We start from the raw sequence: 57671 nt of genomic DNA, 5'->3' as shown, positions 1-57671 counted from the left end.
CGCCGTCTCGAAGGTCAACCCGGACACCAACTCGCTCTTGTACCGCGGATACCCGGTCCAGGAACTGGCCGCCAAATGCAGCTTCGAAGAGGTCGCCTATCTGTTGTGGAACGGAGAACTGCCCAACGAGGCACAGTTGGCCGAATTCACCGCCCGCGAGCGCGCAGGCCGCGCGCTCGACCCGGTAGTGAAGCAGGTTATCGATGCCCTGCCCACCACAGCACACCCCATGGATGTGTGCCGCACCGCCGCGTCCGTACTCGGCGCCCGGCACGAGCTGGCCGAGGATTCATCACCCGAAGCCAACATGAAGAAGGCCATCGACTTGTGGGCTGCCATGCCCGCCGTCGTCGCCTACGACCAGCGCCGCCGCCACGGCCAGGAACCCGTGGAACCCCGCGAGGACCTGGACTACTCCGCCAACTTCCTGTGGATGACCTTCGGCGAAGAACAAGTGCCCGAGGTAGTGGAGGCTTTCAACGTCTCGATGATTCTCTACGCAGAGCACTCCTTCAACGCTTCGACGTTTACCGCCCGCGTAGTCACCTCCACGCTCTCGGACCTGCACTCGGCTGTCACCGCAGCCATCGGAGCACTCAAGGGCCCGCTGCACGGCGGCGCCAATGAGGCCGTGATGCACACGTTCGACGAAATCGGCATCCGCAGCGAGGAGTCCCTCGAAGAAGCCGCCTCCCGGGCGAAGACGTGGATGGAAGACGCGCTGGCGCAGAAGAAGAAGGTCATGGGCTTCGGGCACCGCGTCTACAAGCACGGCGACTCCCGCGTACCCACCATGAAGGCCGCACTGGACAAGATGATCGCCCACTACGGACGACCCGAACTCCTCGGTCTTTACAACGGCTTGGAGCAGGCCATGGACGAGGCCAAGGCCATCAAGCCCAACCTTGACTACCCGGCCGGCCCCACGTACCACCTCATGGGCTTCGACACCCAAACCTTCACGCCGTTGTTCGTCGCCAGCCGCATCACCGGTTGGACCGCGCACATCATGGAGCAGGTGGCTTCGAACTCCCTGATCCGCCCGCTGAGCGAATACAACGGACCCGAAGAGCGCCACGTTCCGTAAGGCTTTTTGGGCGCCAAAAGCGGTAAGTACGACGTCGGGCCGGTCACCGAAAGGCGACCGGCCCGACGTCGTACTCTTTAGGCCTCAGGTTCCGCCCACTCCACAGTGTGGACCTCAGCGACATTCTCGTTGTCTGCCGCCAGGTCGACGCGCACGGCGATGCGCTGACCGGAAATCATGGCGGGCAACCAATGCTCGGCATCTGCCCACATCCGCTCCACCGGAAGCCGGCCAACGGGGAACCAGGCCGGAGCGATCTCCTCGCTCTCGGAGGGCTCGCCTTCCCAGGCACGGGTGAGGAAGACCGTGGTGGCCATGTTCCATTCGGGCCTGGCCGGAAAAACGAAGTCTACGGTTCCCGCGGGAATCAGGTCATGCGCATGGACCACCACGTTGATTTCTTCCATAACCTCACGGCAGGCGGCCTCGGATGCAGTCTCCCCCACTTCGACGTGTCCGCCAACGCCCACTACTTTTCCCCGGCCAAAGCCGGTCTTCTTGGTGCCGAGAAGTACGTCTCCGCCGTCCGCACCGTCGCGGAGGAGGAAGCACAAAGTCACATGGGCTGCAGTCATGCTGCCTACCTTAACCTGATCTCCCCAGCCGTTGCCGCCATTGCTACAGTGAGCCCATGAGCGAAGGTGGGGGTGAAGCGGGCGCCAAAGCGGCCGCCGTCGATGAGGTTGGCGGGATGCCGTCCACAGCGGAAAGCACCCGGGACGGGACAACAGTCAAAGGCGCCGAAGCCAAAGCCGAACGGGACGCCTGGCTCCCGCGCTGGCTTGTGGCTCATCCGCTGTACGCCGGGTGGGCGTGGACCCTTCTCTGGGCCGGGCTCATTGTCCTGGACGAAGTGCTGGACCTGGCCGGCTGGACCTGGTATCTGCTGGTCCTGGTTGCTGCCTTGCCGACGCTGATCTCCACGCTGGTGGTGCTGCACGCCACCCCACGGAGCCATCTCCGCGCGGTCGACGCGACCGTGCTCGGACACTTCTTTGTCCGGTTCCTGGCATTGGTGGCTGCCTTCATGGTGTGGGCTGCGTCAGTGGTGATGAGCGCGTCCATCTCCACCACTGTCCAGTCAGTAATCGGCGACTCGGAGAAGGAAGTCACTGCCCTTGGCTTCAACCTCATGCTGGCGGCCGTTCCCCTGGTGCTCTCCGTGCTCTGGATGGCCTTCATCGTGCGGTGTGCCTGGTTCCTGCGGCGGCTGCGCGGTTGGCGGCAGGTGCCGGTCAAGACCAGGGTTCCCAAGAAGTTCCTGCGGGGACGTCCACGGCTGAAGCGCGTGGTGGTGGGACTCGCCCATCCGGGTTTGCTGCTGGTGGCCGGACTGGGAACTTCTTTGTTGGCGCTGTTCGTGGACGCCGTCGAATTGACGCTGAACGTTCTGGAGTAACCTGCTTCCGGCGGAGTGGTTCCAGTAACGGTTTCCAGCCGAGGGTTTCCAGCCGAAGATTACTAGCCGAGCGCCCTGGGGTGGGCCGCTGCGTAAATCTCGCGCAGGGTGTCGGCGGTGACCAGGGTGTACACCTGTGTGGTGGTCACGGAGGCGTGGCCCAGCAGCTCCTGCACCACCCTTACATCAGCGCCACCCTCCAACAGGTGCGTGGCGAACGAGTGCCTCAGCGTGTGCGGCGAGACATCCTTGGTGATGTTCGCCCTCTCGGCCGCCGTTTTCAGAATGGTCCATGCGCTCTGCCGGCTGATCCGGCCTCCCCGGGCATTGAGGAACAGCGCCGGGGTGCCTTTGCCCTTGGAGGCAAGCAAGGGCCGACCCCGGACGACATAAGCTCCGACGGCGCGGGCACCGTATGATCCCAGCGGCACCAACCGTTCCTTGGAACCTTTGCCGAACAACCGTACGATCGCCGGACCGGCTCCAGGGTTTTCCAACGAGACATCGTCCACGTCCAGCCCGACGGCCTCGCTGATGCGGGCTCCGGTGGAGTAGAGGAACTCAAGAAGCGCCCGGTCCCTGAGCCCTGTGGCCGTGTCCGAACCTGCAGCCTCCAGGATCCGCGTCACTTCTCCTACGCTGATGGCTTTCGGAAGCCGTTTGCCCGGCATGGGCGGGTGGACATCGCTGGCGGGGTCCGCCGTCGTAGTCCCTTCCAAGGCCCAAAACTTGTGAAGTCCGCGGACGGCAACCACGGTGCGTGCCGCTGAACGGACGCCCAGAACGGCGCCTCCATCCGAACCGTCGGACAACGCCTGGACGAAAGCTGTCACATGATGGCGTGTGATGTCGCCTGGCCGCTCCACCCCCTGCGCTGCAAGGAAATTGGAGTATCGGGCCAGGTCCCGACGGTAGGCAGCCAAGGTGTTCGCCGCCAGGCCGCGCTCCACGCCAACGTGCTGCAGGTAATCCGTTACCGCACGGTCAATCCCGTTGATGGGTCGGGCAGCGGCTTCGGTCATGCTCAGCGCTGGCTCGGGTGTGCCGGCCACGGCGCATTGGCAGGGCGGAGGCTGGTGAATCCGTCGGCCTTCGCTGCTGCGGCGGCAAGGATGCCCAGCACCGCGGAGGGGTTGTGCAGGCGCCCCTCCAGGACGGCCTTGACCGCTTCTTCCAGCGGGATCCAGTGGAGTTCGATCTCCGCTTCCTCGTCCGTACGGACGTGGCGCTCGGCCTCGGGAACATCCCGCAGCCCGCGCGCCAGGTAGATGCGGACTGCCTCGCTGGAGGAGCCGGGCGAGTTGAAGAAGTCGACCAGGACATTCCACGTCGCCGCCACAAGGTCAGCTTCCTCGGCAAGTTCCCTGGCAGCACCCACCACGAAATCCTCACCCTCCACGTCCAGCAAACCGGCCGGTATCTCCCAGAGGTCCATGCCCACAGGGTGACGGTATTGCTTCAACAGCAGGATTTCCCCGTCGACGTTCATGGGAAGCACCGCTACTGCACCTGGGTGGTCGATGTAGTCGCGGACCAGGGTGTTCGTGCCCTCACTGAGTTGGAACGAGTCACTGACCACGTCCCAGATGCGTCCTTCGTAAACCTTGCTGGTAGACAAAAGACGGCGCGGGCTCGGCATGTCCGAAACCTGCCTTGATGTGCGGGGGGTTTCAGAAATACCGGGCATCGCGCCGTCCTTCGTTAGTGCTTGCTGTTTACTTGGCTGCTACCGTGCGGTCGCCGGTCTTGGTGGCAACGGGGGCTCCTTCACGACGCTCGAGCGCAGCCTTCACCAGACCTGCGAACAGCGGGTGCGGGCGCGTCGGGCGTGAGCTGAGCTCCGGGTGCGCCTGGGTTGCCACGTAGTACGGGTGGACCTCGCGGGGAAGCTCCACGTACTCCACCAGCTTGCCGTCAGGAGACGTACCGGAGAAGACCAGTCCTTCCGCGGCGATCTGGTCACGGTACTTGTTGTTGACCTCGTAGCGGTGGCGGTGGCGTTCGCTGACCGTTGTGGTGCCGTAGGTCTCGGCAATGACCGAGCCCTCGTCCAGCTTGGCTTCGTACAGGCCAAGGCGCATGGTGCCGCCCAGGTCTCCCTTGCCATCGACAATGTCCAGCTGCTCTTCCATGGTGGCGATGACCGGGTACTTGGAATCGGGTTCGAACTCGCTGGAGGAAGCGCCCTCAAGGCCAACCACGTTACGGGCGTACTCGATGACCATGCACTGCAGTCCGAGGCACAGGCCCAGGACCGGAAGCTTGGATTCGCGGGCGAACTTCAAAGCACCCAGCTTGCCTTCAAGCCCACGGATGCCGAAGCCGCCGGGAACACAGATGGCGTCGACGCCGGCCAAGGACTTTGTAGCACCGGCCAGGGTCTCGCACTCATCCGAAGGTACCCAGCGGATCTTGACCTTTGCCTCGTTGGCGAAACCACCGGCGCGGAGGGCTTCGGTCACCGAGAGGTACGCGTCGGGCAGGTCGATGTACTTGCCCACCAAAGCGATCTCGACTTCGTGCTTGGGGTTGTGGACAGCTTCAAGCAGCTTGTCCCACTTGCTCCAGTCGACATCCTTGAACGGCAGGTCCAGCGCGCGGACGATGTAGGAATCCAGGCCCTGGGAGTGCAGGGTCTTGGGGATGTCGTAGATGCTGGGTGCGTCTGCGGCGTTAACCACAGCGTCGATGTCGACGTCGCACATGCGGCCGATCTTCTCGCGCATTGCTTCGGGGACTTCACGGTCCGAACGGATCACGATGGCTTCAGGCTGGATACCGATCGAACGGAGGGCCGCCACGGAGTGCTGCGTCGGCTTGGTCTTCAGTTCCTGGGAGGGGCCGATGTACGGCACCAGGGAAACGTGCAGGAAGAAGACGTTGTTGCGTCCCACATCCTGGCGGACCTGACGGGCCGATTCCAGGAACGGCTGGGATTCGATGTCGCCCACGGTGCCACCGATTTCGGTGATGATGACGTCCGGAGCGTTCTTGCCTTCGGCAGGAAGGCGCATGCGGCGCTTGATTTCATCCGTGATGTGCGGGATGACCTGGACAGTGTCTCCCAGGTATTCGCCGCGGCGTTCCTTGGCGATAACGGTGGAGTAGATCTGGCCGGTTGTGACGTTGGCCGAACCTTCGAGGTTTTCATCGAGGAAGCGCTCGTAGTGTCCGATGTCGAGGTCGGTTTCGGCGCCGTCATCCGTCACGAATACTTCGCCGTGCTGGAAGGGGTTCATCGTGCCCGGATCCACGTTCAAGTAGGGATCGAGCTTCTGCATAGTTACAGACAAACCGCGTGCCCGCAGCAGGTGGCCGAGGCTGGAAGCCGTCAGACCCTTACCGAGCGAGGACGCCACACCACCGGTGACGAAGATGTGTTTGGTCGTCTTGGACGAGCCCGGGAACCGGGAATTTACACGGGAATTTGATCGCTGCACCACGGAATTCGAGCTTATCATCAATTACGCCTTCCAAGCGTCCTGTTCGGATTCCCCAAATGGTCAATGGTTGCCCAGGACCGCGTTCCAATCAAGAGCCGGGCGGCCAAAAGCCTCTTGATGTGATGGTGCTCGCATCGCGTTTCGCACCGCACCGCTGCGGCATCAGGCACTCTGAGGCAGGAGCTTCGCATCATCCAGCAATTCCTGGGCGTGGGCCTGAGCGGATTCGGAATCTTCCTGGCCTGCCAGCATGCGCGCCAGCTCCTTGACGCGTTCGTCGTCGCTGAGGAGCTGAACGTCGCTGGAAGTGAAGCCGGTGGCCGTCTTGCCGTCCGAACCCCGCACCGAGGTCTTGGTGACACGGATGTGCTGGTCGGCGAAAGCTGCCACTTGCGGCAGATGGGTGACCACCAGCACTTGGACGTGCCGTGCCAGCATGGCGAGCCGACGGCCGATTTCGACGGCGGCGCGGCCGCCCACGCCTGCGTCCACCTCATCGAAGACGAAGGTCGGGACAGGGTCCACGGCGGCCAGGACAACCTCGATCGCCAACATGACCCGGGACAGTTCACCTCCGGAGGCTCCTTTGCCCAGCGGACGGGCAGGAGCCCCCGAGTGCGGCTGCAGGAGGAAAGCGATCTCGTCGGTTCCCCAAGGGCCCAGTGAATCGGTGCTGTCCACTTCGATCACCAGGGTTGCATCGGCCATGGCCAGTGCCTTGAGCTCCGCACTCACGCGTCCGGACAGGTCCTTGGCGGCCTTGGCACGTGCCTTGCTGATAGCCGCCGCCTGCTTGCGGAGCGCCACCTCAGTGGAGGCCACCTCGGCGTCGAGGGATTCGATACGGCTGGAGTCATCCTGAAGCTCGTCCAGGCGGGTCCGGGCTGCGGCGGCCCACTCAAGTACCTCGTCAATGCTGGGCGCATACTTGCGGATCAGCTTGGCGAGGGCCGCGCGGCGGTCCTCGATTTCGGAAAGGCGTTCAGGGCCTTCCGTATCAAGCGCTGCCTGGTAGCTGGAAAGCTCCGCTGCAATGTCGTTGAGAAGGAAGCCCACCTCGGCCAGCCGTGCAGCAGCGGAGCGCAGCTCTTCATCGTGCTCGGCAACATGCTCCAGCGTCCGCTTCGCCGCATCCACCATGGTGGTGGCATCTCCAGACTCACCGAATTCCTCGGCAATGAGCGACTCGTGGGCCGCTGCTGCAGCAAGCCTTAGTTCTTCGACGTTGGCCAGCTTCACGGCTTCGGCTTTGAGGGTCTCGTCCTCGCCCGGCTGCGGATCCACCTCGTCGATCTCCTTGAGGGCCGCGTCCAGGGATTCGGCCTCGCGCAAGCGTTCGCGGGCTTCCCTCCGCAAAGTCTCCAGCTCCGACTGGATCGCTTTCCAGTGGTTGTACTTCTCCTGGTACTCCCCCAGGATTTTGGCCAGGGGCGCTCCGGCAAAGCGGTCCAAAGCGTGACGCTGTGCCGTCGCGCTCTTCAACCGGATCTGGTCCGATTGGCCGTGGACCACCACCAGGCTCTCTCCCAGTTCGGCCAGCACCCCTACCGGTGCCGCGCGCCCGCCAACGTACGCACGGCTGCGTCCATCCGCGCCCACGGTGCGGGCCAGCAGGAGTTCAGCCACGCCGTCGAACTCCTCGGCGTCTCCCCCCGCGTCCTTGGCCCGCTGCACAGCACTGTGCGCGGGATCAAGCTTCAACACGGCCTCAGCCGACGCGGACTTGGCGCCACTCCGGACGGCCCCGGCATCCGATCGGGCACCGAGAAGGAGCCCGACGGCGGTCACCACCATGGTCTTGCCGGCACCGGTCTCGCCGGTGACGACGCTGAGGCCAGGGCCCAGCGGCAGGGCAGCGTCAGTGATGACGCCCAGGTCACGGATTCGGAGTTCTTCAAGCATGGTTCACTTCGCATTCGTGGGGTCGGAAGGTTCACCGTCCTGGGGACTGTCAACATCCCGCGGACTGGGCAAGGGAGCCGGCGACAAGGTCCGGATCACAGGGATGGGACCTGTGTGGACTTCGCCGCTCCGGGGGGCCGGACCACGCCAGCCATGGATCGGAAGCTCGAACTTACGCACGAGCCTGGCCGAGAACGGCGTCTTGTGGGTCCGGGCAAGCCGCACCGGAGTAGCTGATCGGGTTACCTCCACCCGGGCACCGGGCGGCAGATCCACTGAGCGCCGCCCATCGCACCAGAGAACACCCAGGGCATCCGTGCGGTTCATGATTTCAACAGCCAATTTGGAGCGCGGAGAGACCACCAGGGGCTTGGCGAAGAGTGCGTGTGCGCTGATGGGGACAATCACGAGCGCTTCAACTTCCGGCCACACCACGGGTCCGCCCGACGAGAAAGCGTAGGCAGTGGACCCGGTGGGGGTAGCCATCACCACGCCATCACAGCCGAAGGAGGTCAGGGGACGCTCGTCCACTTCCGTCACCACCTCCAGCATCCGCTCCCGGTTGGCTTTCTCGATGGCTGCCTCGTTCAAAGCCCACGTGTGCCAGATCTTTTGACCCTTGATCCACACCTGGACATCGATGGTCATGCGCTCTTCCACCGTGTATTGGCGGCTCGCGATCCACTCCACCGTCTGGGCGAGGTCAGCCCGTTCGCTTTCGGCCAGGAAACCCACATGCCCAAGGTTCACCCCAAGCAGAGGGACGTCGACCTCGCGGACCAGCTCAGCGGCGCGCAGGATAGTGCCATCGCCACCCAGGACCATGACAAGTTCCACGTCCTCCAATCTGACGTGGTCGTTCAAAATCTCAATCGGGGTGTCCAAAGCACCGAAAAACCGCTCGATGTCTGCAAGTTCGGATTTCTGCAGCACAGGAACCAAACCTGACGAGTGCAATTGCGTACAGGCATCCCATGCAGCGCGGAGCGATTCCTCCCGCCCAGTGTGGGCAAGGACAAGTACACGCCTGCTCATCGGGTTCTGCTTTCTAGTGGTTTGGCCAGAGGTTCTTCAACAAGGCAGCTACGTGCTGGTCCCGCTCTTCGATCTTAGGCAACGCAGCCGACATCCGGCGCGTCATCCACAGGAAGTATTCAACATTTCCGTCCTGGCCCGGCAACGGACTGGCCGCAAGGCCCCGTAGATCCAACCCCGAATCAACCGCAGCCCGGGCAACCTGGGCAACAGCCCGGCGTCGTTCATTGTCGGAAGAAACAACGCCGGTCCGGCTCAGCCGCTCCTTGCCGACTTCGAACTGGGGCTTGACCATGAGGACCAGGTCACCGCCTGGATCAGTGCAGTACGCCAGGGGTGCCACCACCAGCGTCAGCGAGATGAAGGACAGGTCCGCGACAGTCAGCGCGGCCGTGCCGCCGATCTGCTCCGGGGTCATATACCGGACGTTGAGGCCCTCATGGACGTCCACGCGCGGATCGTCCCGAAGGTGCGGCACCAGTTGTCCGTGCCCGACGTCGACCGCCACAACCTGCGCTGCACCTTGCCGGAGCAGCACGTCGGTGAAACCACCGGTGGAGGCACCGGCGTCGAGACACCGCTTCCCTGCCACCGCGACGGCGGGAAAGGCCTCCAGCGCGCCGGCCAGTTTGTGACCGGCACGGCTGGCGTAGATGTCTTCGAGATGGGCCTCGACGGAAAGCTCCGTCTCAGCATCGACCTGAAGGGCTGCCTTGGCGAGGACGCTGCCGGAGGAGCTGACCTTGCCATCGCTGATGAGCTTGGCCGCATGGGTACGGGACCTCGCCAGCCCGCGGGTGACAAGTTCCTGATCGAGTCGTGCCATGCGTTAGCTGTCGCCTTCCGGGGTGATGGGCCTCGGCGCGGCAGGGAGTCCAGGTTCCGCATCCAACGCCGCCAAGAGGGAGTCGTGAATTCCGGCGTACAGTTCACCGTGCTCCGCTATGGGTGCTTCCCGGACTCCTTCGAGCAAGCCGAGGGCCCTGTCGACGAGTGCGTCGCCGGTGGTCTCGGAGTCGTCAGGCCACTGGATGTCGCGGGTTTCGGGCTCGGGCGTCCCGGGCTCGGGTGAACTGTTCGGCACGGTCATCGCACCAGTCTAGTTAGTTCGCCATTCCAGCTGCGGCGCCTGCGCTGTCGACGCGTACGGGACAGCTGCCCACCATGCCGCGCACGCGGCGCGCCATGCGTCGAGATCGCCCTCTTCGCCGGTCACCGTCACCGTGCCGCCATCAGCAACCGCCGACGCCGACCCGCAACGGAACGAGCCGCCGTCGTCGATAATTCCGGGATACGGAGCGTAGAGGTCCTCGAGGTTCGCCAGCAGGTAGTCGGGACGCTCATCGGTCCTTGCAGCCAGGATGGTGTGCTTGGTGTCAACACCGGTGAGGACGGCCGCCGTCGCATATCCTGCACGGTTCCCGCCCAGGATGTCAGTGTCCAGACGGTCGCCCACCACCAGTGGCCGGTCCGCCTTGAGTCGCTTGGCTGCCGCATGGAACAACGGCGCTTCCGGCTTCCCCGCCACCAACGGGGACTTCCCTGTGGCAGCAGCGACGGCGGCAACGAGGGTTCCGTTGCCCGGCGCCATGCCGCGTGCCTGAGGAATGGACATGTCCGTGTTGGTGGCCAACCACATGGCTCCCCCGGCCACCACGTACGACGCCTCGGCCAGATCCTTCCAGCCGATGTCCGGGTTGAACCCCTGGACGACAGCAACCGGAGACTCAGCGGCACTGTGCACCGGTTTGAGTCCCACCAATTCGATCTCATGGGCCAACGCCGCACTGCCTGTGATGAGGACATGCGCCCCCGCGGGAAGCAGGGAAGCCAGGAGCTCCCCGGCTGCCTGCGAGGAACTGACTACCTGATGGTCCTCAGCCGGCGCACCGAGCTCACGCAGATGCGCGGCGACCTGGGCGGGGGTCCTGGATGCGTTGTTGGTGACATAACCCAGACCAACCCCGACGGACGCCAGCCGCTGCAGCGCTTCGATGGCGCCCGGAATGGCGTGCGGTCCAGCGTAGACCACGCCATCCAGGTCCGACAGGACAGCATCAAACCTCGAGATCAGTGAATCAGCCATGCTGGGAGTCGGTACCCTCGTTGTCTGCTTCCTTGTGCTCTTCCTCGTCCTCGACGGAATCAACGTCCGACTCGGCGTCATCCGACTCGAAGTAATCCGACTCAGCGTCATCAAGTTCAACCTCGTCGGGCTCAACATCAGCCGCTGCGGCTTCCACGATGACCGTTTCGGTTTGTGCTGTCGCGGCTTCTGCCGTTGCGACGTCGGCCTCCGGGGCCGGCGTCTTGAAGCGCGGCCTGCGTTCGGCTTCTTCTTCCTGCTCATCCCAGCCGAGGTCAAGAATCTCAGGCTCAGCGAAATCGCCAACGCCCAAAGCATTCTCGGCCACGAGGGCCTGACGGGCCCACTTGTCGGCTTCCTCAGTACGGCCAACAGCGCTCAGTGCCTCAGCGTAAGCACGGAAGAGACGGGGGCTGTAGGAGAACGCCCGGTTGATGTCCAACTGCGGGATCTCAAGCTCGCTGACAGCAGCGTCCAATTGATTCAGGTCCGTACGTGCACCGGACGCCACAATCGCCAGCTCCACCTTGCCCGGAGCGTCAAGATCCTGGGCTTCGGGCGAACGGACCATATCCAATGCACGGTCCGGGCGGCCGAGGCCACGTTCGCAGTCGGCCATTACGGGCAGGTGTACGTTCGATCCGCTGATACGGCGGTAGGTACGGAATTCACGCAGTGCCTCGCCATAGTGGCCGGCAGCGTAAGCCGTCAGACCCACAGCTTCACGGACAGCCGAGAGACGGCCACCGCGGCGGCTTGCAGCCAGGGCGTGCTGGAACGCAAGCTCCGGTTCAATGTCGATCAGGCGCCCGGCCATGACCAGGTGCTTTGCAACCCAGCCTGCGCTCTGCTCTTCAAGGGTCTTGATCTGGTGACCCGTGGCACGGTCGAGTTCCTTGCCCGTGACGTCGTCATCGATCTCGGGGGAACGTTCGCGGTCAGGACGGTTTGCGCTGCGGATGTCCTTGGCGTTGGGGACCCGTGCAGGACGCTCTTCCCAGGAATTGCCGCGGTCACTGCCGAAGGAGCGACGCTCACCATCACGGGCCGGACGGTCACCGCGGGCGGGGCGGTCACCACGGTCGGGGCGGTCGCCGAAAGGCTTGCGGTCACCGAAGGGCTTGCGATCGCGGTCGCCACCGAAGGAACGACGCTCACCATCACGGGCCGGACGGTCACCGAAAGGCTTGCGATCTCCACGATCGTTGTTGAAGGGACGGCGGTCATCGCCATCACGACGAGGACCGTCAAAGTTCCTCGGGCCGCGCTCGGGGCGGTCACCAAAAGGCTTGCGATCGCGGTCGCCACCGAAGGAACGACGCTCACCATCACGGGCCGGACGGTCACCGAAAGGCTTGCGGTCACGGTCGCCACCGAAGGAACGACGCTCACCATCACGGGCCGGACGGTCACCACGATCACCAAACGGCTTTCGATCACGATCCCCACCGAAGGAACGACGCTCACCATCACGGGCCGGACGGTCACCGAACGGACGACGTTCGCCGTCACGGGCCGGACGGTCACCACGATCGTTGTTGAAAGGACGACGCTCACCATCACGAGCCGGACGGTCACCACGATCGTTGTTGAAAGGACGACGCTCACCATCACGAGCCGGACGGTCACCACGATCGTTGTTGAAAGGACGACGCTCACCATCACGAGCCGGACGATCGTTGCTGTCCCGGTTTTCCCTGGAACGGAATCCGCGAGGATCTCCGCCGGAATTGTTGTTGGGGCGGTACGAACCGCGGTCGTCCCGGTTCCCGCCGAAGTTTCCGCGATTGCCGCCGCGATTGCCGCCGTTGTGCTCAGCCATGGTGGATTCCTCCTGTTGCGAGCCGACCACTGGCGCGTGCGTAGTCGCTCATAACCCTTATTTCGTTGTCACGCCGCCGGCAGCCCGAAGCTCCCGACTCGTATATCTCATTCAATTCTATTCGACCCCGCCATCAGTCCCGAACGTGGAACCCCGATTTGGGGCACCCGTGGCAAGTCTCACAAGCACGAAGGCCCACAGGAACTGCCACGAGTGGGCAGGGCCGGTGCTTGTGTGGGGGTTGTGTGTGTTAAATGGAAGAGCCCCAACCGTGGTTGGGGCTCTTCGTTAATGGTTGTCCGGCGGTGTCCTACTCTCCCACCCTCCCGGGTGCAGTACCATCGGCGCTGTGGGTCTTAGCTTCCGGGTTCGGAATGGGACCGGGCGTTTCCCCACGCTATGACCGCCGTAACTCTGTTACCCGTCCCAACCCCGCGTTGGTGTGGGGGTGGGTGGGAAGCTTGTGGTTACAACTGTGGTGTTATGTAGTTGTTGTTGGTTCCTGGAACGGTTGTTGTTCGGGAACCACATAGTGGACGCGTGCAGTGTTTTGTGTGTGGTGTAAGTTGTTGGCCTATTAGTACCGGTCAGCTTCACGAGTCTTTAGTCCTCGCTTCCACATCCGGCCTATCAACCCAGTGGTCTGGCTGGGGGCCTCTCACACATAATGTGTATGGAAATCTCATCTTGAAGCGAGCTTCCCGCTTAGATGCTTTCAGCGGTTATCCCATCCGAACGTAGCTAATCAGCGATGCACTTGGCAGTACAACTGACACACCAGAGGTTCGTCCGTCCCGGTCCTCTCGTACTAAGGACAGCCCTTCTCAAATTTCCTGCGCGCGCAGCGGATAGGGACCGAACTGTCTCACGACGTTCTAAACCCAGCTCGCGTACCGCTTTAATGGGCGAACAGCCCAACCCTTGGGACCTACTCCAGCCCCAGGATGCGACGAGCCGACATCGAGGTGCCAAACCATGCCGTCGATATGGACTCTTGGGCAAGATCAGCCTGTTATCCCCGAGGTACCTTTTATCCGTTGAGCGACGGCCATTCCACAATGTACCGCCGGATCACTAGTCCCGACTTTCGTCCCTGCTCGAGATGTCTCTCTCACAGTCAAGCTCCCTTGTGCACTTACACTCGACACCTGATTGCCAACCAGGCTGAGGGAACCTTTGGGCGCCTCCGTTACTTTTTAGGAGGCAACCGCCCCAGTTAAACTACCCATCAGGCACTGTCCCTGACCCGGATCACGGGCCGAAGTTAGATGTCCAAAGTGACCAGAGTGGTATTTCAACGATGACTCCACCCGAACTGGCGTCCGGGTTTCAACGTCTCCCACCTATCCTACACAAGCCACTCCGAACACCAATACCAAACTATAGTAAAGGTCTCGGGGTCTTTCCGTCCTGCTGCGCGTAACGAGCATCTTTACTCGTACTGCAATTTCGCCGAGTTTATGGTTGAGACAGCGGGGAAGTCGTTACTCCATTCGTGCAGGTCGGAACTTACCCGACAAGGAATTTCGCTACCTTAGGATGGTTATAGTTACCACCGCCGTTTACTGGGGTTTAAATTCTCAGCTTCGCCACAAGTGGCTAACCGGTCCTCTTAACCTTCCAGCACCGGGCAGGAGTCAGTCCGTATACATCGTCTTGCGACTTCGCACGGACCTGTGTTTTTAGTAAACAGTCGCTTCCCCCTGGTCTCTGCGGCCCACACCCGCTCACGGAGAGCAAGTCTCCATCACGGGGCAGGCCCCCTTCTCCCGAAGTTACGGGGGCATTTTGCCGAGTTCCTTAACCATAATTCTCTCGATCGCCTTGGTATTCTCTACCTGATCACCTGTGTCGGTTTGGGGTACGGGCGGCTAAAACCTCGCGTCGATGCTTTTCTTGGCAGCATAGGATCACCGGATCCCCCCTTACGGGAGTCCCATCAGATCTCAGGAACGTGCTCGAAGCACACAGGAACGGATTTGCCTATCCCTGACCCTACATCCTTAGACCGGGGCAACCATCGCCCGGCCCGGCTACCTTCCTGCGTCACACCTGTTAATACGCTTACCTCCCGGGATCAGGTCCCGCGCTCGGCCAAAACCCACAACACCACAAGGGTGAGCGGGCAGGCTCCGGGCGGTTAGTATCCCCGCTTGGCATGGGCGGTTTTTCGCCGGTACGGGAATATCAACCCGTTGTCCATCGACTACGCCTGTCGGCCTCGCCTTAGGTCCCGACTTACCCAGGGCAGATTAGCTTGACCCTGGAACCCTTGATCATTCGGCGGACGGGTTTCTCACCCGTCTTTCGCTACTCATGCCTGCATTCTCACTCGTGTAGGCTCCACCGCTGGTTTCCACCGCGACTTCACTGCCCACACGACGCTCCCCTACCACTCCACACCCCTGAACCACGAAGGCTAGGGTACTGTGTGAAATCCACAACTTCGGCGGTGTACTTGAGCCCCGCTACATTGTCGGCGCGGAATCACTTGACCAGTGAGCTATTACGCACTCTTTCAAGGATGGCTGCTTCTAAGCCAACCTCCTGGTTGTCTTCGCAACTCCACATCCTTTCCCACTTAGCACACGCTTAGGGGCCTTAGTTGGTGGTCTGGGCTGTTTCCCTCTCGACTATGAAGCTTATCCCCCACAGTCTCACTGCTGCGCTCTGACTTACCGGCATTCGGAGTTTGGCTGACGTCAGTAACCTTGTAGGGCCCATCGGCCATCCAGTAGCTCTACCTCCGGCAAGAAACACGCAACGCTGCACCTAAATGCATTTCGGGGAGAACCAGCTATCACGGAGTTTGATTGGCCTTTCACCCCTACCCACAGCTCATCCCCTCCATTTTCAACTGAAGTGGGTTCGGTCCTCCACGACGTCTTACCGTCGCTTCAACCTGGCCATGGGTAGATCACTCCGCTTCGGGTCTAGATCACGCCACTACACTCGCCCTATTCAGACTCGCTTTCGCTACGGCTACCCCACACGGGTTAACCTCGCGACGTAACACTAACTCGCAGGCTCATTCTTCAAAAGGCACGCCGTCACAGTAACAAGACTGCTCCGACGGATTGTAAGCACACGGTTTCAGGTACTGTTTCACTCCCCTCCCGGGGTACTTTTCACCTTTCCCTCACGGTACTGGTCCGCTATCGGTCATTAGGAAGTATTTAGGCTTATCAGGTGGTCCTGACAGATTCGCACGGGATTTCTCGGGCCCCGTGCTACTTGGGATACTCTCCAGGCGGCACACAACATTACGGTTACGGGGCTCACACCCTCTCTGGCCGGCCTTTCAAGACCGTTCACCTATGCACGCACTCTCACCTCACTGGCCCGGCAGAACCAGAACGGAAAGTCCCACAACCCCGCCCATGCAACGCCCGCCGGCTATCACACATGGAAACGGTTTAGCCTGATCCGCGTTCGCTCGCCACTACTAACGGAATCACTCTTGTTTTCTCTTCCTGCGGGTACTGAGATGTTTCACTTCCCCGCGTTCCCCCACGCACCCTATGTGTTCAGATGCGGGTCACACAATCACCATGACAGCGTTGTGCGGGGTTTCCCCATTCGGACATCCTGGGATCAACGCTCGGTTATCAACTCCCCAGGCTTATCGCAGATTCCTACGTCCTTCTTCGGCTCCTAATGCCAAGGCATCCACCGTGTGCCCTTAAAAACTTGACCACACAAACATGATCAAAAACTTACTCGAGAGAACCACGAGCCACTACGGCCCAAGGTTCATTCATAAGAAATTGCTGTATGGAACACACACACCAAAGCGTGTATGTCCCAGATGCTCGCGTCCACTATGTAGTTCTCAAACAACAACCCCATCAACCAACCCCCAACCCGCCACAACCCACACACGCAGGCCGCAACACAAAGACCGGAGGAACCGGCTGCAGGAACAAAAGAAACACCAGAAGTGCCCCCTGCATTGCTGCAAAAAGGTCCTGTTGCCTCAGGACCCAACAGTGCGCCAAACACAACCCCCACCAGCAACACCCCGGACACGTTCCCAACAACCCACACCCCCACACAAAGCAGGAGCACGAACCGCCGTACTAGCACCAGGACACAACCACGAAAGCCATGCCAAAAAAATGATTCGTTGATATTCCACCCATGAGCACCCACCGCAGAACAAACGCCTGCGCAATGGGCAACACTGACAACAACCAGACACCCCATGCAGGGCACCAATCATTGCAAGCAGCTCCTTAGAAAGGAGGTGATCCAGCCGCACCTTCCGGTACGGCTACCTTGTTACGACTTAGTCCCAATCGCCGGTCCCACCTTCGACGGCTCCCCCACACAAGGGTTAGGCCACCGGCTTCGGGTGTTACCAACTTTCGTGACTTGACGGGCGGTGTGTACAAGGCCCGGGAACGTATTCACCGCAGCGTTGCTGATCTGCGATTACTAGCGACTCCGACTTCATGGGGTCGAGTTGCAGACCCCAATCCGAACTGAGACCGGCTTTTTGGGATTAGCTCCACCTCACAGTATCGCAACCCTTTGTACCGGCCATTGTAGCATGCGTGAAGCCCAAGACATAAGGGGCATGATGATTTGACGTCGTCCCCACCTTCCTCCGAGTTGACCCCGGCAGTCTCCTATGAGTCCCCGGCCGAACCGCTGGCAACATAGAACGAGGGTTGCGCTCGTTGCGGGACTTAACCAACATCTCACGACACGAGCTGACGACAACCATGCACCACCTGTAAACCGACCGCAAGCGGGGCACCTGTTTCCAGGTCTTTCCGGTTCATGTCAAGCCTTGGTAAGGTTCTTCGCGTTGCATCGAATTAATCCGCATGCTCCGCCGCTTGTGCGGGCCCCCGTCAATTCCTTTGAGTTTTAGCCTTGCGGCCGTACTCCCCAGGCGGGGCACTTAATGCGTTAGCTACGGCGCGGAAAACGTGGAATGTCCCCCACACCTAGTGCCCAACGTTTACGGCATGGACTACCAGGGTATCTAATCCTGTTCGCTCCCCATGCTTTCGCTCCTCAGCGTCAGTTACAGCCCAGAGACCTGCCTTCGCCATCGGTGTTCCTCCTGATATCTGCGCATTTCACCGCTACACCAGGAATTCCAGTCTCCCCTACTGCACTCTAGTCTGCCCGTACCCACTGCAGAACCGGAGTTGAGCCCCGGTCTTTCACAGCAGACGCGACAAACCGCCTACGAGCTCTTTACGCCCAATAATTCCGGATAACGCTTGCGCCCTACGTATTACCGCGGCTGCTGGCACGTAGTTAGCCGGCGCTTCTTCTGCAGGTACCGTCACTTACGCTTCTTCCCTACTGAAAGAGGTTTGCCGAAGGCCGTCATCCCTCACGCGGCGTCGCTGCATCAGGCTTGCGCCCATTGTGCAATATTCCCCACTGCTGCCTCCCGTAGGAGTCTGGGCCGTGTCTCAGTCCCAGTGTGGCCGGTCACCCTCTCAGGCCGGCTACCCGTCGTCGCCTTGGTAGGCCATTACCCCACCAACAAGCTGATAGGCCGCGAGTCCATCCAAAACCACAAAGCTTTCCACCCCCACCATGCGATGAGGAGTCATATCCGGTATTAGACCCAGTTTCCCAGGCTTATCCCAGAGTCAAGGGCAGGTTACTCACGTGTTACTCACCCGTTCGCCACTAATCCCCCAGCAAGCTGGGATCATCGTTCGACTTGCATGTGTTAAGCACGCCGCCAGCGTTCATCCTGAGCCAGGATCAAACTCTCCGTTGAAAACAAAATCAAACAGACACAACCACACCCACCGGAAATAACGGCAAACACGGCTGCACAAAATTCGAAACCAGCTGAAAACCAGACCACCACACGGGGGTGCGCAGCAACCTGGCAAAATTTCAACCAATCAATAAAACAATCGGTATCAACAAACTTGGCACACTATTGAGTTCTCAAACAACAGACACTACCGGCACCACCCACACCCCACAGGGTCCAGGATCGCTCCGGAGCAACTTTCCAAACTTACCCGAGCCGGCCGCACAAAGCAAACCAAACCCCGGGCCTCCCCACCCACCAGAAGCACACAAAAGCACAACCGGAACCGGTGATTTGAAAGGGAGTCGGTCGCTATCTTTCCGCATCAGCGGCGGCGACTCGAATAACTTTACACGCGCCCCACCCCCACACCAAATCCACCCCAACACCACCCAAAAACCCCGCAAACACAACCCAAACAACCCCACCAACCCAACAAACCACCCCCAAACCCACCAAAACAACCACCGTGAACCCCATCACAACCCACCCACACCCCCGACACCCACACACCCAACCCAACAACCGCCGTCGAACCCCATCCCAGCGGAACGCGACCAAGCGACCGGCCCAAACCCTAGGGATGTGAGCAAGCGTCACAACCAAACCCGAGGGAAGTGAGCAAGCGTCACAACCAAACCCGAGGGAAGTGAGCAAGCGTCACAACCAAACCCGAGGGAAGTGAGCAAGCGTCACGCTCAAACCCTAGGGATGTGAGCGAGCGTCGGAAAGAGGGGGCGGTTATCCGGCAGCGCGCGTCCAAGGGAGGAACGACCGAGCGCGCAGAGGATGACCGCCCCCTCCGCGCCGGCCACCCCTTCGCGACAGCCACGTCTCGGCGACAGGCACGTCTCCGCGACAGCCACCCCTCCCCGACAGCCGCCTCTCCGCGACAAGCCCACCGGCCTGAGGAGCTTATCAACCCGCGCTTAGACACAAAAGGGCCGGCAACCATAACGGTCGCCGGCCCTTTCAGAGCTGGGTTGCCAAGGAACCTAGGCCGAGACCTCGATCGTGGCCAGGTTCTTCTTGCCCCGGCGGAGCAGCAAGTAACGGCCGTGAAGGAGTTCGTCCTGGGCAATGACGGCGTCGGGATCGGACACCTTGGTGTTGTTCACGTACGCACCACCTTCGCCAACTGTCCGTCGGGCAGCCGACTTGCTCTCGGAAAGTCCGGACGCAACCAGGAGATCGATGATGCCGAGCCCGTCAGCGTTGATCGTCGCCGAAGGAAGTTCCGCAGTGGCCGCCTCCAGGGTGCGCTCGTCCAGAACCGTGAGGTCGCCGTTCCCGAAAAGGGCAGCGGAGGCAGCGATGACCTTCTCCGTGGCGTCGACTCCGTGGACCAACGACGTCACTTCGTAGGCAAGCTTCTTCTGGCCTTCGCGGGCAAACGGACGTTCCGCCACGGCCTCGCCCAACGCTTCGATCTCGGCACGCGAGAGGAAGGTGAACACCTTAAGGCGATCCACGACGTCAGCGTCCGCCGTGTTCAGCCAGAACTGGTAGAAGGTGTACGGGCTGCACATGTCCGGGTCAAGCCAGACAGCATTGCCTTCGCTCTTGCCGAACTTGGTGCCGTCGGAGTTGGTGATCAACGGCGTACCCAGGGCGTGCACGCTCTTGCCCTCCACCTTGCGGATGAGCTCGGTTCCGCTGGTGAGGTTGCCCCACTGGTCCGAACCGCCGGTCTGCAGGACGCAGTTGTAGTCGCGGAAGAGCTGGAGGTAGTCCATGCCCTGCAGGATCTGGTAGCTGAACTCGGTGTAGCTGATGCCCTCGTCGGAATTCAGGCGCGAGGCAACAGCGTCCTTGCGGAGCATGGTGCCCACGCGGAAGTGCTTGCCGATTTCCCGGAGGAAGTCGATGGCACTCAGGGGCGCAGTCCAGTCAAGGTTGTTGACCATGCGGGCAGCGTTGTCACCCTCAAAGCTGAGGAAGCGGCGAACCTGGCCCTGCAGGTAACCCACCCACTCGGCCACGGTGTCCTTGGTGTTCAAGGTGCGCTCCGCCGTCGGACGCGGGTCGCCGATCAGGCCGGTGGAACCGCCCACCAAACCGAGGGGTTTGTGGCCGGCCAACTGCAGGCGACGCATCAGCAGCAACTGCACGAGGTTGCCCAAGTGCAGTGACGGCGCCGTGGGATCGAAGCCACAGTAATACGTGATCGGGTCCCCGGCGAGCAGTTTTTCCAGTTCCGTTTCATCAGTGGAAACGTGGACCAGGCCGCGCCAAGTAAGTTCCTGCCAGATGTTGGCAAAGGCGGGATCGTTGTGCTGGGACTCGAGGTTGTTTACGTGTGACACGAGATCTAAGTTAGCAGGGTTGCGGGGACGGTTTTGCCTAGCGCTCGATACCGGCCGGCACCGGCGCGGCCGCGATGAGGCGCAGACGCTGCGTGGCCCGGGTCATGGCAACGTAGAGGTCGCCTACCTTGCCGTGCTCGTGGTTGAGCATCGCGGCCGGCTCAAGGACCACAACGCCGTCGAATTCCAGCCCCTTCGCTTCCTTGGGGCTGATGACCACGATGTCCTGTTCGTAGCTGCCTGCCCCGGCACCGATACGGCGCCCGTAGACCTCTTTCAAGGCCGCGGTTGCCTGCGGCAGCAAGGGACCGTCGGCAATGACGGCCAGCAGGCCGCCGTCGATCGCTTCCACTTCCTCCGGCAGGACGTCCACCAGGCGCTGCACAATACCGTCCGGCTCCACGCGGTCAACGATGGGTGACCACTTGCCCTCACGCACCGCCTTCGGGGCTGAGACCACCAGCCCGGCCCGGTTGGCCATGCGGACGGCAGCTTCTGCGATCTGTGACGGCGTGCGGTAGTTGACCGTCAATTCCTCCAGCGTCCAGCGGTCACCGAACGACGGCGCCAATGCGCTCTGCCACGAATTGGCACCGGCTGCGGCACTCGTCTGGGCGATGTCGCCCACGATGGTGAAGGACTTCAACGGGCAGCGGCGCACCAACAGGCGCCACTGCATGGGTGAGAGCTCCTGGGCCTCGTCAACCACGATGTGGCCGAAGGCCCACGACCTGTCGCTCGTGGCGCGCTCGGCAGCGGTCAACCGGCCTTCGCGCTCTTGGTTTTGCTCCGCGAGCTCTTCGGCCGTGACCAGGACGTCGACGCCCATGGCTTCCATGTTGGCCAGGGTCTGCTTGGCATTGGCAAGGTCACGAGCGCGGTCAGCTTCCTGCTGGGCCAATCCCCTGCCGGCTGCCGGATCCAGCTCGCCCAGAAGTTCGGCGGCCTCATCCAGGAGCGGAACGTCTGCTTCGGTCCACGGCGCGTCGACAGGCCGCTGGAGCAAGGAACGCTGTTCGGGTGTCAGGTGCGGCGTGCACGCTTCGAGGATGGCGGGCTTGCTGAAGAGTTCCGAGATGAGCTTCTCCGGCGTCATCGGCATCCAGCACAAGTTCAACGCGATCCGGACGTCCCTGGCAGAGCGAACGTCCTCGGCAAGGTAGGCGCGATCGGCGTTGTTGCCGATGTTCGATTCCTCGACGAGGTCCGTCAGCTGCTCGGTGAGCTCGCGCAGGAGAATCTTGACGAACGTCAGGCGTGCTTCGTTGTGGGGCTTGCCGGTGGCGCGGGCCTTTTCGCGGGCACGGCGCACTTGGCGCACGGTGAGCGTCAGCTTCCGTGAATCGACTTCCAGGATGCGGTCCTCGGCAGGTGTCCGTTGCCGGTTCGCCACAGCGTTGGCCACCACCTTGGCCATGTCGAGCTTGCCCTTGAGGGCAGCGACGTCGGCGTTTTCCTCGGGGATGGCGTTGATGCCGGGCATCAGGCGGCCGAGGCTGGCCATGACCACCCCTGTTTCACCGAGGGACGGGAGCACGCGTTCGATGTAGTGCATGAACGACGACGACGGTCCCACCAGCAGGACGCCGGCGCTCTTGAGCCGGTCGCGGTGCGTGTAGAGCAGGTAGGCCGCGCGGTGCAGGGCAACAGCGGTCTTACCCGTACCGGGACCACCTTGAACAACGAGCGCCCCTGAAATGGAGGAACGGATGATCCTGTCCTGTTCGGACTGGATGGTGCCCACGATGTCCGACATCCGGCCCGTACGCTTCGAATTCAGCGCGGCCAGCAGCGCGCCTTCGCCTTGGAGGGAGTCGTTGTCGGCCAGCATCCCCGCGTCCAGGACGTCATCTTCGATCGCCTTGACGTCGCGTCCCTGAAGGATCAGGTGACGACGGCGGCGCACACCTTGGCGGTCGAACGCGGTCGCCTGATAGAAGTGGCCGGCTTCGGGCGCACGCCAGTCGACCATGAGCCGCTGGAGGTCGGCCGTGGACAGGCCGATGCGACCGATGTACTGCGCCTCTCCGGAATCCAGGTCGAGGCGGCCGAAGACCAAGCGGTCGTCGACGGCGTCGAGCTGGGCAAGGCGGTCCTCGTACAGGGCAGCGAACGCGTCACGCTCTGAGACGTTCTGCATGGTTCCCACCGCGCCTGCCTTGCGCACCTGCGCCAGCTGGGCGCGCTTTTCAGCGCGCAGCTCATCGAGCCGGGCGTAAAGCCCGGCAACGTATTCCTGCTCGTGGACCAAATCAGCGTCGTGCATCGAACCGTAACCCCTATCGCAAAAGACAGACCTACCATTCTACAGCGATTTTGGTAAACGCGTGGGGTACAAGTCATACCTCGGACTGCGTCACAGGAAAGTCGTACTGCCGGAGGGGAAAGTTACCCGGATGCAGGCCTTTTTCTGGGCCGGGCCGCCTTGTACCTGGACACAGTCGGGTCATCCTCGATCCAAAAACGCCACGGGTACTCGGTGGTGCCGCCCGGTCCCGCCACTCCAACGCGGGGACCGCTGGCCACTGCCGCCGCCGGAACTGCAGGCAACCACAAGCTGAAGGGTTCCGCGAGCGCGTCACGGCCGGTGTCCGACGTCGTCAGTCCCAGTGCGGAGGCGAGCCTGGCTGGTCCGCTGGCCAGGTCCTTATGTGCTTTCGAGGCCGGTCTTCGGACGGCGGCGAGGCCTTCGCCGTCGACGATTTCTCCCGCCCGCAGGAGCAAAGCCGAGGGTGAACCGTCGGGTCCGCAAACGATGTTGGCGCAATAGTGCATGCCATAGGTGAAGTAGACGTAGAGAAATCCCGGCGGTCCAAACATGGGCGCGTTCCGGGCCGTGGGGCCGCCGAAGGTGTGCGAACCGGGGTCGGGGTGTTCGGAATCCTTGGGACCCATATAGGCCTCGACTTCCGTCAGGCGGACGGAAACCGGGCCCGCTTCCGAGTTGTGGGTCAGTACAGCGCCAAGGATCAGCGGGGCGATCACACGGGGGTCGCCCTCAAGGAAGCTACGCACTTCCGCCGGGTCGCTGACACCATTCTCCATGGACGAACTCATGACCAGACCCTAGCAACAACCCCCGTAACGGACATGTCCGATTTCCGCTAGCACCGACCCGGGGCGGCTGGCAGGATGAAGCCATGGACTTCTGGCAGCGCTACCGGGCAATCGACGCCCGCGACACCCGGTTCGACGGTCAATTCTTCACAGCCGTCAGGTCCACCGGCATCTATTGCCGGCCATCCTGTCCCGCCCGGACACCCAAGGCCGAGAACGTCACGTTCTATGAAACATCGGCGGCAGCGCACGAGGCCGGCTACCGGGCCTGCAAGCGATGCCTGCCCGAAGCGGTTCCCGGGACGCCCGCGTGGAACCTCCGTTCCGATATCGCCGGCCGCGCCATGCGATTGATCAACGACGGTGTCATAACCCGCGAAGGCGTCGATGGCCTGGCGCACCGTTTGGGGTACTCAGCCCGCCATCTCAACCGCATCCTCAGCCATGAACTGGGCGCGAGCCCGCTCTCCCTTGCACGGGCAAGCAGAGCGCAGACGGCCAGGACCCTGTTGGTCTCTACGGACATGCTTCTGGCAGATGTCGCATTCGCTTCCGGGTTCAACAGCGTGCGCCAATTCAACGACACCATCGGTGAAGTGTTCGCCATGACCCCGACGGCGTTGCGCGCCACCGGGGCGAAGACCGGCCTGCGCCGTGGTGCCGGGGTTTCGGAGGCCACGCCCTCGGCGCTGACACTGAACCTGCCCTACAGGGAACCGTTCGACCCCGGAATCTTCGACTTCCTGGCAGTACGCGCAGTTCCCGGCATCGAGTCTGCGGACACCTCGGCCGACGGAACCCGGAGCTACGCACGCACCCTGCGCCTGCCTCGAGGCAACGCATCCTTCTCTGTCTCCTTCAACCCTGAATCCCGTGGAAAGCCCCTGCAATTGACGGTCAACGCCCTGGATCTCCACGACCTCCCCGCACTGTTGAGCCGGGTCCGGAGACTGTTCGACCTCGACGCCGATCCGCAGGCGATCGATGACGCCCTTGCCAAAGACCCCCGGCTGTCCGGCAGAATCCCGGCCATTCCCGGTATCCGGGTTCCCGGCGCGGTGGATCCCCAGGAACTACTGATCCGGGCGATGATCGGCCAACAGATCACCGTCGCCGCCGCCCGTACGGCCCTCACGCAGTTGTCGGACGCCGGCTCCCCCGCCGGTGTGGGCGGACCGGATTTGGATCGACTGTTTCCGACGGCGGCAGAACTCGCCGAGCACGGCCGGGCCCTGCTCCGGGGACCCCGGCGTCGCATCGACTCCATCGTGTCAGCTGCGGAGGCCATGGCTACCGGGACACTTGATTTCGACTACGGCGACGACGTCGAAAGCCTTGGACGCAAGCTGCTCCCCTTGCCCGGGGTGGGGCCGTGGACCGTGGGATACGTCGCGATGCGCGTGCTCGGCGCTCCGGACATTCTGCTGGCCAACGATGCTGCGGTCCGGAACGGCTTGAAGGTCCTTCCGTCAGGGGCGGGACTCAGTGCCGACTTCCGGGAAGTCAGCCCTTGGCGCTCCTACGCCACCATGCATTTGTGGCGGGCAGCGGCAAAGCCCGTTGCGGTCCATCCCTCCCGCACGGCAGCCGGCGTCGGCACCCACGCCTAGTGCCGGCGTCGCGCTGTTGAGTCGACTGGGCGTGAGCAAGCGTCCGCACCAAACACACGGAACGTGAGGAAGCGACCGGACCAAACACGCGGAACGTGAGGAAGCGACCGGCCCAAACACGCGGAACGTGAGGAAGCGACCGCACCAAACACACGGAACGTGAGCAAGCGACCGCACCAAACACACGGAACGTGAGGAAGCGACCGCACCAAACACGCGGAACGTGAAGAAGCGTCGGTGGACTACCGGGCAGCGGGTTGGGCGGCCGGCCAGGGCAGAAGTTCGGGCAGTTCGACGCCGTCGGCGGCCGCAGTTGCCCGGAGGCTGCCGAGGCTCGGTTCGCGACCCGCCAACCAGGCTGCGATGTCCGTCAGCATGCCGGTGATCGCAATCGACGTGCCACCGCTGCCGATGCTCAGCTGCGGAAGGCCGGTAGGCTGCAGGACCAGCTTGTATCTCCCGGGCACGCGCGCGGCCAGGAAACCCACGAGGTGTTCGCAGAACGGGCGGCTCCAGGTCTCCGGTCCGAATCCGAGACGCAGGTCCGCGGCATGGATGGTGAGTTCGCGCCACAGCGCCAGGCCGCCGTCGAGGACTGTTCCGTCCCGATAGGCAATCCGGGCTTGCCAGTCGTCAGGACCCAAGGCGTCGAATGCGGCGAGGGCGGAAGCCAGCGCAGCGGTGACGGACTCCGTGTGCTGCGCAAGGCTGTGACCGGCGGCCAGTTCAATCGCTTTCGTGCGTCCCTCCATGCCGCCGTCGTACAGTTCGATGGTTTCTCCACGGCGTGCATATTCGAGCTGGCGTGCCATCGCGTCGGCAATGCCCCTGACATGGGCAAGGACGTGTCCACGGGTCCAACCGGGAAGTTCCGAGGGTTCGGCTACGGACACGTCGTCCATTTTGGCAAGGAGTCGGGTGACGGTGCCGGCGGCTTTGTGAAGCTCTGCGGGCAGCGTCTCTGGGGTGATCCGGGTCATATCGCCATGCTAACGCAGAGTTAAACGAAGAGCGGGACGGCGCCTTCAGGCACCGTCCCGCTCCCGGCGGACGAGGGTTACAACGCGTAGGAGCGCGCTGCGTCCAGTTCAGCTTCCAAAGCAGCCAGTTGGCGTTCGACGGCGGCCGGTGCGGTTCCGCCTTGCGAGTTGCGGCTGTTGAGGGAACCTTCGGTGCTCAGCACAGAGCGGACCTCGGGCGTCAGGTGCTCCGAAATCGCTGCGTACTCTTCGTCCGTGAGATCCCACAGTTCCACGCCCCGGCCTTCGGCCTGCTTCACCGCTGCCCCGGAGAGCTCGTGCGCCTCGCGGAACGGAACGCCCTGGCGGACCAGCCATTCGGCGATATCGGTCGCCAGCGCAAAGCCCTGGGGTGCCAGTGATTCCATCCGCTCGGTGTTGAACGTGAGCGTGGCGATCATGCCGGACACGGCCGGGAGCAAGAGCTCCAGGGTGTCCGCGGCGTCGAAGACCGGCTCCTTGTCTTCCTGCAGATCGCGGTTGTACGCGAGCGGCAGGCCCTTGAGCGTCGCGAGGAGGCCGGTCAGGTTGCCGATGAGGCGTCCCGCCTTGCCGCGCGCGAGCTCGGCAACATCCGGGTTCTTCTTCTGCGGCATGATCGAGGACCCCGTGGAGTACGAGTCATGCAGCGTGACGAAGGAGAACTCCTTGGTGGCCCAGAAAATGACTTCCTCGGAAATCCGGGACAGGTCAACGCCAATCATGGAGCAAACCCAGGCGAACTCGGCAAAGACATCACGTGAAGCCGTGCCGTCGATCGAGTTGTGCACGGCCGAGAAGAAACCGAGGTCCGCGGCAACAGCTTCAGGATCCAGCCCAAGGGACGAACCAGCCAAGGCACCGGAACCATATGGCGAAACACCGGCGCGCTTGTCCCAGTCCTGGAGCCGCTGCACATCGCGCAGCAAAGCCCAGGCATGGGCCAGCAGGTGGTGGCTCAGGAGAACCGGCTGGGCATGCTGCAAGTGGGTACGGCCAGGCATGGCGACACCATGGTGTGCCTTTGCCTGCTCAACGAGGGCATCGATGGTGGCAAGGACGCCCTGGGCGATGATCCGGGCGTGGTCCCGCAGGAACATGCGGCCAAGGGTGGCCACTTGGTCGTTGCGTGAACGGCCGGCGCGGAGCTTGCCGCCCAACTGGGTCCCGGCACGCTCAATCAGTCCGCGTTCCAGTGACCCGTGCACGTCCTCGTCGCTCTCGGCCGGGAGATAGGCGCCGCTCGCGACGTCTTCGTCCAACTGCGTGAGGGCTGCGAGCATGCCTTCGAGCTCGGCGTCGTCCAACAGTCCGGCCTTGGCCAGCACGCGGGCGTGGGCCTTGGAACCGGCGATGTCGTAACGGGCAAGCCGCCAATCAAAGTGGGTGGACTTGCTCAGTGCGGCCAGCGCATCCGCGGGGCCGCCGGCGAACCGGCCGCCCCACAGTGCACCTTCATTTGTCCCTGAACGCTCCCCTACCTCGCTACGCTCGGCCGCCGGGGACCCCTGCGTCCCGGGGCCCTGCTGCGGCGTCACTCGCCTGCGACGCGGAGGTCGCGGCCGGAGGCTACCTTCGAGGACATGCCCCACAGCTCGATGAAGCCGCGTGCCATGGACTGGTCGAAGGTGTCGCCGGTGTCGTAGGTGGCGAGGTCGAAGTCGTAAAGCGAGGTCTCGGAGCGACGTCCGTTGACGACTGCCTGGCCGCCGTGCAGGACCATGCGGATGTCACCGGAGACGTACTTCTGGGTGTCCTCGATGAAGGCGTCCAAGGAGCGCTTGAGCGGGGAGAACCACTGTCCGTCGTACACGAGTTCTGCCCAGCGCTGGCCAACGGTGGCCTTGAAGCGGGCCTGCTCGCGCTCGATGGTGATGTCCTCGAGGTGCTTGTGCGCGGTGATCAGCGCCATGGCACCCGGGGCTTCGTAGATTTCGCGGGACTTGATGCCCACAAGGCGGTCCTCGACGACGTCGATGCGGCCAACGCCCTGCGCGCCCGCACGGCGGTTGAGTTCCTGGATGGCCTGCAGCGGGGTGACCATGACGCCGTCGATGGCTACCGGCACGCCGGCCTGGAAGGAAATGGTGACCTCGTCCGGTGCCGGCGGGAATTCCGGGGTGGCGGTGTAGTCGTAGATGTCCTTGGTGGGAGCGTTCCAGATGTCCTCGAGGTAACCGGTTTCGACGGCGCGTCCCCAGACGTTCTGGTCGATCGAGTACGGGTTCTTCTTGGTGGTCTCGATCGGCAGGCCCTTTTCCTCAGCGAAGGCGATGGCCTTGTCGCGGGTCAGTGCGAGGTCGCGGACGGGTGCGATGCACTTCAGGTCCGGGCCGAGGGTCTGGATGCCGACTTCGAAGCGGACCTGGTCGTTGCCCTTGCCGGTGCAGCCGTGGGCAACGGTGGTGGCGCCGAATTCGCGGGCAGCCTTCACCAGGTGCTTCACGATGACCGGACGGGAGATCGCCGAAACCAGCGGGTAGTGGCCCTGGTAGAGCGCGTTGGCCTTCAGCGTCGGCATGGCGTACTCGTTGGCGAACTCGTCGCGGGCGTCCGCGACGTAGGCCTCGACGGCGCCGCAGCCGAGGGCGCGCTGGCGGATGGTCTCCAGGGACTCGCCACCCTGTCCGACGTCAACGGCCACGGCGATGACCTCGGCACCGGTGGCTTCACCGATCCAGCCGATGGCTACGGACGTATCAAGGCCACCGGAGTAGGCCAGAACAATGCGCTCAGTCACGAGAGTGCTCCTTTGTTGTTGCTTGGTTCATTCGAATCAAATGCTGTGTGAATCAGTGCTGTGTAAAGCAGTTAGTTGCCGGGGCCGGCTTCCTCGGCCATCCGCAGGAATCTGGCCGCAAGCTCTGCCCCGCCATCGGGATCCCGTGCGACCAGCAGCAAAGTATCGTCGCCTGCGATCGTACCCAATACCGACGGCATCACGGAGTGGTCAACGGCCAGTGCCAGGAAGTTCGCTGCCCCCGGCGGGGTGCGGAGCACCACGATGTTGCCCGATGCCTCGGCGGTTACCAGGAGTTCGCCGCAGAGCCGGGTCAGCCGCGCGTCGAGAATTTCCTGGGTGACCCCGCTCTTGGCGTTGCGGTCGCCGCCCTCCCCTGGCACGGCGTAGACCAATGCTCCATCCTTGCCGCGGACGCGCACCGCGCCCAGTTCCACGAGGTCGCGGGACAGTGTGGCCTGGGTGACCTGCACGCCGTCGTCCGCGAGCAGGGCTGCAAGCTCTGCTTGGGAGCGCACGGACTCACCCGTCAGGATCGCAGTGATGCGGGCCTGCCGGGCGGTCTTGGTGGCCGGGCTTGCGCCCGGCACGGACGGGTTGGCGGACACTAGAACGTGCTCTCCCCAGTGCCTTCGACGGGAGAGAGATCCTCAACGAACGCAAGCCCGGAGCGGTGCATCAGCCAGGCCATGAGGGCCTTCTGGGCGTGGAGCCGGTTCTCTGCCTCATCCCAGACGATGGACTGCGGTCCGTCAATGACGCCGGCCGAAATCTCGTAACCGCGGTATGCCGGGAGGCAGTGGAGGACGACGGCGTCCGGCGCGGCCTGCGCCATGGCAGCCTCGTCCACGGAGTAGTCGCGGAACAGTTGCAGGCGTGCTTCCTTCTCCGCTTCCTGGCCCATGGACACCCAGGTGTCCGTTGCCACGACATCTGCACCTTTGAGGGCTTCCGCGGCATCGCTGGTGATCAGGACGGAACCACCGGTTTCAGCGGCGCGTTCTTCCGCGGCCGCCACGATTTCCGGTGCCGGGAGGTAGCCTTCGGGACCGGAGATGCGGACGTGCATTCCCGCGGTAACTCCCGCCAGCAGGTAGGAGTTGGCCATGTTGTTCGCAGCATCGCCCAAGTAGGCCATGGTCAATCCCGCGAGCTCCCCCTTGTGTTCCTTGACGGCCAAGAGGTCGGCAAGGAGCTGGCACGGGTGGTAGTCGTCGCACAGGGCGTTGATGACGGGGACCTTGGAGTTTTCCGCCATGGCCACCAGGCCCGAGTGGGCTCCGGTGCGCCACACAATGGTGGAGACCATGCGCTCCAGGACCTTCGCGGTGTCCTCCACGGATTCCTTGTGACCGATCTGCGCTTCACCGGGATTGATGATCAAGGCGTTGCCACCCATGTCGGCGATGCCCGTGGCGAAGGAGACACGTGTCCGGGTGGACGTCTTGTCGAAGATCACCGCGACCGTCTTCCGGCCGTTGCCTTCCCCGGCGAAGGGCTGCACGCTGTACGGCGCGGCCTTCATCCGGGCTGCGAGTTCCAGAACCTCGGCCTGCTCAGCCGGGCTCAGGTCGGTGTCTTTGAGGAAGTGACGGGTGGAAATGCTCACTTGTTGTCCTTGGAAGTCGTGGCCTTGGCCGTGGAGATCAATGCCGGCAGGGCGGTCAGGAACCGGTCTGCCTGTTCGATGGTCAGGATCAGCGGGGGCGCCAGGCGGATGGTCCGCGGGCCGGGGCTGTTGATAATGAATCCGGCATCCAGGGCCGCTGTCACCATGGCCGGTGCTACGTCGGCGTCCACGTCAAAGCCGATGAGAAGGCCTTCTCCGCGGACTTCGGTCACAGCCTCATGTGCGGCGAGGCCGTCGCGCAGGTGCGCTCCAACAGCGAGCACATTCTGCAGGACACCCTGGCTTTCGATCGCGTGAAGCGTGGCAAGCGCGGCGGCGGTGGCCACGGGGTTTCCGCCGAAAGTGGTGCCGTGCTGCCCGGCGGTGAGCAGAGCCGACGTCGTACTGCCGAACGTGACCAGAGCTCCTACGGGGAAGCCGCCACCGAGTCCCTTGGCGAGGGTCACGGCGTCGGGCACGATGCCCGCGTCTTCGCTTGCCAACCATTTGCCGGTGCGGCCGATGCCTGTTTGGACTTCGTCCAGGATCAGCAGCGCGCCCGCGGCGCTGGTGGCCTCACGGGCAGCCCGCAGGTATTCGGTACTGAGGGGCCGGACGCCCGCTTCGCCCTGGATCGGTTCCAGGAATACGGCCGCGGTGGAATCGTCGACGGCGGCGCGCAAGGCGTCGATGTCGTTGAACGGAATGTGGACCACGCCACCGGGCAGTGGCTCGAAGGGCGCACGGTAGGCCTCTTTGGCAGTGAGCGCCAAAGCACCCATGGTGCGGCCGTGGAAGGCGCCTTCAAGGGCAATGATCTTGGTGCGCTTGCCGTCGGCGTTGTTCCGCCGCGCGAGCTTGAAGGCCGCCTCGTTCGCTTCCGTGCCGGAGTTCGCGAAGAACACCTTGGACCCGGCCGGTGCCTTGCTCAGGGACAGCAGCTTCTCGGCAAGGGCAATCTGGGTGGGGCTGGTGAAGAAGTTGGAGACATGGCCCAGCGTGGCCAACTGGCTGGAAATCACCGAGGTGACGAACGGGTGGGCGTGGCCCAGCGCGTTCACGGCGATACCGCCCAGGAGGTCCAGGTATTCCTTGCCGTCGGCGTCCCACACAAGGCAGCCGGCGCCACGGACAAGAACCCGCTGCGGGGTCCCGAAGACACCCATGAGCGACGACGAGTACCGGGCAAGCCAGTCCGCGCCATTACTCACTCCAGTAATGACGGAAGCTTTGGCGTCCGATCCGGCGATGGACCCCCGGGTGTGGTCGGGCACCGCGAAGCGGGCGGGGGGTCCATCGCCGGTCGGGCTGAGGCCAACAGTTTCGCTCATGCGTTCACTTCCTCGTCGGGGACAACTTGGGTGCCGATGCCCGCCGTCGTGAAGGTTTCCAGCAGCATCGAGTGTGGCAGGCGGCCGTCGACGATGTGTGCGCGTTCCACGCCTTCGTCGATGGCCTTCAGGCACGCGGCCATCTTCGGGATCATTCCGGACTCGAGGCGGGGCAGCATTTCACGGAGTTCGGAGGCCGTCAGGGAGGAGATCAGCGAGGACTTGTCCGGCCAGTTGGCGTAGAGGCCTTCGACGTCGGTGAGGATGACCAGCTTGGTGGCGCCCAAGGCTGACGCTACCGCGGCTGCGGCGGTGTCCGCGTTGACGTTGAGGACCTGGCCTGTGGTCTGGAAACCGTTGCCTTCCTCAGTGATCTCGGGGGCGACCGTAGAAATCACGGGGATGCGGCCGGCGTCGAGGATGTCTGTGATACCAGCGGGGTCCACGCCGACGACTTCGCCTACCAGGCCGAGGTCTACTTCCTCGCCGTCCACCACGGTGCCGGTCCGGACGGCGCGCAGCAGGCCACCGTCTTCGCCGGACATGCCCACCGCGTACGGGCCGTGGGAGTTGATGAGGCCAACGAGTTCGCGTCCTACCTGGCCCGTGAGGACCATGCGAACAACGTCCATGGCTTCGGGGGTGGTGACGCGCAGGCCGCCTTTGAACTCGGACTCGATGCCGAGCCGGCCCAGCATTGAGTTGATCTGGGGACCTCCGCCGTGGACCACCACCGGGTGGATACCTACGTGGTGGAGGAACACGATGTCCTCGGCGAAGGCACGCCGAAGGTCATCGTTGACCATGGCGTTTCCGCCGTACTTGATCACCATGGTGGTGCCGGCGAAACGCTGGATCCAAGGCAGTGCCTCGATCAGCGTGCCGGCCTTGTCCTGTGCTGATTCGGCCGAGACGTAGCCCGGTGCAGTCTTCTCGCGGGTGTGCGCAGTCATCGTCATTCCGCTCAGCTCGAGTAGGCGCTGTTCTCGTGCACGTAGTCGTGCGTGAGGTCGTTGGTCCAAATAGTCGCTTCGGCGTCGCCGGCCTGGAGATCAATTTCCACGAGCACTTCGCGCGGTTCGAGGTCCACCAGGTTCCGGTCATCACCGATCGCACCGTTGCGGCAGATCTGGATGCCGTTCATGGCGACGTTGAGCTGGTCCGCTTCGAACACAGCGTCGGTGGTTCCTACGGCGGACAGCACGCGTCCCCAGTTGGGGTCTTTGCCGAAGATGGCCGCTTTGAAGAGGTTGGAGCGGGCCACGGAGCGGCTGACGGTTTCAGCGTCACGTTCGCTGGCGGCATTGAAGGTGCGGATGGCGATGTCGTGGCTGGCACCTTCGGCGTCGCCGATCAGCTTGCGGGCAAGCTCAGCACAGACGGCGGTTACCGCTTCGCTGAGTTGCTCTGCCGACGGCAGGGCCTCGGAAGCACCTGAAGCGAGCAGCACCACGGTGTCGTTCGTGGACATGCAGCCATCCGAGTCTGCACGGTCGAACGTGACGCGCGTGGCGTCCCGGAGCACTACGTCGAGCTCGTTCGCAGGTACTTCAGCGTCGGTGGTAAGGACCACCAGCATGGTGGCCAGGCCTGGAGCCAGCATCCCCGCACCCTTGGCGATACCGCCGACGGTGAACGGCTTGCCTTCTGCATCCTTACCCGCGAAGACAGCTTCCTTGGAGACGCTGTCCGTGGTCATGATGGCGGTTGCCGCGGCTGCGCCACCGTCCTCGGAGAGCTCCTTGGCGGCGGCTTCGACACCCGGGATGATCTTGTCCATGGGCAGCTGCTCGCCGATCAGCCCGGTGGAGCACACCACGACGTCGGAAGCTGAGATTCCCAGCACCGCCGCCACTTTCTCAGCGGTTGCGTGGGTGTTCTGGAAGCCCTGCGGGCCGGTGCAGGCGTTGGCGCCGCCGGAGTTCAGCACTACGGCGTCCACGCGGCCATCGCTGACAACTTGGCGGGACCAGTGAACAGGGGCAGCTGCCACCCGGTTGGAGGTGAAAACCGCGGCGGCCGCCTTGGACGGACCATCGTTGACGACGAGTGCCAGATCCGGCTTGCCTGAGGCCTTGATGCCGGCTGTGATGCCGGCGGCCCGGAATCCCTTGGGTGCGGTAATGGTCACGGTGCAACTCCCTGCAGGTTCAGGCCGGCTGTTTCGTCCAGGCCGAGGGCAATGTTCATGGACTGCACGGCTCCGCCGGCTGTCCCCTTGGTGAGGTTGTCGATGGCGCAGGTGACGATGACACGGCCGGTGTGCTGGTCGAACGCCAGCTGCATGACGGCGTGGTTGGAACCCTGCACCGACTTGGTGGTTGGCCACTGGCCCTCGGGCAGCAGGTGCACGAACGGTTCGTCGTCGTAGGCATCCGCCCACGCCTGGCGAAGCTCGGCTTCAGTGACACTGCGACCATCCTGCAGCCGCACTTTCGCTGTAGCAGTGGTGAGGATGCCGCGGCTCATCGGAGCGAGCGTAGGGGTGAACGACACTGTCACGGATTCCCCTGCCGCATTGGACAGTCCCTGTTCGATCTCAGGCGTGTGGCGATGACCGCCACCCACGCCGTAGGGGCTCATGGAACCCATGACCTCCGAGCCGATCAGGTTGACCTTGGCCGCTTTGCCGGCACCCGAGGTGCCTGAGGCGGAAACAATCACGACGTCGTCCGGCTGGAGGAGATTGTTGGCGAACCCTGGCGTCAAGGCCAGCAGGGCCGACGTCGGATAGCAGCCAGGCACGGCGATCCTGGTTGCGCCCTTGAGAACCTCGCGCTGGCCCGGCAGTTCGGGCAGGCCGTACGGCCAGGTGCCCGCATGTTCGGAGCCGTAAAACTTCTCCCACGCTGAGGCGTCCTGCAAGCGGTGGTCCGCGCCGGCGTCGATGACTACAGTGCCTTCCGGCAACTGTGCCGCGATCCCGGCAGAGGTGCCGTGCGGCAGGGCCAGGAACACAACGTCATGGCCGGAGAGGTTCTCCACCGTGGTGTCTTCCAGTATCCGGCTGGCCAAACCGTGGAGATGTGGCTGCAACTCCCCTAGTCTGGAACCGGCGTTGCTGTGTGCGGTAATGGCACCGATGGTGACGTTCGGATGGCCCGCAAGCAAGCGCAGCACTTCTCCCCCGGCGTAGCCGCTGGCACCGGAGACGGCAACAGAAATAGTCATAACTCCACTATACAGCAAGAATATTCATGCTGTCCGATATTTATGCATGCCCAATGTGAGCTGTCACATTTGTTAGGACATTGCGCGTATGCTTAGTGGAGGGTGATCCAGACCGTGCAGTCCGAACGTCGGCTGCAGCGTTGCCCGTTAGCGATACGGGGCACATATATGGCACCCACGTCCACCGCTGAGCGCCCCAAAGCACGCGCAATTCAGCCAAATCCCGTCGTTCAGAGCTACTCAGAGCTCCTCAAGACCGTCAAGTCCGCAGGGCTCCTTGAGCGCCGCAGCGGCTTCTATATCTGGGTTTTCGTAGCCCTGATACTGCTCATGGCCGGCACTTGGCTCGGCTTCGCCCTCTTGGGCGAGTCCTGGTACCAACTCCTCATCGCCGCCGCAGTCGGTATTCTCTGCACGCAGCTCAGCTTCCTGGCCCATGAGGCCGGACATAAGCAGATCTTCGCTTCACGCCGCGCCAACGATTGGTCAGCCCGTCTCCTGGCCACAGGCATTGCCGGCATCAGCTACTCCTGGTGGGAACAGAAACACGGCGCCCACCACAACCACCCCAACGTCATTTCCAAGGACCCCGACATCCGGAACAACGCCTTGGTCTTCTACGAGGATGCAGCAGCAGAACGCAAGGGCCGCCTGGCGTTCCTCACGAAGAAGCAGGGGTGGTTCTTCTTCCCCCTCCTGACGTTGCTTGGCCTGAGCCTTCAGTTCGACTCGCTTCGTTTCGTGCTCGGCAAGCAGAACGTACATCACCGCTGGGTAGAGGCACCCATCCTGCTGGCAAGGCTCACGGCCCTTCCCGTACTGGCTTTCACCTTCCTGCCCATCGGGATGGCTTTTGCCTTCCTCGGTGTCCAGATCATGGTCTACGGCTTCTACATGGGAGCTTCGTTTGCGCCGAACCACAAGGGCATGCCCGTCCTCCCCAAGGACAGCCGCGTGGACTTCCTCAACCGTCAGATCCTGACCTCGCGCAACATCTCCGGCGGCATCTTCATGGACTTCCTCCTGGGCGGACTCAACCGGCAGGTGGAGCACCACTTGTTCCCGGACATGGCCCGCCCCCACTTGTACAAGGCCACAAAGATCGTCCGCGAATTCTGCGCCAAGCATTCGATCTCCTACACCGAAACCACGCTGATGCAGTCCTACGGCATCGTGGTCCGGTACCTGAACGAAGTCGGCCTGGCAGCGGGCCGCGGATTCGATTGCCCCGTGGCATCGACGCACGGACGCTTCTAGGCGTTCGACACGGGAGGCCCCAACCTCCCTAGGATGGGTTCTGGAACCGGGCACCGGAAGGTCCGCCCCGGAGTAAGGAGCCACCATGACGCACGCAATCGTTGCACAGCAGCCCGGAGGACCGGAGGTCCTCGAGTTCGCTTCCGTCGAAGTACCGGCACCGGGCCCCGGGCAGCTGCTGATCAAAGTCGCAGCTGCCGGGGTCAACTTCATCGAGACCTACCAGCGCAATGGCACCTACAAGGTGGACTACCCCTTCACCCCCGGCGCTGAAGCAGCAGGCGTCGTGGAGGCGGTAGGCGAGGGCGTTGAAGAGTTTGCCATCGGCGACCGCATTGCCACGGCCGAAGGAACCAGGACCTACGCGGAGTACGCCCTGGTGGACGCCGCCAGGGCGCTCCCGGTTCCTGCCGGCGTCGATGACCACACCGCCGCCGCCCTGCCGCTGCAGGGAATAACGGCCCACTACCTGATGAACTCCTCTTTCCGGGTTGAGCCCGGCCACACGGTGCTTCTGCACGCCGGAGCCGGCGGAGTAGGCCTGCTGTTGACCCAACTGTTGAAGGCCCGCGGGGCCCGGGTCATCACCACCGTGTCCTCCGACGAGAAGGCCGATCTGTCCACTCTCGCCGGGGCTGATGACGTCCTTCGCTATGAGGGCTTCGCCGACAAGGTCCGTGAACTCACCGACGGAGAGGGCGTCAATGTCGTCTACGACGGCGTTGGCAAGGACACCTTCGATGACTCTCTGAGAAGCCTGCGGATCCGGGGGGCCATGGTGCTGTTCGGCGCAGCCTCGGGACCGGTGCCGCCGTTTGATCCACAGCGGTTGAACGCGGCAGGCTCGTTGACACTCACCAGGCCCACCATGGCGCACTTTGTACAGAATGCCCAGGAACGCCGGTGGCGCTCGGCCGAAATTTTCGACGCCGCAGCCAACGGCACTCTTGCTGTCAGGGTCGGCGCCACGTACCCCCTGGCCGAAGCGGCCCAGGCCCACAGGGACCTGGAGGGACGCCGGACCACCGGCAAGGTCCTGCTGGTCCCGTGACGGCCGGCTTGACCTGTGACGACCGGCTTGTCCCGTAGGGGCAGCGCCCGGCCCCAAACTCCCGGTGACGTTCCGGCGAACATCGCAGCAACGGACTGTGACGGGCAAGAAGCCACCGACATCTTTTGTTCACCTTCCTGCGAAAAGCTGACCCCGTGAGCACAGAACATTCCGTGGGGGCCGGGCAGACGCCTGCCCTGACCACGTACCGCCCCCAGCTGCCGGGCGGCACCGCAGCACCTGCCGAACGTACCCTCGTGGACATCCTGGAGGCCACCGCGGCTTCCTTTCCGGAGTCCTCAGCACTGGACGACGGCCACAAGTCACTTAGCTACACCGAACTTCTCGCCGCCGTCAGCTCTTTTGCCCGGACCCTGAACACAGCGGGTCTGGGCCCTGGTGCGAAAATCGGTGTCCGCATCCCTTCCGGAACCAATGAGCTCTACGTGGCTATCCTCGGCATCCTGATGGCCGGGGCCGCCTACGTGCCCGTCGACGCCGACGATCCCGAGGAACGGGCACGCTTGGTGTTCGGGGAGGCCAAAGTGGCGGCAGTCATCGGTGCGGGGCTGGACGTCCGGCTTTCCGATGCTTCGCGCGCACCTCTCTCCAATCCGGCAAGACCTGGGCTGGACGATGATTCCTGGATTATCTTCACTTCGGGATCCACCGGCACTCCCAAGGGTGTGGCCGTCAAGCACCGTTCGTCCGCCGCCTTCGTGGACGCCGAAGCCAGGCTCTTCCTCCAGGCCGAACTCATCGGCCCCCAGGACCGGGTGCTTGCCGGCCTCTCGGTGGCCTTCGACGCCTCCTGCGAAGAGATGTGGCTGGCCTGGCGCCATGGAGCGTGTCTGGTGCCTGCGCCCCGCGCTCTGGTCCGCACCGGAATGGACCTCGGTCCCTGGCTGATCAACCACGGCATCACCGTGGTGTCCACAGTGCCGACGCTCGCCGCCCTGTGGCCGGCCGAGGCACTGGAAAACGTGCGTCTTCTCATTTTCGGTGGCGAAGCCTGCCCTCCGGAGCTCGCCGAGCGGCTCGCTGTGGACGGTCGCGAAGTCTGGAACACCTACGGCCCCACGGAAGCCACCGTCGTAGCGTGCGCCGCTCCCTTGGGCGGACCCGGCCCCGTGCGGATCGGGCTTCCGCTGGACGGGTGGGACCTCGCCGTCGTCGATTCCAGTGGCGTTCCGGTCGCCGAAGGTGACATCGGCGAACTCATCATCGGCGGCGTCGGCCTTGCGCGCTACCTCGATCCCGCCAAGGACGCCGAGAAGTACGCACCCATGCCCACGCTGGGCTGGGACCGGGCTTACCGTTCGGGTGACTTGGTGCGGTTCGAAGCCGAGGGCCTGATCTTCATGGGCCGGGCCGATGAACAGGTCAAACTCGGCGGGCGCAGGATTGAAATGGGCGAGGTGGATGCAGCGCTGCAGTCCTTGCCCGGCGTCGCCGGTGCGGCTGCTGCCGTGCAGACGACCGCCGCCGGCAACCAGATCCTGGTGGGCTATCTGGCTCCCGTTGACGGTTACGAGCTGAGCATGGACGAAGCCCGCAGGTTGCTTGGCGAAAGCCTTCCGGCTGCGTTGATCCCCTTGCTGACCGTGGTGGATTCGTTACCCACCAAGACCAGCGGCAAGGTGGATCGCCACGCGCTCCCCTGGCCGCTGGCCGGCGCCGGCGCTACGGAGGCGAGCAACGCCCCGTTGAACCTGCCCGATGACGCCCGCTGGGTGGTGGAGCAATGGGAAGCGGTCCTCGGCAGTCCCGTGAGTTCGCTCGACGCCGATTTCTTCGCCTACGGTGGCGGGTCCCTGGCAGCGGCCCAGCTCGTCTCCGCCCTTCGCGTCAGGTACCCCACCATTACCGTCGCCGATATTTACGCGACACCGCGCGTTGGCGCACTGATCGACGCCGCCCGCCAGTCACTTCCCGACGGCGGCGCTCCGGGTCCCGCTGCCGAGCGAACCGTCCGCCCCACCGCCTTGAAGTCGCAGATCTTCCAAGTCCTGATGGGCGTTCCGTTGCACATCCTGGTGGGAATGCGTTGGCTGACCTATCTCATGGCTGCCAACAAGTTGCTGGCTGACTTCGCCGGTTTTTCTGCCGCTCCGGTCGTTTCCTGGTGGTGGATCGGCTTGTCCTGGCTGATCTTCGTCAGCCCACTGGGACGCATGGCCATCTCCGTGGTGGCGGCACGATTGCTGCTTGGAAGGGTCGAGCCCGGTACCTACCCCAGGTCCGGCAAGACCCACTTGCGGCTGTGGCTGGCCGAACAGATCCAGGACCTGTCCGGCGCCATCGGGCTGGCAAGCGCCCCGTTCGTTCCCTACTATGCGCGTGCCCTCGGGGCCAAAATCGGCCGGGACGTGCACCTTCACTCGCTTCCGCCCGTCACCGGCCTCCTGTCACTGGGCAGCGGAGCGAACATTGAGCCCGAGGTGGACCTGTCCGGTTGGTGGGTGGATGGCGATTCGGTCCACATTGGCCAGGTCCATGTAGGTGCGGGCGCCGTTGTGGGTTCCCGCAGCACGCTCATGCCTGGAGCCAGCATCGGCGCCGGGGCCCACGTAGAGCCTGGCTCCGCAGTTTTCGGCAAGGTCAAGGCCGGCCATCTGGTGGCGGGGTCACCGGCGGAACGGCGCGGCAAGGCCAAACACGATTGGCCCGAAGCGATGATCCGTCGTTCGGCGGTCGACCGGCTGTGGCTCCTTGCTTTTGCTGGCGCGTCGGCCCTGCTCGCCCTGATCCCCTACATCTCTGCCTTCGCCGGTGCCATGGTCATCCTCGCCTTCATCCAAGGACACGATTCCTTGGAAACCGCGCTCCCCGGGATCGCCCTGTCCGCACCGTTGGCAGCGCTGGTGTGGTTCCTCGGTAACCTCCTTCTGATTCTTTTGATGGCCAGGCTCCTGGGCGTGGGACTCAAAGAGGGGCATTACCGCGTCCGCAGCCGCATCGGCTGGCAGGTGTGGGCAACTGAACGCCTCCTGGACATGGCACGGGACCTTCTCTTCCCCATCTACGCCAGCCTGTTCACTCCTGTCTGGTTGCGCTTGCTGGGAGCCAAAGTGGGCAAGAACGTGGAAGCCTCGACGGTGCTGCTGGTCCCCAGGATGACCACCATAGGCGACGGCGCGTTCCTCGCCGACGACACCATGGTGGCTTCCTACGAACTCGGTGGCGGCTGGATGAAGATTGCCCCGGCCAAGATCGGGAAACGCTCCTTCCTCGGCAACTCGGGCATGACTGCTGCCGGACGCAATGTGCCCAAGAATTCCCTCGTCGCGGTATTGTCAGCCACCCCGGCCAAAGCGAAGTCTGGAACATCGTGGCTGGGCAGCCCGCCTGTGAGGTTGCGCCGCACCGCCGTCGACGCTGACCAGAGCCGCACCTTCAAGCCGCCGTTCAAACTCAAACTGGCACGGGCGTTGTGGGAACTGTGCCGGCTGGTGCCCGTCATCCTCACTGTTTCCATCGCCGTGGCCGTCATGGTGTTCCTGGACTGGATCGCGCGCGGATGGGGCTACTGGATTGCCGCCCTGCTGTGCGGCATCGTGATGCTGGCCGCTGGAGCGGTGGCAGCACTCAGCTCCATTGTTGCCAAATGGGTTCTGGTGGGAACCATCCGGGCCGGCGAACACCCCCTGTGGAGTTCGTTCATTTGGCGCAACGAGGTGGTGGACACCTTCATCGAAATGGTCAGCGCGCCGTGGTTTGCCAGGTCGGCGGCGGGCACTCCGGCCCTGGTGTGGTGGCTCCGCGGCCTCGGCGCGAAGATTGGCCGCGGCACGTGGTGCGAAAGCTATTGGCTGCCCGAAGCCGACCTCGTAACCTTGGGCGAGAACTCCACCGTCAACCGGGGTTGCGTCGTCCAAACGCACCTGTTCCATGATCGCGTCATGAGCCTGGACACCGTGACACTGGGCAACGGGGCTACGATGGGGCCGCACGGCGTCATCCTCCCCGCGGCCAGTATCGGTGACGGCGGGACTGTTGGTCCGGCGTCGTTGGTCATGCGCGGCGAAACCGTCCCCGCAGGGACGTACTGGATGGGTAACCCGGTGAGCCCGTGGGTGGGTCCGTCAGCACAAGCTCCCCGTCTCAAGTAGATTGGGAGCTAATGACCGCACCCATCAGCACCCCCAGTCCCGACCCCTACACCCTGGACCACGGAAGCACCCGCTACCGGGTGGACCGATACGAGCTGGAGCTCGATGTCAGGCTGGGCAGCAACAAGCTGATGGGCAGAGCGGTCCTGAAGTGCACAGCTTTGGAAGCAAGCACACAGATTGTCCTGGACCTGGTGGGCTTGCGGGCGTCGAAGGTGCATATGGACGGCAAGAAGGTGCAGAAATTCAGCCACCGTGCCGAGCACCTGGTCCTCAATCCGGCCTCGGCCCTCAAAACCGGGCAGCAGTTTTCCCTGGAGATCCGCTATGACGGCAATCCGCAACCACGGCGCGGGTTGTGGGGCGACGTGGGTTGGGAAGAACTGAACGACGGCGTACTGGTGGCCGGCCAGCCCAACGGCGCGGCCTCATGGTTCCCCTGCAATGACCACCCCCGATACAAGTCCAGCTTCCTGATTTCCGTGACCACTGACGAGAACTACCGCCCGGTGTGCAACGGCAGGCTCGTGTCCCATTCCCGCAAATCCAGCCGGGAAACGTGGGTCTACGAGCAGGTTGAGCCGATGGCGACCTACCTGGCCACCGTTCAAATAGGCCGTTACGCCAAAGTGCCGCTGCAGTTGGACGGCGCACACCACCGGGTCCCCCAGTACGTTGCCGTGACTCCTGAAATGACCGGGGACGCCCTTCAGGGCCTGCGTCGCCAACCGGACATGATGCGGACATTCGAGGACTGCTTCGGCCCGTACCCGTTCGCGGACTACACCTCGGTGGTCACTGAAGACGAGCTGGAAATTCCGTTGGAAGCCCAGACGGTCTCCATTTTCGGTCGAAACCACATGAAGGATGCCTGGGATTCCCAGCGGCTGATCGCCCACGAGCTCTCCCACCAATGGTTTGGGAATTCGCTGACGGTCAGCAACTGGAAGGACATTTGGCTTCATGAGGGATTTGCCTGCTACGCCGAATGGTTGTGGTCCGAGGAATCCGGCACCATGACTGTTGCGGCGCGGGCATCGGCTGCATGGAAGAGGCTCGATGCCGGGCCGCAGGACCTGCTGGTGGGCGACCCCGGCCCGGAGCTGATGTTCGATGACCGTGTCTACAAGCGCGGGGCGCTGGCCGTCCACGCTCTGCGGATGGCTGCCGGGGATGAAGCGTTCTTTGGCTTCCTGCAGGAGTGGACCGCCGCGAACCGGCACGGGTCAGTATCCACGGAATCGTTCATTGCAGCTGCAGACGCCTTCATTCCGGGGATCGGTGCTGCTGGAATTCTCCGGCCCTGGCTGTACGAAGCCGCGCTTCCGCCGCTGCCTGCAGCACGTTAGCCCAGGGCCAGGGCGGCCACCAGTCCGTCAGGTAGTTGCATGTGGGTGATGTCGTGCAGACCGGGCAGGCCCAGCACATCCAGTTCCGCAGGGTTATGCCTCAGGCCCTCGCCTGTCACCTTCAACCATGCCTCTTTGCGCGCCCAGAGTCGGGCCCGCAGCGTGGCTTGGTCCTGTTCCGGGAAGGACGCCAGGAAACGCTTCTCGCTTTCGGTCAGGGCCACGTCATCGAATCCGTCGAAGCCAACCCCCTCTATCGCTTCCAGATCCACTCCCAGCCGGGAGCCATCTGTTGGATGCACGACGCCGGCCAGCAGCACCCAGCCCGACGCGCGGGATGCGCTCAGCAGCAGAGGCGCCGGACCGCCGTCGAGAAGGAAGCCGGGGCGACCGTGATCCTGGCCGGGACCGCATTGCGGGCAATGATAATCAGGCCCGAGGTGTACGGGATCGACGTCGAGAAGCGAGGCGGCAAAATTCAGCAGGGCCAGCCGGCCAGCGACGAATTCTTCACGGTCCTTGGGGTTGGCGAAATGGAGCGCACGTTGCTGAGCGGGTTTGCCGAGTCGTGTGAAGCACTCGGCAGCTGGAACTTCGTCGAGCCTGCGCAACTCAAGTACAGGCTCGTCCATCACGACCCCCTTTCGCGGCTTTGTCCCCAGCAAACTGTAGCGTGGTGGTGATGTTTACCGGGCAAACAACAGTGTTCCCCGCAGCCAGGATTGCTGCGGGGAACACTGTTGCTGAGTTAACCCACCGGCGCTACTTCACCGAGTTCAGGTAGCTCGCCAGGGTGGGCGTGATGCGCGTTCCTGAGTTCGAGCTGCCTCCGTTGGTGTGGATGGCCACGATGGTGTTGGAGCTGTTGTAGACGGGTGCGCCACTCTGGCCGCCGTAGGTGTCCATCTTGTAAAAGACCTTCTCGGCCTGGGTGCTGTCAATGGAACCGGTCATGGACCACATGGTGCCGAAGGCCTTGTCACCGGGATAGCCCCGGACCGTCGCGGTGGTTCCGTTCAGGCTGGTGGTCGTTCCGGTGTAGTTCAGCCAGCCGGTGGTGTTGCCGATGGTGCAGTCGAGCTTGATGACTCCCCAGTCGGCATTGGTGTTGGCTGAATCAATCCAGCGCTGATCCGTCAGGAGCTGGGTAGCCCCACAGGTACCGTAAGGATCAGTTGATCCGTTCCGGCCGGGAGCCACTTTCACACCCCAGGAGTAATCCGCTGTGGAACCCGTGCCACCTTCGTGCACGCAGTGGCCCGCGGTCAGCACGGTGTCATCCGAAATGAGGGCGCCGGAACAGATGTAGCCTCCGTTGAATTCGATCTGCACGATCGAGCGGTTGGGCGCGGCCGTGGTGTTCGTGATCCGTAGCCTGCCATCAGCGCCGATGACTGAGTCCGTGGAAGCGCCGCCACCCTTGGAGGGCATCGCCAGCGTGTACTTGTCGGCCAGCGGAGATGCCGCGGACCCTGACGTCTGCGTCTTGTCCACCGTGTGCGACACAGGCTGCACCCCGGAAATGGCGGCCTGCGGCGTCGGCTCTGACGCTACCGCAGCTCCACCAAGCGAGGACGTCAAAGCCACAACTGCAGCCCCGACAAGCACAGCAATGTTCTGCTTCTTCATGGGTACCTTTCAAAGGACGGCTCCCGTGGAACCGTTCGAGGGATGTGATACACATGCTTCACATGTGTATGACAAAACTGTCATACACATGTGAACAGCCTGTCAAGATGTTGGGAGTTGAATCTCGTTAAATAGAAAACCCCGGGACAGCAGTCCCGGGGTTTTCTTGATTCGAGTTAGCGCTGGACAGCTCCAAAGCGGTCGGCGGCTACGGCCACGGCAGCAGCGCGGGCCTCCGAAGCCTCATCCGCCGTCAGGGTGCGGTCGTTTGCGCGGAACCGCAGGCCGAAGGCGAGCGACTTCTTACCGTCATCGATGCCCGGGCCCACGTAGACGTCGAACAACGAGACGTCCTCAAGGAGCTCACCTGCACCCTCACGGAGTGCGGACAGGACCTGATCGGCCGGCACGTCCAGGGGAACTACCAGGGCAACGTCCTGCGTCGCCACCGGGAACCCGGAGATGTGCTTGGCGACAATCACGTCGGCGGCAGCTTCGAACAAGGCATCGACATCCACCTCAACCGCTACTGAACGCGCAGGCATGTCGTGCGCAGCAAGGAGCTTGGGGTGGAGTTCCCCTGCGTATCCAACCACGTCGCCGTTGCGCAGTGCGAGCTGCGCCGCGCGCCCGGGATGGAATGCCTGGTGGCTGCCTTGGCTGACAACCAGTTCAACGCCCAAAACGTCAGCGATCAGCCGGGCCACGTCCAGGGCGTCGGCCCAGTCCCAGGCACGAGGCTTGTGCGTGGCGGCAGCCGGAGAATCATGACCGGTCAGGACCGCGGCGATGTGCAGCGGCTGGTCGGGGACGCCGTCGTACAGTGCATCCAGCACCTCATCGGAGGGCTTGACACCCAACGGCGGGATGGACTCCGTTCCGAGCTTGTCACCCGGCAGGAAGACCGAGCCGGCCTCGTAGAGTGCAAGATCGCGGAAACCGCGCGAGTGGTTGCGGCGTGCCACCTCAATCAGGCCCGGCAGGATGGACGTGCGGAGATACCCCTGTTCCTCGCTGATCGGGTTGGCGAGCTTCAACGCCGGACGGGCAGCGCCTTCCTCCGCCACTCCGAAGGTGTCGTTGGCTGCCTTCGTGACGAAGGGGTAGGACAGCACCTCGGTCAGCCCGGCATCGGCCAGGGCCTGCACGACGCGGCGCTTCTGCTGCTGCGTGCGGCTCAATCCGCGTCCCGGAGGAGCCACCGGCAAGGTGGCCGGGATGTTGTCGTAGCCCACAAGACGGGCGATTTCCTCGGAGAGGTCGTCCTTGGTTTCGAGGTCGTTGCGCCAGCTTGGTGCAGTCACGCGGTAACCGGAGGAGGTCTTCTCCACCACGGCCCCCAGGTCCTCAAGGGAGGTGGTGATCTGATCTTCGGTGAAGTCGATGCCGATACGCGCGGAAGCATAACCAGCAGGCAGCTCAATCACGACGGCGTCAGGCGCCGTTCCGACGTCGGTACCGGTCTCGTCCGCGGTACCTCCGGCGAGTTCCACCAGGAGGTCCACCACGCGCTGGGCAGCGACGTTGGCGACATGCCAGTCCACACCGCGTTCGAAGCGCTTGGACGCCTCGGACGGCAGCTTGTGGCGGCGGCGTGAGCGGGCAATGGATACTTCGTCGAAGTGCGCGGCTTCCACAAGGATATTCGTGGTGGAATCGGAAACCTCGGTGTAGGCGCCACCCATCACGCCTGCGATGCCGATCGCACCCGAATCATCCGTGATCAGCAGGTCCTCGGCGTCGAGTGTGCGCCCCTTGTCATCGAGCGTGGTGATCTTCTCCCCCGCGACCGCGCGGCGGACAACGATGTCGCCCGAAAGCTTGTCGAGGTCGTAGCAGTGGTTCGGCTGGCCAAGCTCCAACATGACGTAGTTGGAAATATCCACGGGCAACGAGATGGAACGTACACCGGCCAGGCGGAGGCGTGAGGACATCCACGGCGGGGTGGGGCGGGAGGCATCCACGCCCCGGACCGTGCGCGCAACGAAACGATCGCAGCCCGGCTTGCCGTAAATGGGAGCATCGTCGTTGAGCTTGACTCCGTAGCCACCCTGCAGGGAAGCAGGGGCGTTGACCTTGGACGCCGGATCCACGAACGAAGTTCCCGTGGCGTGGGCGTACTCGCGGGCAACCCCACGGATGGAGAATGCGTAGCCGCGGTCCGGAGTGACATTGATTTCGGCTGCCTGGTCGTACAGACCCAGCAGCTCCATGGCGTCAGTGCCGATCTCGGGGTCGAGGCCGATGCGGGAGAGGACCAAAATGCCATCGTGGTCATCGCCGATGCCCAGCTCTCGCACGGATGCGATCATGCCGGCAGACAGGTGGCCATAGGTCTTGCGGGCCGAGATCTGGAAGTTTCCGGGCAGTACGGCTCCGGGCAAGGTAACAACAACCTTGTCGCCCTCAACAAAGTTGTGGGCGCCGCAGATGATGCCCTGCACGCCGGAGGGATCGATGCCCTTGCCGGTGAGGGTCTGCTCCTGGCCCTCTGGGACAACCCGGACCTGGCACCAGTTGATGGTCTTGCCGTTGGTCTGCGGTTCCTTGACCAGGCTCAGGACCTGCCCAACAACCACAGGGCCCTTCAGCTCATCGGTGGGACGGTGGACATCTTCTTCTTCAAAGCCGACCTTGACCAGGTCAGCCATGACATCTTCGGCCGTAGCTTCGGCCGGAACCTGCGCGAACTCACGCAACCAGGAAAGTGGGATACGCACTGTTAGATCTCCATCCCGAAGTGCTCGCTGAAACGTACATCGCCTTCGATCATGTCGCGCATGTCGCCGACCTCGTTGCGGAACATGAGCGTGCGCTCAATGCCCATACCGAAAGCAAAACCTGAATAGATGTCCGGATCGATCCCGGCTGCCCGCAGGACATTGGCGTTGACCATGCCGCAGCCGCCCCACTCGATCCAGCGTGGGCCGCCCTTGGCGCCCGGGTGCCAGATGTCGAGTTCTGCCGACGGCTCGGTGAACGGGAAGTAGTTTGGGCGCAGACGGATGGAGGCTTCGTCGCCGAACATCTGGCGTGCGAAATGCTCCAGCGTGCCGCGCAGGTCAGCCATGCTGAGGTTCTTGTCGATTGCGAGACCCTCGAACTGGTGGAACACCGGTGTGTGCGTCGCGTCGAGCTCGTCGGTCCGGAACACTTTGCCCGGGCACAGGACATAGATAGGCACTTCGCGCTCCAGCATGGAACGAACCTGTACCGGTGAAGTGTGCGTACGCATGAGCAGGTGCGCCTCGGGAGGCTCCACGAAGAACGTGTCCTGCATTTCGCGTGCCGGGTGGTCCGGCTTGAAGTTCAGGGCATCGAAGTTGAACCACTCGGACTCCACCTCGGGTCCTTCGGCGATCTCCCAACCCATGCCAACGAAGATGTCCGACACCCTGTCCTGCAAGGTGGACAGCGGGTGGCGGGCACCGGCGCGGCGACGACGCGGGGCCGCTGTAACATCGACCGTTTCCTCGATCAGGATGCGGGCATCATTCTCAGCTTCCAGAACCTGGGTCCTTGCCGCGAGCGCTTGATTGACCCGGCCACGCGAGGAGCCCATGAGCTTGCCCGCAGCCGCCTTGTGTTCCTTGGCCAAGCCACCGATTTCGCGGTTGGCAAGACTCAGGGGCGACTTCTCGCCGGTGTGGGCGAGGCGGACAGCCTTGAGTTCATCAAGGGAAGACGCGGCCGCAATAGCGGCGATGGCGTCCTCGACGGCGGCGTTGATGGCGGCTTCATCCAGCGGATTCGGGATGGCGGCGCCTGGCAAAGTGTCAGTCATCTACTGTTCTTAGCTACGAGTTGGGAGCGGCCGGCAATGCAGGCCTGCAAAACAAAGGGGTAGTGCTCGCCGCGTACGGCGGGCACTACCCCTCAGTCTAGTTGAAGCGCACATGCGGGATTTAACCCGCCCGCGCGCATCCCGCTATGTGAAACAGCCGCCGCTTTTCATCACGACGGCGGTACGCAGCCGGGCGCTTAGGCGCCCGAAGCCGGTGGTGCGGCCGGCGGCGGAGGTACCTGGCCGTCGTCGTGACCATTCCCGTGCTGCGGCGTGGACTGCGCGCCGGGCGTGTAGCCCTGACCGGCCCAGTCCTGCTGTGGCGGCTGGGCCGGTTGGCCAGGCTGCGGCGCAGGGTACCCGGGCTGTCCCGATGGTGACTGCGGTGCGGGGTAACCGGGCTGCCCCGGGCCGTTCACGTCCTGGCCGTACACTGGGGCGCCTGCGAGCGCCGGCGACTGCCGGGCTGACTTCCTGCGCAACAGCACGAACAGCAGCACCAGCGCCGCAGCAACCACCAGCAGGGCCACGAGGGTCCAGATGATCCACCCCGGGATGCCGGCATTGGCCTCGGCCTTTACCTGAACAGCCGTCTCCTTGATGGACAGCATGTCGAATGTTGCCGTGTTGCCATCAACGACTGCACCGTTGGCTTCAACGATCTTCCCGGGGAAGGTGAACTTGACGGACGCTTCGTCGAACATCGACTTTGCCATGGCGGATGCCTGGGGATCGCTGCTGTCAGCTCCCGTAACACTTCCCATGGACATGACGTAGAAGTCTCCATCCTTTTTCAGATCAAAAGGGTTCTCGGAGCTGGACGATTCGGCCAGCTTGGCCGGGTCAAGGTTCACCGCCGTGATCCGTTTGCCCTTGTACTTGTCGTCTTCGTAGTCCACCACGGTGGCACCCTCAGGAATGTCCATCTCCTGGCTGCCGCCGCCGTTGGACTTCATGAAGTCGTCGAAGGACTTGTCCCCCAGAACCGACTTTTGGATCGCGTATACAACCTCGTAGTCGACGCTTTTCTCGTTATTGACCTTGACTGACATGTTGAGCTTGACGCATCCGGTCAAGGCCACCATGACGGCAATCAGCACACCGAGCACGCCTATGGCGCGTTTTACGTTCATGTTTCTTTCCCCATTCATCCCCTGCACGAGTGAGTGCTCGAACAGCGTATCCCTGCCGTCCGTGCCCTGCCACACGCCGCGGGTCTAGCATGGCTTCATGACTCCCGCGCAACGCCTCCGGCAGATCGCCAACGTCCTGAACCTGTCCACTCCGCTCGGACTGGCGGTGGCCGTCACGTCACGGTCGAAGTTGTCGCGCGGGCCGCGCGGCCTGCTGATTGCGTCCGGTTACCAGTGGAGGCTCCCCCTTGCCGGGGCCTTTACCGTCGGCAACGTGGTTGTGTACCGGGCTCCGTACGGTGTTGCCGGAACCAACCCTGTGCTGCTGGGCCACGAGGAACGGCACAGCACGCAATATGCGTATTGCCTCGGGCTTCCGTTCCTGGTCCTTTACGGGGCTGCGGCCTGCTGGTCGATGGTCCGGACCGGTAATCCGGGACTGGGTAACTGGTTCGAGCGCCAGGCCGGGCTGGAAGCAGGCGGCTACATCGAACCCACCAACCGCCGGCAGGACCATCCTGCCCATGATCGAATCGAGGCTTAGCCATGGAGCGAACCATCACCGTGACGGGTACAGGGAGCGCAACGGCTGCTCCGGACCTGGTGACGCTGACTTTGGGCGTGGAGACGCGACGGGAAACCGCGGCGAAAGCATACGACGACGCCGGCACGTCAGCGGCCGCCGTCGCGGCAAGCTTGCGAGCAGCGGGTATCGGGGACGGGGACCTGCGGACGAGCGGGCTGAACCTGCGGGCCGATGTGATGTGGGTTGAAGGTCAAGGCCAGAAGGTGTCGGCTTACGTAGCGTCCACGACACTGCACGTCGGTATCCGGTCGTATGGGGACGCACCGGCAGCAATTGCTGCAGCCGTCGCGGCCGGCGGCGATGACATCCGCATCAACGGCCTGGAGCAAGGACTGGCCGACCCCTCCCGCGCCACGGCACAAGCCCAGGAAGCCGCCTGGCAGGATGCCTTGGCCCGGGCCGAACAGTACGCGGCGCTGGCCTCCGCCCGGCTGGGATCCGTGGTGTCCATCTCCCAGCAACCGGTACACAGCGGCCCGGTTCCCATGGGTGGAATGGTCCGGGCGTCCTACGTCGCAGAGACCCTGCCGGTTGAGGCCGGTGAATCTGTCATCTCCGCCAGCGTCACGGTGGAATGGGAACTTATCTAGTGGATGGCCCTCGCTAGTGGATGGCCCTCGCTAGTGGATTGCCCTCGCTAGTGGATTGCCCCGGCGGGCAGTTTGGTATCCACCGGGGTGTTGAGCGCAGTGCGGACGACTACGGCGAGCCCCTCGGCCGTCAGCTCCAGCGGCATTGATGGAGCTGCCCCTTCCGGCGTGACCTGTTCCGGAAGATAGGGAACGTGAACGAAACCGCCCCGAACGCCCGGCCGGGACGCCAGTGCATTCATCAAGCCGTAAAACACGTGGTTGCACACGTAGGTACCGGCTGTCTGGGAGATTTCACCTTTGATCCCCGCGATCTGCAGGTTCCTGAGCGCGGCCTTGATCGGCAGGCTGGAGAAGTATGCTGCAGGTCCTCCGGGGATCACTTCTTCATCAATGGGGCGCTGGCCCGTGTTGTCCGGGATCCGGGCATCATCGCAGTTGATGGCGACGCGTTCCAGCGATACCCGGTCCCGGCCACCGGCCAAGCCCACGCAGACCACCACCTCCGGAGTGAGACGCGAAATGGCCTGGTGGAGGACCTCCAGTGACTCTCCGAAAACGCAGGGCAACTCGATGGCCTCCACGGCGAACCCCTCTGCCTGGAGGCTCTCCCTGGCGAGCTGGACGGCAAGCCAGGAGGGATTGACCGTATCCCGGCCGAACGGTTCGAAACCTGTGAGCAGAATCATGGGCCTACCTTAGCAACGAGGTGCCCGGCCTTGGGATACGAATATTCGGAGGCCTTGACATTGGTTCGAACATATATTCGAATGGAGTTCATGAGATGGGACGCACAAGCACTTTCACCGACGCGTGAACCGGCACCGGATGCGGATGGCAGCATCGTTCCACGCCCTGCCCCGGCGATGGATGCCTTGCTGCCCTTGGCCGGGCTTGTGCGTTCCGTCTCTACACCCGAATTCTCCGGGGTCACCTTTCATGAGGTCACCGCAAAGTCAGTGCTCAACAAGGTGCCCACCGGTTCGAACATGCCGTTCGAATGGACGGTCAACCCCTACCGCGGCTGCAGCCATGCCTGTGTCTATTGCTTCGCACGCAAAAGCCACACGTATCTGGAATTCGATGCGGGCCGGGACTTCGACTCCCAGGTTGTCGTCAAGATCAATGCTGCCGAGGTGCTCCGCAAAGAACTCGCCAAGCCGTCCTGGGGACACCATCAGGTTGCCCTGGGCACCAACACGGACCCGTATCAGAGGGCGGAGGGCCGCTACGCCCTGATGCCCGGGATCATCCGGGCCCTTGCGGATTCGGGCACGCCGTTCTCCATCTTGACCAAAGGCACACTCTTGGCGCGGGACATCCCCTTGCTCAAGCATGCTGCCACCCAGGTTCCCGTGGATCTGGGCATTTCCCTGGCCATGACCAACGAGGACCTCGCCGCACTCATCGAGCCCGGCACTCCCTCCCCCAGGGCCCGCTTGAAACTTATTGCCCGGCTCCGCGACGCCGGCTTGGGATGCGGTGTCATGGCGATGCCCATCCTGCCGTGGCTCACGGATTCCGACGAAGCCTTGGACTCCCTGTTCGCCGGACTGGCCCAGGCCGGCGCCACAGGAGTATCGGCAGGAGCCCTCTACCTCAAACCCGGCACACGCGAGTGGTACATGGACTGGCTTGCCGCCCAGCACCCCGGATTAGTGGGCAAGTACCGGCGCCTCTACGGCAACGGCTGGTACGCCTCCAAGGAATACCGCACATGGTTGACCGGCCGAATCACTCACTTCAAGGCGAAATACGGCTTCACGGGAAGCTCCGGATTCAGCCACCGGAACGCCCGGCATTCATCTGCCGCCACTGACGCCCAACCGGCGGGCGTTGCTGTCCCTCTTCCGGGGCAACAACCTCTGTTCTAGACCGGCCGGACGCCTTCGGCGGGCATCGAGACCCGTTGCAGGAGCGCACGGACAATCGGAAGATCCGCAGGTATCCACGCCAGGCCGAGCGCTTCCTCAGGGTCGGCAAGCGAAACCCACTGAAGCTGGTCATGGTCTTCAAGTGGTAGCGGGTCCCCAGCGGTCACCTCGGCAAACCACACTCGCATGGACGCCCGTTCATTGAGGGTCCACCCGTCCGGCTTGCCCGATTCCAGCTCCCGGCCGAGCTTGACCTGGATCCCCAACTCTTCAGTGAGTTCGCGGTGGAGGGCCGCTTCCGGGACTTCACCGGATTCAACCTTGCCACCCGGGAACTCCCACATGCCGGCAAATTGAGGCGGGGCGGTGCGACGGGCAACCAGCAAACGGCCGGGGGCCTCCAAAGAGTCGACGACGGCGGCACCCACGACGTTTATCAATGCAGTCACCGCAACAGTCTAGGGCCCGACCGTACAAGAGGCCGCACGGTTCAGAGGCCGCACGATTCAGGGGCCGGCAGGTCCACGGACCGCGCACATGGGCGTAGTCACATAAGTAAAGCCCTACCCCGGCGGCGAACTAGACTTGTTATCGGATTTTCTTCCATTCTTCCCAGCTCGTAAGACGCCCCCAGAAGCAGGTCTATGTCTATCACCACGTCCCAGCCCGTCGTCGCCAAAAAATCCCGACGCCACCTTGGCCTGGCCATCGTGGCTCTGGCCATGGGCGGATTTGCCATCGGAACCACCGAGTTCGCCATGATGGGCCTGCTGAAGGAAGTCGAAGAGGGACTCGGCATCAGCACCCCCGAAGCGGGAAACCTCATCTCGGCGTATGCCCTGGGTGTCGTGATCGGCGCACCCGTCTTTGCCGCCTTGGGGGCCAAACTACCCAGGAAGAACCTGGCCCTGGGCCTCATGCTGTTCCTGGCACTGGCGAATCTCACGTCTTTCATCGCCCCCGATTACGGCTTGATGCTGTTGTCGCGGTTTGCCTCCGGGCTCCCCCACGGGGCCTTCTTCGGGGTGGCGGCTGTCATCGCAGCCGGCCTCGTTGCACCAACCAAACGCGGCTGGGCCATTTCAATGGTGATGGCCGGACTCACGGTCTCCAATGTCATTGGTGTTCCGCTGGCCACCTGGGTGGGACAAACCTTCGGGTGGCGGCTCCTGTTTGTCATCGTGGGCGCCATCGGTCTGCTTACTGTTGCCATGGTGTGGAAGTTCGTCCCCTTCGAAGCCGCGCATCCGGATGCCAGCATCCGTCGGGAACTTGGGGCGCTCAAAAGGCTCCAAGTATGGCTGGCGTTGCTCATCGGGATCATCGGCTTCGGAGGATTCTTCGCCGTTTACACCTACATCGCCCACACGATGACATCTGTGGCCGGCATCCCGGAGAACCTCATTCCGGCCGTTGTTGCCCTCTATGGGCTCGGCATGGTGGTTGGCAACATCATCGGTGGGCGGCTGGCGGACAAGTCCGTCATGGGCACCATTTATTGGGTCATGCCGGGGATTGCCGCCGCCTTGGTGGTCTACGCCATTGCCGCCCATTGGGCGTGGTCCGCGTTCGTGATGGCGTTCGTCGTCGGCGGCATCGGTTCCATGCTGACTCCTGCTTTGCAGACCAGGCTTCTCGACGCAGCACCGGGGGCGGCCTCGCTGGCATCCTCGCTGAACCACTCAGCCCTGAACATTGCCAACGCCTTGGGCGCTTTCCTCGGCGGCACAGTCATCGCGTGGGGTTGGGGCTACGTAGCCCCGGCCCTGGTGGGAGCAGTCCTGGCCATCCTCGGACTGGTCGTAGCCGTCATCAGCGGTGCACTTGAACGCAGGAAAGCGCTGGCTGCCTGACCCCAAGGGAAGAATGGCTGGTGGGAAACGATCTGTCCCAAAAAAGAATGGCTCCGCAAATGCGGAGCCATTCTTTTTAGTCGCCCCTACTGGACTGACGGTCGGGACTAAGCCTGGGCCTGGACCCGTTCGATGTCGGGTTCAAGGTAAATGACCCGGGCGATGGGAACCGCCGCACGGATCCGCTGCTCGGCGTCGTCAATTCCCTGGGCGATCTGCTCGCCCGTCTCGGACGATCCCATGGAAATCTTGGCGGCGACCAGCAGTTCTTCGGGTCCGAGGTGCATGGTCTTGAGGTGGATGATGCGGGTCCCGTCAGCCTGCAGGGCGTCGGCAATACGCTGGACGTCCTCCTTGGTGGCAGACTCGCCCAGCAGCAGGGACTTGGTTTCCATCGCCAGGACCACGGCAATTGCGACCAGGAGCAGGCCGATCATCGCGGTTCCGAGGGCATCCCAGACGCCATTACCGGTGACCAGCGTCATGCTGACACCAAAGAGCGCGAAGACCAGGCCAAGCAGGGCACCGAAGTCTTCCAAGAGAATGACCGGCAACTCGGGCTGCTTGGCATTGCGGACAAACTTGACCCAGCTCTGCTTGCCGCGGATGTGGTTCGATTCGATGATCGCCGTGCGGAAGGAGAAGCTTTCGGCAATGATCGCTCCTACCAGCACCGCCAAGGGAACCCACCAGAAGCCGCCTTCGATGCCGTGCGGGTGCTGGAACTTCTCCCAGGCCTCGTAAAGGGCAAACAGGCCACCGACGCTGAACAGGACAATGGACACGATGAAGGCGTAGATGTAGCGTTCGCGGCCATAGCCGAACGGATGTTCCGGACTGGCGGCGCGTTTGGACCGCTTCCCGCCCACCAGCAGCAGGATCTGGTTGCCGGAGTCGGCAACTGAGTGGATTGCCTCGGCGAGCATGGACGATGACGCTGTCAGGAAAAATGCAATGAACTTCAGAACAGCAATCGTTAGATTTGCGGCGAGAGCCGCAACAATCGCTTTGGTACCGCCACCAGCAGCCACGAAAGCTTCACCTCTTCGGGTTTGGGAAAGAATGGAAAGGGCCAAGAAGAGTCGTCATCGTCTGATCTTGCAAGCAATACCGTACCCGGCGGCGCGTTGTTTACGCATTCCCCACTCGGGCGCCCTGCTGCGAACGTGCGCTGGCGTAAAGACACACAGTGGCGGCGGTACCCAGGTTCAGGCTCTCGGCCGCCCCGTACACTGGCACGGCAACACGGTGATCGGCCAGTGCAAGTTCGTCCTCCGACAAGCCTTGGGCTTCGTTGCCGAAGAGCCACGCTGTAGGCGACTCCAGGGCATAGTCCGAGGCCACGGAACCGTTGCCGAGCCTCCGTGCAGCGTTCTCATCCTGGAGCTTGTCCAGATTGAGGGTTCCATAGCCATCAGCGGCCAGGATGCCTATTCCCCGCTCCCGGCACCGCGCAACCAGTTCCTCGACGTCCGCCCCCAGGACCACCGGGAGGTGGAACAGGGAGCCTGCGGTGGACCGCACCGCTTTAGGGTTATAGATGTCTACGCTGGAGCCGGTGAGAACCACGGCGTCTGCTCCAGCGGCATCGGCGGCGCGGAGCACGGTTCCGGCGTTGCCGGGGTCACGCACCTGGCACATGACAGCAAGAAGCTGCGGACCGGCGTCGAGCACCGAGTCCAGGCTGACGTCCACGAAACTGCAGACCGCTACGATCCCTTGCGGGTTAACGGTGTCAGCCATGGCGGCAAGTACTTCATCGCTCGCCAGCCGCAGCAGCGTCCCCCGCGCCAGGTCGGCAAGCTCGGGGAGGCGATCAAGGCACGCTTCGCTGGCGAAAACTTCATGTACGACGGCGGATCCGCCCGCCGTTGTCCGGTCGCGGTGCAGGGTCAATGCCTCGCGCACCGCCTGCGGCCCCTCAGCAAGGAACCGCCCGCGCTTTAAACGCGCCGGGCGCCCGGCAAGCTTGGCGACATCCCTCACCCGATCTGCTCGGGGGTTGGTCATCGGAAAGTCTTGCGGGCGCCCGGTTTCGTTCATATAAAGAACTTTAGTGGCAGTTGCGACTAGTTCTTGATCTGCTGGCGGGCTTCGCCGCCGGCCGGCTCGAAACCGGCTGCCTTCGCAGCTTCAACGGTGGAGAACCAGTATTCAGCAGCGGTGGTGTTGTACCAGGTGGAACCCGGAACGTGGTACTTCTTGGATTCGGCGTTGCCCTTGATGGCGTAGCCTTCCGGAGCCTCGTCACCGTCGGCGGCAACTGCGCCATCGATGGCCGGCTTCTCGGAAACGACAGCCTTTACGGCAGGAGCCGTAGCGACAGCCGGAGCAACCTTGGCCTTCGGAGCAGCCTTGGCAGCCGGAGCAGAGGTGTCAGCCGGCAGGGCAGCCTTGGCAACGTTCACCAGAGCGGCGAAAGCGTTGGCGTCGGAAACAGCCAGCTCGGCGAGCATGCGGCGGTCAACCTCGACCTCAGCGGCCTTGAGGCCCTGGATCAGACGGTTGTAGGTGAGGCCGTTGGCGCGGGATGCAGCGTTGATGCGCTGGATCCAGAGGCGACGGAAGTCGCCCTTCTTCTTACGGCGGTCACCGTAGCTGTACACAAACGAGTGCAGCAGCTGCTCTTTGGCCTTACGGTACAGGCGCGAACGCTGACCGCGGTAACCCTTGGCGCGTTCGAGGACAACCCTGCGCTTCTTGTGGGCGTTTACCGCCCGCTTCACACGTGCCACGTGCGTACTCCTTCAGAAATCTTTATCCCAAGCTGCTACTGCCGGAAACCCGGCCGGCCTGAGAAGGCTTTTGGTGTAGTCGGTCCCTGCCGGATGGCAGTAACCAAAGAACTTGGAACTTAGACGCCGAGCATCTTCTTGATGACCTTGGCATCGCCCTTGAAGACGAGCTTGTCGCCGGCGAGGCGACGGGTCAGCCTGGAGGACTTGTGCTCCAGGTAGTGACGGCGGTTGGCCTGCTGACGCTTCAGCTTGCCGGTACCGGTCAGCTTGAAGCGCTTCTTAGCACCGCTGTGGGTCTTCATCTTCGGCATGGGAACCGATCTCC

The 57671-nt window shown here is 63.2% G+C and carries 45 protein-coding genes and 3 rRNA genes (1 of these 48 running past the window's edge); 12 read left to right on the top strand and 36 right to left on the bottom strand.

The genetic code is table 11. The features are described 5' to 3' along the window. Nucleotides 1-1087, top strand: partial view of a bifunctional 2-methylcitrate synthase/citrate synthase gene (locus ACNAOU_RS08365; protein ID WP_018779244.1) — the 3' portion only. 53 nt of this gene lie to the left of the window's left edge; 1087 of the gene's 1140 nt are visible here — the last part of the coding sequence; its start codon lies off the left edge, out of view; its stop codon occupies nt 1085-1087. 77 nt (nt 1088-1164) lie between these two features. On the opposite strand, the gene ACNAOU_RS08360 is transcribed toward ACNAOU_RS08365, so the two are convergent. Next, a complete protein-coding gene (locus ACNAOU_RS08360) occupies nt 1165-1662 on the bottom strand; it encodes an 8-oxo-dGTP diphosphatase (protein WP_422758412.1) in 498 nt (165 codons plus the stop codon). A gap of 56 nt (nt 1663-1718) precedes the next feature. Between ACNAOU_RS08360 and ACNAOU_RS08355 the strand changes: the two genes are divergently transcribed. Continuing rightward, nucleotides 1719-2486, top strand: coding sequence for a hypothetical protein (locus ACNAOU_RS08355; protein ID WP_422758411.1), 768 nt, complete (start codon nt 1719-1721; stop codon nt 2484-2486). Nucleotides 2487-2548: 62 nt separating this feature from the next. Here the strand turns inward: ACNAOU_RS08355 and xerD are convergent, their stop codons facing one another. The 9 genes from xerD to ACNAOU_RS08310 all read right to left on the bottom strand — a co-directional run bounded on the left by xerD (nt 2549) and on the right by ACNAOU_RS08310 (nt 11769). Next, a complete protein-coding gene (gene xerD / locus ACNAOU_RS08350; protein WP_035734166.1) occupies nt 2549-3508 on the bottom strand; it encodes a site-specific tyrosine recombinase XerD in 960 nt (319 codons plus the stop codon). A gap of 2 nt (nt 3509-3510) precedes the next feature. Further along, nucleotides 3511-4173: an NUDIX domain-containing protein gene (locus ACNAOU_RS08345; protein WP_422758410.1), complete on the bottom strand. Its 663-nt coding sequence runs from the start codon at nt 4171-4173 to the stop codon at nt 3511-3513. 28 nt (nt 4174-4201) lie between these two features. Further along, nucleotides 4202-5947, bottom strand: coding sequence for a CTP synthase (locus ACNAOU_RS08340; protein WP_039240685.1), 1746 nt, complete (start codon nt 5945-5947; stop codon nt 4202-4204). A gap of 144 nt (nt 5948-6091) precedes the next feature. Beyond that, complete coding sequence (recN, locus tag ACNAOU_RS08335) at nt 6092-7831, bottom strand: DNA repair protein RecN (protein WP_064723241.1); 1740 nt, start codon at nt 7829-7831, stop codon at nt 6092-6094. 3 nt (nt 7832-7834) lie between these two features. After that, nucleotides 7835-8866 carry an NAD kinase gene (locus tag ACNAOU_RS08330; RefSeq protein ID WP_422758409.1) on the bottom strand — a complete coding sequence of 344 codons (1032 nt, stop codon included), beginning with the start codon at nt 8864-8866 and terminating at the stop codon, nt 7835-7837. Between the two features lie 13 nt (nt 8867-8879). Further along, nucleotides 8880-9692 carry a TlyA family RNA methyltransferase gene (locus tag ACNAOU_RS08325; protein WP_039240683.1) on the bottom strand — a complete coding sequence of 271 codons (813 nt, stop codon included), beginning with the start codon at nt 9690-9692 and terminating at the stop codon, nt 8880-8882. A 3-nt stretch (nt 9693-9695) separates the two neighbouring features. Next, on the bottom strand, nt 9696-9956 hold the full coding sequence (locus ACNAOU_RS08320; protein WP_039240682.1) for a hypothetical protein: 261 nt from the start codon (nt 9954-9956) through the stop codon (nt 9696-9698). A gap of 9 nt (nt 9957-9965) precedes the next feature. Continuing rightward, a complete protein-coding gene (locus ACNAOU_RS08315; RefSeq protein ID WP_354628298.1) occupies nt 9966-10952 on the bottom strand; it encodes an HAD-IIA family hydrolase in 987 nt (328 codons plus the stop codon). After that, nucleotides 10945-11769 carry a hypothetical protein gene (locus tag ACNAOU_RS08310; protein WP_422758408.1) on the bottom strand — a complete coding sequence of 275 codons (825 nt, stop codon included), beginning with the start codon at nt 11767-11769 and terminating at the stop codon, nt 10945-10947. Before ACNAOU_RS08310 ends, ACNAOU_RS08315 begins: the two co-directional genes overlap by 8 nt. Before the next feature lie 54 nt (nt 11770-11823). On the opposite strand from ACNAOU_RS08310, the gene ACNAOU_RS08305 reads away from it, so the two are divergent. Next, the gene (locus ACNAOU_RS08305) at nt 11824-12828 is read left to right on the top strand and encodes a hypothetical protein (protein WP_422758407.1); all 1005 of its coding nucleotides are present in this window, start codon (nt 11824-11826) and stop codon (nt 12826-12828) included. Nucleotides 12829-13071: 243 nt separating this feature from the next. Here ACNAOU_RS08305 and rrf read toward each other — a convergent pair. The 6 genes from rrf to ACNAOU_RS08275 all read right to left on the bottom strand — a co-directional run bounded on the left by rrf (nt 13072) and on the right by ACNAOU_RS08275 (nt 23919). Further along, nucleotides 13072-13185, bottom strand: a 5S ribosomal RNA gene (gene rrf, locus ACNAOU_RS08300). A gap of 145 nt (nt 13186-13330) precedes the next feature. Continuing rightward, nucleotides 13331-16470: ribosomal RNA gene (locus ACNAOU_RS08295) — 23S ribosomal RNA — on the bottom strand. Between the two features lie 543 nt (nt 16471-17013). Beyond that, nucleotides 17014-18526 (bottom strand): 16S ribosomal RNA (locus tag ACNAOU_RS08290). The 16S, 23S and 5S rRNA genes sit together here, the layout of an rRNA operon. A gap of 1037 nt (nt 18527-19563) precedes the next feature. Further along, a complete protein-coding gene (tyrS, locus tag ACNAOU_RS08285) occupies nt 19564-20874 on the bottom strand; it encodes a tyrosine--tRNA ligase (protein WP_354628175.1) in 1311 nt (436 codons plus the stop codon). 37 nt (nt 20875-20911) lie between these two features. Then, nucleotides 20912-23140, bottom strand: coding sequence for an ATP-binding domain-containing protein (locus ACNAOU_RS08280; RefSeq protein ID WP_018779123.1), 2229 nt, complete (start codon nt 23138-23140; stop codon nt 20912-20914). 122 nt (nt 23141-23262) lie between these two features. Continuing rightward, nucleotides 23263-23919 (bottom strand): DNA-3-methyladenine glycosylase, encoded by a 657-nt coding sequence (locus ACNAOU_RS08275; RefSeq protein WP_422758668.1) that lies wholly within the window; start codon nt 23917-23919, stop codon nt 23263-23265. A 95-nt stretch (nt 23920-24014) separates the two neighbouring features. Between ACNAOU_RS08275 and ACNAOU_RS08270 the strand changes: the two genes are divergently transcribed. Next, nucleotides 24015-25541: a DNA-3-methyladenine glycosylase 2 family protein gene (locus tag ACNAOU_RS08270; RefSeq protein ID WP_422758406.1), complete on the top strand. Its 1527-nt coding sequence runs from the start codon at nt 24015-24017 to the stop codon at nt 25539-25541. A 242-nt stretch (nt 25542-25783) separates the two neighbouring features. Here ACNAOU_RS08270 and ACNAOU_RS08265 read toward each other — a convergent pair whose 3' ends face one another. The 9 genes from ACNAOU_RS08265 to argC form a co-directional block, all read right to left on the bottom strand. Beyond that, a complete protein-coding gene (locus ACNAOU_RS08265; RefSeq protein ID WP_422758405.1) occupies nt 25784-26521 on the bottom strand; it encodes a maleylpyruvate isomerase family mycothiol-dependent enzyme in 738 nt (245 codons plus the stop codon). Nucleotides 26522-26598: 77 nt separating this feature from the next. Further along, nucleotides 26599-28077, bottom strand: coding sequence for an argininosuccinate lyase (argH, locus tag ACNAOU_RS08260; protein ID WP_039240662.1), 1479 nt, complete (start codon nt 28075-28077; stop codon nt 26599-26601). Continuing rightward, nucleotides 28074-29279, bottom strand: coding sequence for an argininosuccinate synthase (locus tag ACNAOU_RS08255; protein WP_422758404.1), 1206 nt, complete (start codon nt 29277-29279; stop codon nt 28074-28076). The genes argH and ACNAOU_RS08255 overlap by 4 nt, the downstream gene beginning before the upstream one ends. Nucleotides 29280-29350: 71 nt before the next feature. Then, nucleotides 29351-29887: an arginine repressor gene (locus tag ACNAOU_RS08250; protein ID WP_039240660.1), complete on the bottom strand. Its 537-nt coding sequence runs from the start codon at nt 29885-29887 to the stop codon at nt 29351-29353. Continuing rightward, nucleotides 29887-30888 carry an ornithine carbamoyltransferase gene (gene argF / locus ACNAOU_RS08245; protein ID WP_422758403.1) on the bottom strand — a complete coding sequence of 334 codons (1002 nt, stop codon included), beginning with the start codon at nt 30886-30888 and terminating at the stop codon, nt 29887-29889. Before argF ends, ACNAOU_RS08250 begins: the two co-directional genes overlap by 1 nt. Further along, nucleotides 30885-32219 carry an acetylornithine transaminase gene (locus ACNAOU_RS08240; protein WP_018779115.1) on the bottom strand — a complete coding sequence of 445 codons (1335 nt, stop codon included), beginning with the start codon at nt 32217-32219 and terminating at the stop codon, nt 30885-30887. Before ACNAOU_RS08240 ends, argF begins: the two co-directional genes overlap by 4 nt. Further along, nucleotides 32216-33172 (bottom strand): acetylglutamate kinase, encoded by a 957-nt coding sequence (gene argB / locus ACNAOU_RS08235; protein WP_018779114.1) that lies wholly within the window; start codon nt 33170-33172, stop codon nt 32216-32218. Before argB ends, ACNAOU_RS08240 begins: the two co-directional genes overlap by 4 nt. Before the next feature lie 11 nt (nt 33173-33183). Next, entirely contained in the window at nt 33184-34350 is a 1167-nt protein-coding gene (gene argJ / locus ACNAOU_RS08230; RefSeq protein WP_039240658.1) for a bifunctional glutamate N-acetyltransferase/amino-acid acetyltransferase ArgJ, read from the bottom strand. Then, nucleotides 34347-35390: an N-acetyl-gamma-glutamyl-phosphate reductase gene (gene argC, locus ACNAOU_RS08225; protein ID WP_055977881.1), complete on the bottom strand. Its 1044-nt coding sequence runs from the start codon at nt 35388-35390 to the stop codon at nt 34347-34349. Before argC ends, argJ begins: the two co-directional genes overlap by 4 nt. A gap of 168 nt (nt 35391-35558) precedes the next feature. On the opposite strand from argC, the gene ACNAOU_RS08220 reads away from it, so the two are divergent. From ACNAOU_RS08220 to ACNAOU_RS08205, 4 genes are all read left to right on the top strand, one after another. Continuing rightward, a complete protein-coding gene (locus tag ACNAOU_RS08220; RefSeq protein ID WP_422758402.1) occupies nt 35559-36647 on the top strand; it encodes a fatty acid desaturase family protein in 1089 nt (362 codons plus the stop codon). Nucleotides 36648-36732: 85 nt separating this feature from the next. After that, nucleotides 36733-37698, top strand: coding sequence for a quinone oxidoreductase family protein (locus ACNAOU_RS08215; protein WP_018779110.1), 966 nt, complete (start codon nt 36733-36735; stop codon nt 37696-37698). Nucleotides 37699-37853: 155 nt separating this feature from the next. Beyond that, nucleotides 37854-41810 (top strand): Pls/PosA family non-ribosomal peptide synthetase, encoded by a 3957-nt coding sequence (locus ACNAOU_RS08210; protein WP_422758401.1) that lies wholly within the window; start codon nt 37854-37856, stop codon nt 41808-41810. 11 nt (nt 41811-41821) lie between these two features. Then, nucleotides 41822-43159: a M1 family metallopeptidase gene (locus ACNAOU_RS08205; protein WP_018779108.1), complete on the top strand. Its 1338-nt coding sequence runs from the start codon at nt 41822-41824 to the stop codon at nt 43157-43159. On the opposite strand, the gene ACNAOU_RS08200 is transcribed toward ACNAOU_RS08205, so the two are convergent. The 5 genes from ACNAOU_RS08200 to ACNAOU_RS08180 all read right to left on the bottom strand — a co-directional run bounded on the left by ACNAOU_RS08200 (nt 43156) and on the right by ACNAOU_RS08180 (nt 49705). After that, nucleotides 43156-43791 (bottom strand): 4'-phosphopantetheinyl transferase family protein, encoded by a 636-nt coding sequence (locus ACNAOU_RS08200; protein ID WP_422758400.1) that lies wholly within the window; start codon nt 43789-43791, stop codon nt 43156-43158. The two genes, ACNAOU_RS08205 and ACNAOU_RS08200, sit on opposite strands and share 4 nt — an antisense overlap. 130 nt (nt 43792-43921) lie before the next feature. After that, a complete protein-coding gene (locus tag ACNAOU_RS08195; RefSeq protein ID WP_422758399.1) occupies nt 43922-44788 on the bottom strand; it encodes a trypsin-like serine peptidase in 867 nt (288 codons plus the stop codon). A 176-nt stretch (nt 44789-44964) separates the two neighbouring features. Beyond that, nucleotides 44965-47508 carry a phenylalanine--tRNA ligase subunit beta gene (pheT, locus tag ACNAOU_RS08190; RefSeq protein WP_422758398.1) on the bottom strand — a complete coding sequence of 848 codons (2544 nt, stop codon included), beginning with the start codon at nt 47506-47508 and terminating at the stop codon, nt 44965-44967. 2 nt (nt 47509-47510) lie between these two features. Then, entirely contained in the window at nt 47511-48572 is a 1062-nt protein-coding gene (gene pheS, locus ACNAOU_RS08185) for a phenylalanine--tRNA ligase subunit alpha (protein ID WP_039240644.1), read from the bottom strand. Between the two features lie 197 nt (nt 48573-48769). Then, the gene (locus ACNAOU_RS08180) at nt 48770-49705 is read right to left on the bottom strand and encodes an LppM family (lipo)protein (RefSeq protein WP_231949177.1); all 936 of its coding nucleotides are present in this window, start codon (nt 49703-49705) and stop codon (nt 48770-48772) included. A 97-nt stretch (nt 49706-49802) separates the two neighbouring features. Between ACNAOU_RS08180 and ACNAOU_RS08175 the strand changes: the two genes are divergently transcribed. Both ACNAOU_RS08175 and ACNAOU_RS08170 read left to right on the top strand, forming a co-directional pair. Then, entirely contained in the window at nt 49803-50249 is a 447-nt protein-coding gene (locus ACNAOU_RS08175; RefSeq protein ID WP_018779102.1) for a hypothetical protein, read from the top strand. A gap of 2 nt (nt 50250-50251) precedes the next feature. Further along, a complete protein-coding gene (locus ACNAOU_RS08170; protein WP_189075785.1) occupies nt 50252-50881 on the top strand; it encodes an SIMPL domain-containing protein in 630 nt (209 codons plus the stop codon). 47 nt (nt 50882-50928) lie between these two features. Here ACNAOU_RS08170 and pcp read toward each other — a convergent pair whose 3' ends face one another. Beyond that, nucleotides 50929-51570 carry a pyroglutamyl-peptidase I gene (pcp, locus tag ACNAOU_RS08165; protein WP_422758397.1) on the bottom strand — a complete coding sequence of 214 codons (642 nt, stop codon included), beginning with the start codon at nt 51568-51570 and terminating at the stop codon, nt 50929-50931. 90 nt (nt 51571-51660) lie between these two features. Here pcp and ACNAOU_RS08160 point away from each other — a divergent pair, with 90 nt between their 5' ends. Then, complete coding sequence (locus ACNAOU_RS08160; RefSeq protein WP_281445037.1) at nt 51661-52755, top strand: Rv2578c family radical SAM protein; 1095 nt, start codon at nt 51661-51663, stop codon at nt 52753-52755. Here ACNAOU_RS08160 and ACNAOU_RS08155 read toward each other — a convergent pair. Continuing rightward, entirely contained in the window at nt 52752-53204 is a 453-nt protein-coding gene (locus tag ACNAOU_RS08155) for a (deoxy)nucleoside triphosphate pyrophosphohydrolase (protein ID WP_281445036.1), read from the bottom strand. The two genes, ACNAOU_RS08160 and ACNAOU_RS08155, sit on opposite strands and share 4 nt — an antisense overlap. A gap of 195 nt (nt 53205-53399) precedes the next feature. Between ACNAOU_RS08155 and ACNAOU_RS08150 the strand changes: the two genes are divergently transcribed. Further along, on the top strand, nt 53400-54608 hold the full coding sequence (locus ACNAOU_RS08150; protein WP_055977897.1) for an MFS transporter: 1209 nt from the start codon (nt 53400-53402) through the stop codon (nt 54606-54608). A gap of 107 nt (nt 54609-54715) precedes the next feature. Here ACNAOU_RS08150 and ACNAOU_RS08145 read toward each other — a convergent pair whose 3' ends face one another. The 4 genes from ACNAOU_RS08145 to rpmI form a co-directional block, all read right to left on the bottom strand. After that, nucleotides 54716-55639, bottom strand: a complete 924-nt coding sequence (locus tag ACNAOU_RS08145) for a cation diffusion facilitator family transporter (RefSeq protein ID WP_422758396.1) — start codon at nt 55637-55639, stop codon at nt 54716-54718. A gap of 100 nt (nt 55640-55739) precedes the next feature. Beyond that, the gene (locus tag ACNAOU_RS08140) at nt 55740-56651 is read right to left on the bottom strand and encodes a TrmH family RNA methyltransferase (RefSeq protein ID WP_018779095.1); all 912 of its coding nucleotides are present in this window, start codon (nt 56649-56651) and stop codon (nt 55740-55742) included. Between the two features lie 26 nt (nt 56652-56677). Further along, nucleotides 56678-57343, bottom strand: coding sequence for a 50S ribosomal protein L20 (gene rplT / locus ACNAOU_RS08135; protein WP_018779094.1), 666 nt, complete (start codon nt 57341-57343; stop codon nt 56678-56680). 119 nt (nt 57344-57462) lie between these two features. Then, the gene (gene rpmI / locus ACNAOU_RS08130; RefSeq protein WP_011774324.1) at nt 57463-57657 is read right to left on the bottom strand and encodes a 50S ribosomal protein L35; all 195 of its coding nucleotides are present in this window, start codon (nt 57655-57657) and stop codon (nt 57463-57465) included. Between the last annotated feature and the right edge of the window lie 14 nt (nt 57658-57671).

The sequence above is a fragment of the Paenarthrobacter sp. C1 genome, assembly GCF_049315185.1.
Lineage (GTDB): Bacteria > Actinomycetota > Actinomycetes > Actinomycetales > Micrococcaceae > Arthrobacter > Arthrobacter nicotinovorans.
The sequence above is the reverse complement of the archived record's forward strand: the minus strand, read 5'-3'. Positions and strand labels throughout refer to the sequence as shown.

What these genes read in the sequence shown, in the direction of transcription:
- ACNAOU_RS08315 (WP_354628298.1), bottom strand. Translation starts at nt 10,952, where the DNA reads ATGGCTGATTCACTGATCTCGAGGTTTGATGCTGTCCTGTCGGACCTG.
- ACNAOU_RS08345 (WP_422758410.1), bottom strand. Translation starts at nt 4,173, where the DNA reads ATGCCCGGTATTTCTGAAACCCCCCGCACATCAAGGCAGGTTTCGGAC.
- ACNAOU_RS08140 (WP_018779095.1), bottom strand. Translation starts at nt 56,651, where the DNA reads ATGAACGAAACCGGGCGCCCGCAAGACTTTCCGATGACCAACCCCCGA.
- ACNAOU_RS08220 (WP_422758402.1), top strand. Translation starts at nt 35,559, where the DNA reads ATGGCACCCACGTCCACCGCTGAGCGCCCCAAAGCACGCGCAATTCAG.
- xerD (WP_035734166.1), bottom strand. Translation starts at nt 3,508, where the DNA reads ATGACCGAAGCCGCTGCCCGACCCATCAACGGGATTGACCGTGCGGTA.
- ACNAOU_RS08215 (WP_018779110.1), top strand. Translation starts at nt 36,733, where the DNA reads ATGACGCACGCAATCGTTGCACAGCAGCCCGGAGGACCGGAGGTCCTC.
- ACNAOU_RS08170 (WP_189075785.1), top strand. Translation starts at nt 50,252, where the DNA reads ATGGAGCGAACCATCACCGTGACGGGTACAGGGAGCGCAACGGCTGCT.
- ACNAOU_RS08320 (WP_039240682.1), bottom strand. Translation starts at nt 9,956, where the DNA reads ATGACCGTGCCGAACAGTTCACCCGAGCCCGGGACGCCCGAGCCCGAA.
- ACNAOU_RS08340 (WP_039240685.1), bottom strand. Translation starts at nt 5,947, where the DNA reads ATGATAAGCTCGAATTCCGTGGTGCAGCGATCAAATTCCCGTGTAAAT.
- ACNAOU_RS08270 (WP_422758406.1), top strand. Translation starts at nt 24,015, where the DNA reads ATGGACTTCTGGCAGCGCTACCGGGCAATCGACGCCCGCGACACCCGG.
- ACNAOU_RS08280 (WP_018779123.1), bottom strand. Translation starts at nt 23,140, where the DNA reads ATGCACGACGCTGATTTGGTCCACGAGCAGGAATACGTTGCCGGGCTT.
- recN (WP_064723241.1), bottom strand. Translation starts at nt 7,831, where the DNA reads ATGCTTGAAGAACTCCGAATCCGTGACCTGGGCGTCATCACTGACGCT.
- ACNAOU_RS08240 (WP_018779115.1), bottom strand. Translation starts at nt 32,219, where the DNA reads ATGAGCGAAACTGTTGGCCTCAGCCCGACCGGCGATGGACCCCCCGCC.
- ACNAOU_RS08180 (WP_231949177.1), bottom strand. Translation starts at nt 49,705, where the DNA reads ATGAACGTAAAACGCGCCATAGGCGTGCTCGGTGTGCTGATTGCCGTC.
- ACNAOU_RS08275 (WP_422758668.1), bottom strand. Translation starts at nt 23,919, where the DNA reads ATGGAGAATGGTGTCAGCGACCCGGCGGAAGTGCGTAGCTTCCTTGAG.
- pcp (WP_422758397.1), bottom strand. Translation starts at nt 51,570, where the DNA reads ATGATTCTGCTCACAGGTTTCGAACCGTTCGGCCGGGATACGGTCAAT.
- ACNAOU_RS08200 (WP_422758400.1), bottom strand. Translation starts at nt 43,791, where the DNA reads ATGGACGAGCCTGTACTTGAGTTGCGCAGGCTCGACGAAGTTCCAGCT.
- pheS (WP_039240644.1), bottom strand. Translation starts at nt 48,572, where the DNA reads ATGACTGACACTTTGCCAGGCGCCGCCATCCCGAATCCGCTGGATGAA.
- ACNAOU_RS08265 (WP_422758405.1), bottom strand. Translation starts at nt 26,521, where the DNA reads ATGACCCGGATCACCCCAGAGACGCTGCCCGCAGAGCTTCACAAAGCC.
- ACNAOU_RS08150 (WP_055977897.1), top strand. Translation starts at nt 53,400, where the DNA reads ATGTCTATCACCACGTCCCAGCCCGTCGTCGCCAAAAAATCCCGACGC.
- ACNAOU_RS08330 (WP_422758409.1), bottom strand. Translation starts at nt 8,866, where the DNA reads ATGAGCAGGCGTGTACTTGTCCTTGCCCACACTGGGCGGGAGGAATCG.
- ACNAOU_RS08310 (WP_422758408.1), bottom strand. Translation starts at nt 11,769, where the DNA reads ATGGCCGGGCGCCTGATCGACATTGAACCGGAGCTTGCGTTCCAGCAC.
- ACNAOU_RS08325 (WP_039240683.1), bottom strand. Translation starts at nt 9,692, where the DNA reads ATGGCACGACTCGATCAGGAACTTGTCACCCGCGGGCTGGCGAGGTCC.
- rpmI (WP_011774324.1), bottom strand. Translation starts at nt 57,657, where the DNA reads ATGCCGAAGATGAAGACCCACAGCGGTGCTAAGAAGCGCTTCAAGCTG.
- ACNAOU_RS08355 (WP_422758411.1), top strand. Translation starts at nt 1,719, where the DNA reads ATGAGCGAAGGTGGGGGTGAAGCGGGCGCCAAAGCGGCCGCCGTCGAT.
- ACNAOU_RS08195 (WP_422758399.1), bottom strand. Translation starts at nt 44,788, where the DNA reads ATGAAGAAGCAGAACATTGCTGTGCTTGTCGGGGCTGCAGTTGTGGCT.
- ACNAOU_RS08205 (WP_018779108.1), top strand. Translation starts at nt 41,822, where the DNA reads ATGACCGCACCCATCAGCACCCCCAGTCCCGACCCCTACACCCTGGAC.
- ACNAOU_RS08160 (WP_281445037.1), top strand. Translation starts at nt 51,661, where the DNA reads ATGAGATGGGACGCACAAGCACTTTCACCGACGCGTGAACCGGCACCG.
- argB (WP_018779114.1), bottom strand. Translation starts at nt 33,172, where the DNA reads ATGACTGCGCACACCCGCGAGAAGACTGCACCGGGCTACGTCTCGGCC.
- ACNAOU_RS08175 (WP_018779102.1), top strand. Translation starts at nt 49,803, where the DNA reads ATGACTCCCGCGCAACGCCTCCGGCAGATCGCCAACGTCCTGAACCTG.
- ACNAOU_RS08360 (WP_422758412.1), bottom strand. Translation starts at nt 1,662, where the DNA reads ATGACTGCAGCCCATGTGACTTTGTGCTTCCTCCTCCGCGACGGTGCG.
- argC (WP_055977881.1), bottom strand. Translation starts at nt 35,390, where the DNA reads ATGACTATTTCTGTTGCCGTCTCCGGTGCCAGCGGCTACGCCGGGGGA.